The organism is Cohnella sp. WQ 127256 (assembly GCF_024519285.1).
Lineage (GTDB): Bacteria > Bacillota > Bacilli > Paenibacillales > Paenibacillaceae > Cohnella.
Genome location: NZ_JAMZCY010000001.1, coordinates 1,787,661 through 1,840,377 on the forward strand (window position 1 = coordinate 1,787,661; position 52,717 = coordinate 1,840,377).

Sequence of the window (52,717 nt, forward strand, 5' to 3'; positions counted from 1 at the left end):
AGGTTACATTCGCAACAGTAGAATTCTCCTTCTCATCTAGCTTAATGTCTAGCTGAGCTTCCGGTTCACCGATTTCCAATATCGTATTACTGACTGCAGAATTCCACGAATCCCATGAAGGCTCTACATTTATAGCATTAGAATTTGAATATAGCTCTGCCAGTCTCGCATCTACTTCCGGAGCTTTGTCTTCATTAAGAACCTTTAAAGAAATATACTGGAGCAGAACATCTCGTGCATTATCTGGATAGGGAGGCAACTCTACAAAAGTATGGTCAATGACAAAATCTTTATTTTCCCATACAAATGTTCGCTGCACAGGGTAATAGAATACATCATAGCTCATTCTATTTTGTACATAGCTATCATATTGGCCGTCTTTGTTAATGTCTAATAACTCGTCATCACCGACTCCTGTAGCTGAAGCGCTATAGGCAACGGGTTGAAGTTCATTATCAGCTAGCTCGTAGATTTCAAAGCCTAACAAATCTGCACCATTCGTATTCCCACAGTAAATATAAACCTTAGGCATATCCTGCAAACGTATGAGTTTGATGTCATACAAATAGTAACCACCAGAGATTAAAGGATCTACGAGTTGCTCAACCTTACCTTTAATATTATGTAAAATATAGACTTGAGAGATGGAGGAGGAATTTGCATCTTCTCCCGGAGTCCCTAATGCAACTATGATCTCCTTAACGCCATCTAAATCCAGATCCTCTTCCTCATAGAAAACAATCTTATCCTCTGCTGAACTCACCTTGGCTATATATTCCTGAACAGGATCGGACTCAGCCCCTTGAGTAGCCGAAGACTCCTTCGAAGGCTGGATCGTGGGTTCGATTTCAGGCTCATTCGAGCTTGAAAACCCTTCATCCTCGATTTGTTCCCATTGCTTCGTAAATACATCTAATTTAATCGACAAGGACTGATTACCCTTCAGAACGTCACCATACAAATATCCATCACCGTAACCACCGGTTAGCCAATCTTTGTTGCTCGGAACGAGACCATTACTTTGCAGGATGGGATTCGCAAGCTTATAGAGCTCTATGTAATAGTCTTCCCCATTCGTAATAGCCATGAAGTTAGGTGCATCTTTAACGACTAAATTCGTTTGTGGACCCCCTGAAATCTCGTCATAGACAGTTCCAGTCTTCGCGTTAACGGCATAGGACATCCCATTGGCCCCCGACTCTTTGGGGATAAATGAGAATAGGTACTGATCTCCTTCTTTAGAAAGCTTCCAGCCTTCGATATTCATTTTGTCAGCCATAAGACGTTTAACATCTTGTTCATTTAAAGGGTATTGAATCTCATCTTGCGAGGATTGTTTATTACAACCAACTAATACGACTATGAATACGACTATGATCAGTACGATAAATCTTCTCATATCCCGCTCCTCTAGATCTTAAGACTTCCTTCTCTTCATAATGCATATCAAATCTTTGGATTGCCCTTGATACTGGCTCGTATCCACGCTGGAAACTAACTCCCAGCCCTGCTCACCAGCCTGATTTAGCACGGTTTCAAATTCACTCTCATCTACTTTAACTCCACCCCAGAAAGTTCCTATCTTCATCTTAAGCGTTTTGTATTCCCATCTTTCCATAGTAAGCTCCTCCTTCTCTTTAATCCCTAAGCTTTAATTCGCATACCGGACACATGAACTCGTTCAATGTAACCTTGTTGCCGCAGGCAGGACAATCTTCGCCTTCTTCATTACTACCAACCTCTACAATGGGTCCATCTTTCGATAACAGAGATTCCTCTTGTTTCAATCCAACAAAGTGATCTCGCAGTTCTTGAATGTTACTAGCCATCTTCGTATTATCCATTGCAGACTGAATCACTGTGTACAAAATAACAAAGAAGACAATAGAGATTATTATCCAAATGACGATGATGATTAATGCTCCCACAGATCAACAACTCCTTTGTTTGTTGCACCTCTTAGAAGCCTAGAATCCCACTAACGACTTTGATCCCCTTACCCTCTACCTCAGATGGATTAGCTTTGATATCATTTTGCAAATAATCATAGGATAGCCATTCATAATGCTGTAGCCCTAATAATTCAGCCAACTGATCCACAGGGTTATTCTAGAACATTTCATCAAAATCATTAATGTAAAATAACTTCGTAATCTCAAGAGGAGTTACGGGGCGAGAGCGATAAGGGATTTCATGCTGGGATATCTGTAAATTTTGATCTCAAATGGTAATATTGTCAATGCCAAAATCAGGTAGACCATGTTATAATTTTTGAGATTTATTAAGTCATTTGGAGGCAGTCACATGTTTTGTACTCAGTGTGGTAATCAATTTGAACAGAATGACCGTTTTTGTGAAAAATGTGGATTTCCGATACGTGCGAAAAACGATAATCGTGAATTCATTGATACATACGAGGAACCCCTATCATCTTCAGATGGAATTGAAGCTGAAGACTTCTATGATGACGATGAAGAGGATGAGCAAGAATATATAAACGCTCTTGTCGGAAGCAAAGCTAATGTCTATATCGAATTTTGGGATCGTAGTCGTTTCTGGAACTGGTCTGCCTTTTGGATGGGCTTCTATTGGATGCTGTATCGCAAAATGTATCTCTATTCGTTACTTACCTTAGTCGGATTATTCATACTCATGAACGTCCTATATCGAGGCTTATTTTCATTGGATGAGAGCCTTATCCAGCACCCTCTGGAAAATGCGATATTTGCTTATCTTATTATGAAGTTTAGTATCGGAATCATTGGAAACTCTCTTTACAAACTGCATGTCACTCGTAAAATTTCAAATATGCACAAGGAATTAGACTCTGACGAATCCTTGTCCATCAAAGATGTAACAGCCACAGGTGGCACTCATGTTGTGCTTCCCGCGCTTCTATTCTCCATTCAATTGCTTTGTTATGCGATTGTGCTATTGCAAAATGATGGAAACCCCTTTAAAAGCAGTTCAACAGAAAGAAATCAGCAACAATCCTCACAATATGCCATTCGAGATGATGGTCTTTCGGATTATGCAAGAGGGATAACGGGCGCAAATTGGGAGGATCAAGTTGGCTATGACCGATTGTTCGTCTTTGTTAACCGTATACTAAGTGATTGGCGCGAGCAGGGTGCAGATCTGGAGTTGTTAGGGAATAATCGCTCCGCGGAATCTGAGCTATGGACCCAAATGGTCATTGAATATTTCCATGAACCAGGTTATGAGGACCACACTCTGATCGATGCTATGGAATGGGTAGCAGAACAATGGCCGACACTTATGGCTTCAAGATAGTTAACACAAGATAAAAGGTCTCCCTTTATCGAGGGAGACCTTTTATCTTGTGTTTTTAACAGGAATCACATTCGAAATGTTTCTTCGGATAGTAACTTACTCTCTATATCCAATGCTTCTACCTTGTACTCCCATTTCTTAATCGAATCCCAAGTCAAGACTGCGAACCAATAGGCATTGCCTTCATCGTCTCGAACAATTTCTGCCAACTTAAATCCATTATAATTGTCGGATACACGAATCTCGGAAACATGAGGATCAATGATGGCCCCCATAAAAATGGAAATATCATTTCGTCGCGTAGGCACTGTAATTATTGTGTTCTTATAACTTTCTTCACTCATGCTACTTGAAGTCAATCCGTTATTAACCCATTGGTACTGAGTATTGTTATATAGGCCTCTTACTTGTGTGGTCCAGTCATATTCATCGACTCTTAGATACAAATTCCCATCAGCAAATCCATTAGACGAGAAGACCAACATCTTATCCTCCCCAACACTTTCTTTATATCTCATCTCTAATCCTGAACCTTGGTGATCATCTCGATTCAGTAATTGTTGCCACTCACCATCCGTGAGAGACTTCGAGAATTGAATCTGATCATCACTCTGGCCTATAGCCTCGTCGTTGGATAATTGTGATGAAGTACCGGATACGGATTGATTTGTCGAATTCGAATTTCTTTCACTCGTCATGTTTGAATTATTCAGGTAATCCCCATTGATGAAGACAATTATAGCCATTACAGCAAGCATACTAGCCCCTAAGAATGCGAACTTACGAGTCACAGAGATTCTACCCGTAGTAGTGGATACGGCTCGCGCCTTAATTCTAGCAGCCAATTGGTCTGTGAACGTTCTCTTCCTCAAATGATTGCCTTGAAGCGCTTCATACCAGTCCGGATTAGATGGATGATCCATACAGAAACTCCTCCTTCAACAATGAAGATAATCGCTTACGTGCTCCGAACAATCTCGATTTCACCGTTCCTACAGGGATTTTCAGAATAAGCGCGATCTCTTGGAGGGAAAGCTGATGCTTCGCATGTAACACGATTACTTCTCGATACTTGATCGATAATTGAAACACCTGTCTCCAAATGTCGTTCGTCGCTTCTTCCTCTAAGAAAGATTGTTCCGCTGAGTGACTTGATTCCTTAGAGGCCATCACATCCACAAGCAGTACCTTTCGGAAAAAGGCCGTGTTTCGATAATTGTAGCTAATGTTGCGAGTGATTTTTAGAAGCCATGTTTTTACAGAAGCTTCTCCTCGAAAAGTTTCAGCATGACGGTAGGCTTGCAAAAAAACATCTTGGGCGATGTCGTCCGCCATACTGCGGTTTCTCGTTAGAAGATGGGCAAAATTCCATACGTCTTGTCCATACTGCTCCATCAATTCATCAAGAGTAACGGGATCCAGACTGGCTACGCTTTTAATATAATCATCATTCAACTATACTCACCTCAATAATATAGACAAATGAGAACAGGGTTAGGTTCACAATATTGCTTCGGATGGGTTTTTTTAAAATTATACGAGGAGTAAATAATTGGGTTTGATCTGTTGATCCATATCCTTAACGAACATAGGCAATAACATCATTTAACCTTTCTACATCACTAACGTTAATCTTCAAGGTGGAATTGATCTTTCCTGTTCCCCCGTAAATATAAGTATAACGGTTCATTTGTCTATCCATAATTGTCGGTAACCCATGACCTATTAAGGCGACGCTACCTACAACACAGCCTGTAATTTGCTCTACTTCTTTCGGCTTGGCTAGCCTAATTTCGTCTATTTTTAATATTTCTTTTAACATTTCAAAATCAATTTTCCCGTAATCTCCAGAAATAATCATCGCATAATAATCCATTCCTGATTTTAATATTAACGTTGGAGCTGTTTGTCCAATCTCTATTCCGAAATAATCTGCTCCCTCTTGTGCGGATTTAATCGTAATTTCATGATTAATGAATTCATAGTCAATCTTTAATTCTTCAAGCAGAGTAACGACATCGCTCATACCCGTTCTGTCTCTCCCTCTGAATATGTCCTTTAACTCTCACGATTATCTATCACGTTATCGTCCTAACGAGTCAATTTCACAGTTACTTAAGACGACCGATGTTTCGATTTGTCTGTCCGGTACGTTCCAATATTCGTGCAGTAGATTTACTTTATCTTCAGTGGATACAATATGGAATCCATTTTTCTCATAAAATTTAATCGCCCATGTCGCTGATCCCCAGGTGCCAATTAATATCGGTTTCTCTGTTTGATTCGTTAAATGAATTAACAGCTTGCTCCCTATTCCAGTGTTTCTTTGAGTTGATCTTACATAGGCATGTCTTATTAAGCACACCTTGCCCTTATCCTGTAAACCCATCACACCCGTTAATTGATGATTTGAATCCATATATCCCCAGAACACAACGTCCTCTTTAAGCTCTTGTTCCAGTTCCTCCATAGACATATAGGGCTCATGATATCGGTCATCAGGTATAATCCCCTTGTAGGCCGTAGCCGCATCATTAATAATATGATGTAGGGTAGCTGTGTCATTATCATCACACAATCTAATCATTTAGGGTCTATCTCCTTTGTAATATACCTTGTTTATACGAACTACCACCCATTCAACAACGAGGGGGAAATCTGACTTATTAAGTGGCTCCAACAGCATTCCAATTGCTTCTCCCCTCTTTCAACGATGTTCCGCAATGACCTTCAATTGCTCATTTCGATGCTCTAGAAATCTTCTCATATATGTCTTTAACACGGCTCTTTCTACGATCCACCCGATAAATCCTAATGGCGCGGAGAAGGTAAGTGAGTCTGTCATCATTGTCTTTCCCTTAAGCTCTTCAAATTTATGTTCGTGCCTCAGATTCTTGAAGGCTCCCTTCACCATCTGATCTACAAAGTAATACGGTTTGTTCATTTCCGTAATTCTAGAGGTTAGTTTCTGTCTGATCAAAAAATGAGTGGCTTGAAAGGTTACCGTCTCCCCTTCATTTATCAATCCCGTTACTGTCCCTTTAATAGCTCTCTCATTTGTATGTTTCCAAACGGTTCTCGTATGGATTTCAATATCCCTCGCTAAGTCAAAGCACAATGCTATTGGAGCATCTATTATAATCTTAGTCTCTACTGTAACCATAGGACGCCTCGTTTTCTAGGTGAAGTTAATAGAATGGTATAAGTCCCTCTTATTGATCTACTCTAAGGTATTGTTCGAGCCTATTTCTTACCTCTTCCCAATCACTTCCTATAATACTGTAAATCACGTAATCCACATTGTAATATTTTTTTCTCAATACCCCTTCTTTAGTTGCTCCTAGTCTTTCAATTGCTCTCTGTGACCTTATATTTTCTGTTGACGTTACAATTTCAATTCTATCTGTTTTTAACGTTTCAAATCCATATTTCAGCATTAAATACTTCGTTTCCGTGTTCACTCTTGTTCTCCATACTTTGGACGTGTACCAGGTTGATCCGATATTAAGATTGTTGTGCTCTTCTGAAATTCTAAGAAATCGGGTTGTACCTACGAACTCATTATTTTCTTTATCAAAGACTGCAAACGGATATTGTTCTTTACGTTCACGGCCTTCTAATGCCTTATATATAAAGTTATTCATATCTTCAAGAGAATTGATCTTTGTTGGGTAACCCCTCCATATTTCAGGGTCCCTTGAGCATGCAAATAATGGCTTCGCATGTTCATTTTCTAGAGGTACTAATTTAACCCTTTGTCCCTCCAACCCACAAAAAGAAAACATATATCCTTCCTCCTCTCACTCTCAACACCATTATAAACCAATTTTTCCAAATGCTCATCCATACAAAAAAACCCCAGCAAGGGGGGTTTTTGCTTAATCGAACTTATCGTGGTTTCGGCATCAGCCAAGCGTGATCCGGATCGTTATAAAACTTCCAAATCCGAACGGGACCCGCCATCACGTTCAAATAATACACTTCATAACCAGGTGGGGCGCATACCGGATGATATCCCTTAGGTATGAGTACAGCCTCACCATTTCCCACAGTCAACGTCTCATCCAACGAACGGTTGTCTGTATAGACGCGTTGTACCGCAAATCCACGCTCCGGCTTCACTTGATAATAATAGGTTTCTTCAAGCAGCGATTCCACAGGTAATAAGTCACGATCGTGCTTGTGCGGTGGGAAGCTTGACCAGTGACCTGCGGGCGTAAATACTTCCACGACAAGCAAATTTTCCGCAAGCGCGGTTTCCGGCAAAATATTGTGCACGAGTCGCTGCGTGCTTCCTTCACCACGATTTTCAACGCCAACCTGCCTGGGTCCGATCAATCGTGCGGAGTGCGTCCCTCTTCCCGGAGCCCAGCAGACGGCAATTTGCAAATCCGTGAGCGCAGTAACCGTAAACGTATCCGAGGAAGGAATATAAACGGAATACGGAGGGATTTTCTCGAATACACTCATTCGCCCACCAATACTCTTCCATTCCGAATTCTCTGTGGACAAGTCAGCCTTTCCACTAAGGAGGACAACACAAGCTTCACGCTCCTCCGTCAGACGACTCATCGATTCGCCTTCCCTTAGCGTGTATACTTCAAAACCGACATAACTCCAGCCAGCCGATTCCGGTGTAATCCGAAGAATATTGCCTTCAGAATCTGGGTGTTGATTCGGTTTCACGATCAATTTGCTCATTTCCAAATGCCTCCTTTCCTGAATCAGATTCATTGTTCAGACAAGTACATCGGAATCAACTTATCCTCAATCCGTTGCTTACCAGCGGGAAGTGACCATCTTCTTCCTCGTATAGAACTCAACGCCGTCCGATCCATTGGCATGCAAATCACCATAGAACGATTTCTTCCAGCCTGAGAATGGGAAAAAGGCCATGGGTGCGGGTACTCCCAAATTCACACCAAGCATGCCAGCATCGATCGTTTCGCGGAATTGACGAACGTTACTGCCGTCCTGGGTGAAAATACATGCGCCGTTAGCCAGTTCAGAACGATTCGCTAGCTCAATCGCCTCTTCAAGGCTGTCTACCCGAACGACTGACAGCACCGGGGCAAAAATTTCATCCTTCCAAATCTTCATCTCACACGTCACTTGATCGAAGATCGTCGGTCCGACGAAATAACCAGTGCCGTTGGATGCAGTATCTGTGCGTCCGTCGCGGAGCAGCACCGCACCTTCTTCTATGCCCGTTGCGATATAGCCTAGCGTACGTTCCTTGTGTGGACCACGAATGACCGGGCCAAGAAAGACATCCTTATCCAGCCCGTTACCTATGGTCAGCTTGTCAGCTGCGAACACCAGCTTATCGATCAACGTCTCGGACGCTGCGCCAACGGAGACAACAACAGCGCACGCCATACAGCGCTCTCCCGCGGAACCAAAAGCCGCGTTAATGATCTGTGTCACTGCACCGTCCATGTCGGCATCCGGCATGACGATCGTATGGTTCTTAGCGCCAGCGAGTGCCTGTACTCGTTTCCCTTGCACGGTTGCATTCGTATACACATATTCCGCGACTGGCTGAGAACCAACGAATGAAATCGCAATGACGTCAGGGTGCTCGAGTAGACCATTCACGACATCATGCGATCCGTGCACCAGGTTCAGCACGCCGTCTGGCAATCCCGCTTCCTTAAACAGCTCCACCAGCCGATTCGCTAACAGTGGTGTCCGCTCGGAAGGCTTCAGGACAAACGTATTCCCACATGCAATAGCAAGCGGGAACATCCAACAGGGCACCATCATCGGGAAGTTAAAGGGTGTAATTCCACCTACAACACCGATCGGAAAGCGATACATGCCCGACTCCACATTCGTAGCAATGTCTGGAAGCTGTTTGCCCATCATAAGAGTCGGTGCCCCAGCAGCAAATTCAACACATTCAATGCCTCGCATAACTTCCCCATGCGCTTCTTGGTAGTTTTTTCCGTTCTCTAACGTGATGATCCTAGCAAGCTCTTCCCAATGATCGACCAACAGCTGTTGATATTTGAATAGAATTCGAGCCCGGCGCGGGACGGGCGTCTTACTCCATGTTTGGAATGTTTCTTTGGCATTCTGTACGGCATGATCCACGTCACCCTTGGAAGAAAGCGGCACATTAGCGATAATTTCTTCGGTTGCCGGATTGAATACGGGTTCCGTCTTACTTGATGTGGAAGCGATCCATTCTCCTCCGATAAAGTTACTTAATGTTTCGGATGCTTTTGTCTCTATCATCTTAGCGCTCACCTCTCCATTACGCTTTTCTAGAAGCTAGCATATATTGTTCGACCTGTTCGACTGTCGGCATGGCGTCCGAGCAGCTATGACTTGAAATAACGATCGATGCGGACGCACTGCCAAATGTCATACTGCGACTGACGTCCCATCCCTGCATAAGTCCATAGATGAAACCTGCCGCATACGAATCACCTGCTCCGAACGTTTTGATAACCTTTGCTGGGAAAATAGAACCTCGCTGTGAGCTGCCGTCCTTGCCATAAGCGATCGATCCATCCTTGCCGTGCTTGATGACGACAAGTTCTGCGTGGTAGTCGAACCATTGCGCCGCTGTTACCTCATCGCTGTGTTCCGCATTGTCGTCGAATCGCTCCAGCATATTGAATTCCTCACGCGTGCCGATTATAATATCGCTTTTTTCCGCTGCTAGATGGTAGAATATTGCCGTTTCCTCAAGGGATGCCCACGAATAGGGCCGGTAATCGATATCGAATATAACCTTAGTGCCATGTTTACGAGCGTAACGTAGAGCAAGCAGAACCGCCTCGCGGGACGGGCTCTGCGCTAGAGCAGTGCCAGATACGAGGAGAACCTTACTTCGAGCGAGCAACGATTCGTCAACTTCTATCGGTGCAAGTAGCAGATCTGCTACGTTGCTGCGGTACATCAGAATGCTGCATTCCTCAGGGCTCTTGATTTCTGTAAAAGCGAGACCGGTAACCGCGCCGGTTCGATCTGTCGTAATCCCAGAAGTGCCAATGCCGTTATTGTGCAAATAGTCGATGATGAACCGGCCCATTTGATCGTCTGCTACCTTGCCTATGAAATCTGTTTTTAAGCCCAATCGGGACATCCCGATGCAGATGTTAGCCGGTGACCCGCCGACATATTTAGTAAATGTCATCGTCTCTTCCATCGGACGATTAATCTCATTAGCATTCAGATCGATACATAGACGGCCGATCGCTACAAAATCCAGCCCTCTATCAGTCGCAAAAGTTATCGAGTCCATCGCATTCCCTTCTTCCTGTTAATAAGGACGCGCTGTACGGAGGTTATGCTGCATCTTGTCATGCGCCTTCAGCACCTTGTCGCTTACGGACACCTCAGGTACGCCGACGTTCCACCAAGAGTCATAACCACCTGTATTCGTTCCTGGAAGCACCTTAATCTCCACCAGCACAGGTCCTTGTTCCGCTTTCGCGTCACGAAGCGCCTGCTCCAGTTCTTTGGCCGTACCGGCGGTATAAGAAGCTGCACCCAAACCTCGGGCTAACGCGGAATAATTGATCGACATGTAAGGTCCATCCAGACGGCCCGTCTCTTTGGAACGGAGGCGGAACTCATTGCCGAAGCCGTCGCTGCCTTGATCGCGCTGTAAGTTATGAATGCACTGAAATCCGTTGTTGTCGAATAGGAGAACAGTTAGCTTAACGCCCTCTTGGATTGCCGTAACCAGCTCAGAGTGCAGCATAAGGTAGCTTCCATCACCGACTAATGCATACACGTCCCGCCCCGGCTCCGCAAGAGCAACACCGAATGCGCCGCTTATCTCATATCCCATGCAGGAAAAACCATATTCCATGTGATAAGTCTTCGGCTCAGTTGTCCGCCACACTCGGTGCAGATCGCCTGGAAGGCTCCCCGCAGCGCCAACGACAACTGCTGTCGATCCGATGTAGCCATTGATAATACCAAGCGCTCTTGTCTGGGTTAACCCAGCATCGCTCTCCAGCTCGTAGAGGCGGTCAACTTCATTGTCCCACTCTGTCTTCATCTCACTGATAGCTCCATCAGCATAGCTAGTAAGGAATCCACGTTCTGCCAATTCTTGCTGCAGCGCCACAAGCGCAACCTTCGCGTCCGCTATGACAGACTCGGCTTCCATTTTAACCGCATCGAAGGAGCTGACATTCAAGCTCAGGAATGCGACATATGGGTTACTGAACGCGGATTTGGATGCAGTAGTGAAGTCTGAGAATCGAGTTCCGACCCCGATAATCAAATCCGCTTCAGCAGCTAACCGGTTTGCCACTAATGTACCGGTCGTACCCACGCCGCCAACACCTAGTGGATGATTCCAAGGAATCGCGCTTTTGCCCGCCTGTGTCTCCGCTACCGGAATCCCGAATGCTTCTGCGAATGCAAGCAGCTCTTTCGTCGCATCCGCGTAATGGACGCCTCCCCCTGCAATAATCAAAGGCTTTTGCTTCCGCATGATCAAATCAACTGCACGATAAATAGCATCCTGCTCTGCCGGACGACGCTGCAGAAAATGGACACGCTTCTCGAAGAAGTGTGCCGGATAATCATAAGCTTCCGCTTGAACGTCCTGGGGTAGCGCGAGCGTGACCGCTCCGGTTTCGGCCGGATCAGTCAGAACTCGCATCGCTTGGATGAGCGATGACATCAACTGCTCCGGACGAACAATACGGTCCCAGAACTTGCTGACCGCTTTGAACGGATCGTTCGCTGATACCGAGTAATCGGTTGGGACCTCCAATTGCTGCAATACAGGGTCTGGCTGGCGGGAGGCGAAGTTATCACCAGGGAGCAGCAGCACCGGTATACGATTGACTGTCGCCGTTGCGGCGCCGGTCATCATGTTGAGCGCTCCCGGACCGATCGAGGTCGTACAGGCAAAAATCTGCCTACGGTTTTTCTGCTTGGCATAAGCAGTGGCAGCATGAACCATGCCCTGTTCGTTCTTGCCCTGAAGGAACATCAAATTGCCAGGCTCGCGCTCTATAGCCTCGCCGATGCCTGTAACATTACCGTGTCCGAAGATACCCATAATTCCCCTAACGAACTTAATCTCCTCACCGTCCACGGACAAAACCTGTCGATCCAGAAATCGCAGCAAAGCCTGCGCCATCGTCAAACGAATTGTTTTCATCGTCATAACCTCATAACCTCAACTTTAACAAGTGATCCAAGCTTATGGCCAAGCTGTCCATCGGACTTCCCGAGCAGTAATCCTGCTCCACCGCGAACCACTCAACACCATTTTGTAGTCCCCACTGGACAATCGGGGCGAAATCGATAACTCCAGAACCGATTTCAGCGAAAGTCTGCCTGCTGTCCGCAGTCATATCCTTCAGATGAAGGATCGGCATACGATTCGCATAATTCTGGATGAAGCTTAGGGGATCTTGATCGGCTTTGCGAACCCAATACGTATCAATTTCCGCGTAAATGGTCGGATCGTCGAGCAAATATTCAAGCGCAAATTTACCTTCTATTGAGGTATGAAATTCAAAATCATGATTATGATAGCCAACGCGATATCGCTTACCCTTAACTTTGACGGCGACTTCTAGCAAGTCCCTTTTCACACTGGCATAGCCTTCCGGACTTTGTAGACCGTCTGGTAGGGAGTGACAGATGAAATCCTTCGTATCAAACAGATCAGCCTCCTCCAGCACAGCATCTAAATCATGCTTCATTCTCTCCAGCCCGACATGCATTCCCGCTGTTCGTAACCCGAGCTCCTTCATCACCGCAGCAATGTCTCGCGCGGCGTATCCGTGCAGTCCATCGATCTGAACAGCCGCCCAGCCCATTTCCTTCAGCTGCTTCAATGTTGCAGGAAAATCCTTCTTCACTTCGTTCCTCAAGGTGTATAGCTGTGCCGCTAATTGATGTCTGATCATTCCGCGATCTCCTCCTTCTTCAAATCGAGCCAATCGACTTCGCCAATTGTTAACGGAAGATTCATCGCCATTACGGAGTCATGAAGTTCTTCCGGATTGCGTGGTCCGATGATCGCACAGGTCGGAAAAGGTTGATGAAGAACATAGGATAATGAGATTTGAATCGGTGTTACCTGCTTCTGTTCCGCCAATTTCACCACACGCCTGTACCGCTCCCAATTGCTATCACTGTAATACACTCTTACCATTTCTGGATCAGAGAGATTGTCTGGCGTAAAATGACCTGAGAAAAACCCCCCGGCCTGAGAGGACCAAGACAGCAGTGTCAGCTGGTTACGCTCATGCCAATTACAAGTATCCTCGTCAGCCGAAACACAGCCCTCCCACCTCGGTTCTTTTGCCTTGGCGAGACTCAGGTTCGTACTGCTAAACGTAAAACCTACTAATTGATGGGCCGCAGCGTATTCATTCGCTTCCTGAATGCGCTGATACGACCAGTTAGAAGCGCCGATTGCCCGGATCTTCTGAGTCCCAAGCTGTTCGTTCAGCTCCTCAATGATCGGCCCAACCTCGACGCTTGGATCGTCTCTATGGAGTGCGTAGAGATCAATATAATCTGTACCCAGCCTCTCCAAGCTCTCCGCTAGATCCTTCCGGATAGCTTGCGGGTTCACCCGTGGTCCCGGACTTCCATCATCATGATGAGCGCCTTTCGTCATAATAACGACTTTATCCCTGAGCTTTTTCTCCTCCAGCCACTGTCCTAGAACTAGCTCTTTCCCTCTGTACTGATGGGCGGTATCAAAAAAGTTGCCACCCGCCTCGATATAAGCATCGAGCATCAATCGTTTCGGTTCATCCAATACTCTTAGATCTCCCGTTCCCATGATCAGCCGGGACATCAACTTGTTCACACCCTTAATCTCCATCATTTTCATATGAATTCTCCTCTAGCATTACGCCTATTCTATTGTTCTTCTATGAATACAGGTTCCCGCTTCAATCCTTCTGTGTAAGTGTAAGAGGCTCATCAAAGTAACCTGTCTTCATTAGCTGGTAGATCCATTCACCGAACAAGCTATAAGCTTGATTTCTGCATCTTCAAGCACAGCAGCAACTGAATGAGATAATCGCATCTTGGAATCCACTCCTTTTCTTTGAAGGTATGTCTCGATTTCAGAGAAAGTTTATTTTACTAGGGCCTTCATCTGGAATCGATACCATAATCAGAACTTATTCTCCCTATTCCTTCGTCATCACGTACTTGGCTAGCATTCTCGCGCCGAAGCCTGTGGCTCCGATTGCCTGTTCACCTTTGGCAGAGGATGAATCCTTCGGACCGTTCATGTCAATATGCGCCCACCTTAACGTGGGGTGAACAAATTTCCGCAAGAACAACGCCGCTGTAATCGCTCCGGCACCTTCACCGCTACTGATGTTGCAGACATCTGCATAGGTGCTATCCATGTATGATTCATATTCATCTACTAAAGGTAGCTGCCACACTTTCTCGCCGTATGGCTCACCCGAATCTTTACACCTACGCACTAGCTCATCGTCTCCGAAAATACCTGCGATCCTGGAGCCCAGCGCTCCAACAACAGCATACGTCAGCGTCGCCATATCAATCGCTTCAGATGCACCTATGCGATGCGCATAAATTAATGCATCCGCGAGTACGAGCCGTCCCTCCGAATCGGTATTGCCCACTTGAACTGTAAGACCGTTCGCATATTGGATCACGTCACTGGGGAGCACGCTGTTCCCCGATATCACGTTCTCCGCCGTCGGCACCAACACCACAATATTGGCGGACGCTCTACTCTTAACGACAATATCCAACGCCCCAAGCACACCTGCAGCTCCAGCCATATCCATCCTCATGCTACTAATATCAAAGTCGCGTTTGAGGCTGACCCCACCCGTGTCGAACGAGATTCCTTTGCCGATCAACGCGGTTAGTGGCTTCGAATCATCCGTGCAATAACGAAGCTCGATAAATGCAGGCGGAAATACGCTACCTTTACCTACAGCTATGACTCCGGCAAAGTTTTGTTGCTCCAGATCCGCGCCAGTGAACACTTTAATCTCGACATCCGTGCCGGCAAAGCGTTCCATCACTTTGTCAGCCAATTGCAATGGACGCAAATGATTGGCGGGTTCATTCGCGAGATCCCGCGCCCATATCGTGCCCTCTGCATGAATTTCTCCTTGGCGAATCGCCTCTTGGATCTGCGAGCTCGATTGCCCATCGAAACGAAGAGTCGGAGCCTCGCGTTTCTCCGTTCTCGTCTTATATTTATTGAAGGAATAAGTACCCAGGTTCCAGCCTTCGACCCATGCCGCGACCGCTTCCGCTTCTTGATCGGATGCGGTATTCACATCCCATAGTGCTTGAAAAGAAACATGGGCGGTACGACACTGCACCTTAGCTACCGCACGTCCCGTGTTTCCAGCTGCTTCCCGAATACGAGCGGGGTGAATAAGCGCAGCCTCGCCCATGCCTACAATTACAACATCCGGTTGTCCAAGGCGACCATAGAACCACGTTATCGCATCTTTGGTAGCCATATGCGCTCGCAAAACAGATGAATCGAATAGCTGGCCGACTTGCGGCAGCTCTAAGATTCGCTCTAAGCTTTCTTGGTAAACAGGGATTATTAAAGTTGGAGCCATCTCATCTACTTGTTGATCGATATTCTCATTCATCATGGATTCTCCTCTATTCACTGATGACAAGACGATTAGGATTCAAATTCAACACATAGACTTGCGACGCCATGAGCCGTAACCTCAAAGCCAATCTGGGAACCGATAATGGCAACGTCACCTTCCGTCACCGGACGTTCAAACGTATCGACGAAATAGGCTTTGCTCACCTTGCGGAACAGCTCCAGCTTCACTGAAGTTGTCTTTCCTTCCGTTTCATATCCCCGAACGATCCACTGTTTCTTAGCTTGATTGTTTTCTGGCATCTTAATCGCAGCTATAGCAAGCGTTCCTTCGACAAGCTGGAAGAAGCTCTGCGTTGTCGGTAAGTCTCCAGTGCTCGCAGCTACAGAAAGAGTTTGGAGAGGAAGATGATAATGGGATGATTGTTCGATTAATTTCTGATTACTTGCTGCATCAACCAAACAAATGCTTAAACGAATCTGATGAACTCCTGTGTTCGGATAAGCATCCGGGCCATAGGAGCCACGCAGTAGAGTGACGGAAAGTCCATTTTCCCTTCCTCGGAATCCATATTTGCAATCCGACAAAAGCATAAGGGAGCTGCCCTGCTCACGGTTAGTTGGAACTCCAAGCGCCCAGCTGTTCGCGGGTACATCCAAATCAAGTGAAGGACGTTCAATTGTACCGAATGCCATATCATATCGATAGGAATCACATTCATAACCGAATGGCGCATAAAACTGCAGCTGCGGCGTAAATTCCTTGTCTTTGCCATATTCATGCCAATCACATTCCACGTTATAATCGAGCCTTCTGCTTCCTTGATCCAAAGAAACAGTCACCTTCAGCTTGGATCTGTGAAACGGCACACTGAACGTAATCGACTGCCTTAATCGCTTGCTACCTAGCTCACTACTTTCGATTTGGATGCCTTCAGTAAGCTCAATGATTTTGCGGTATCGGCCTACCAGCCATGCATTTCCGCCCCCCTGGAACGTATCCTCCTCAATGAATCGGAATACGCCGGCGGGTCTGCTGCCATCGATAAGCTGCTGCCCCTTAACTTTGTCGATCAAGGAGACGATGGTTAGCTTCTGCACATCGAGAACTACCTTGAGCAGATCGTTCTCCAACACGAAGGAATACAGCTCCACGGGCGGCAGGTTTTGCCCAGTGAGATAGAAGTCATTTGCCGTAAGAGACGCCATGTCCCCTGCTCTTTCCGTCATGATATAAGTGCTGTATCCCAATGCCGGAACGTTCACTGGCAACAATACTCGTAAAAAAAAGTGCCCCCAATGCTCGACAAATCCGCGGTCAACAAATTGAAACTCGAGTGGATTTCCCTCGTCATCTTGAAACCCGATCGTTTGAATATTTCCATCCCAATCCCAAATCGTGATCTCAGTTAACTCTTTACGCGCGATAGTCGCGCTGTTGAACACGTTGAATACCCGTGTTTTCCCGCGACCACGATCACTTTCACCCGTTCGGAACTGATGCTTAACACTGACCCCCACACCGGCCCCAGCCCCTTCGGAGAAGCTTTCCTTCAGGTTTTCATTGGGAATGAGATAACGGGAAGTATCGATGCGTGAAGCGAGACTCCGCATGGCAGCGCTACGTTTGCTATTTGCCATAGCTGATATTTCTTGGAATGCACCAAGTGCATGATCGCGGGTTTCTGGAATGCCTGTTCCCGGCAAAATATCGTGAAATTGATTAAATAACGTCTTTCTCCAAGCTTCCTCCAATTGCTTTCCATAATACTTGGAAGAAGTCCACAGCGTGGACACACTCGACAATGCTTCAGCTTCATACAGCAGGTTCTCCGAAACCCGGTTCGCTTGCTTCAGACGCGCTTCTGAGCTGTAACAGCCCGTAAATATGAAGTTCAGCTCATTGCGTACAATTGGCAGCTGATCAGCAATTTGCTCTGTTAAAGCGAAATACTCCGCATACTTACCGAAGCGTATGGTCGGGAATATCGGCCACTCTCTCATATCGAGAATGCGCTCTATGTCGCGCCGTGTAGGACCTCCGCCATGATCACCTACCCCATACACTTTCATCATCGTGTTCAAGCCTGTTTGCTGACAAAACTCCGGTACAGTCAGCACCATTTCCGCTTCAGCGCGGGAATCGTACCAATGAGGCTCTTTATAGGCAATAACCGATCGACCAGAGGGTGCCACCCAACGATACAAGTGATGTCCTTCATCGTTATGACCGCGGCAATAGTAATAATACTTAACACCCGCGTGATGTAATGTCTCTGGTACATTAAGGCTGTGACCGAAGGTGTCCGGCTCAAAATCAATTTGCAAATGCTCTGGCTTCAGTCCGAACAAACGCATCATATGATTTTTGGCATATAGAAATTGCCTTGTCATACTTTCGCCGTTCGGCATGTTTTTGTCCGCTTCGACCCATGTGGAGGCTGTAACCTCCCATCGTCCTTCTTGTACACGGACTTTAATCTCTTCTAGCATTTCAGGATCATAGGTTTCGACAATATGATAGGCAGCTGCTTGAGAATGGGAGAAATGGTAATCCGGATACTCCTGAAGCAAGATCAGCATCGTCCGGAATGTGTTAAGTGTTGCCGACACCGTCTCATCCCAGCCCCACAGGAAGTTCATATCCAAGTGTGCATGTGCAACACAAATCAAGTCGTAGGACTTCGCCGCTATAGCCAATGAAGACAAACGTCCCTCTGCATCGTAGACCACCTGCTCCCCAAGCTTACCTTCCCGCTCTAGCGTTTCCAGCAGACCTATGACAACGGTATGAATCAGATCGTCATACTGACCTCCCCTCACCTTAGAAACCCGATTGGCATACTCCAATTGTGCTACGATGCGCTTCCCCCAATAGCTTTCAGTCACGCGGGATTTCAGCTTAACAAGGACTGCATTCAGCTCCTCGGTCTGTATGATCTCCACTCTCCTAAAATCTGCTTCTAGATTAGCTGTTAGTTCATCATTTCTATCAACATCCGCGTTTCATCGTGTGATCTCCAAAGTATCGATCGTGGCACCAATGCGATCCGTGATAAACTTCTCTAGCAATTGTTTGTCCGAAGTTCCTGTGCTTCCACCGTATTCACTAACGGACAATGCACCACAAGCGTTGCCATAGATCAAGCATTCCTCTGGTCGTTTACCTGCCAAATATCCATAAATATACCCAGCATTAAACGAATCACCCGCTCCAGTCGTGTCGACGACTTGGACGGAGAAGCTTGAACGGTATGATTGTTGTCCATCAACCGATGTCACCGCACCTTGTGAACCCAGCTTGAGCACGATGTGGTTGCTGTATGTCGCTAGCACTCTTAGGCTATCCGCTACCGTGGAACAACCGGTGAAATGACTCGCTTCTGTTTCGTTCATAAAGAATACATCAACTTCCTTCATTAATTCGAAGATGCCTGAGTACCATTCCCCGGTGTCGTCCCACCCTACATCAATGGAAGTCGTGACGTTAAGCGCTTTAAGCTTTCTCACTGTTTGCAAGAACTCAAGATGATTGCGGCTTCCCTTATAACCGGTCAAATGAACGTGGCGAGCTAATTTAACGCTATCCATGTCTAACTGCTGCAAGCTGAGCTCGGCGTTGGAACCTGCGAATGTGATAAAAGAACGATCATTCTCAGGGTTGATCGCAATGGAAATACCGGTGTTGCTCTTGCCCTTTCTTATATAACTGGTATCGATTCCATATTGGGTAAATTGAGCCCTAATTAATTGACCAAATCCGTCGTCGCCCAATACCCCGTTAAAGGCAACCTTTAAGCTGAGTTTGGCTAACGCCAAACTAAACAAAGCTGCCCCGCCTCCGACATGAATGGTCATATTTTGAACGAATACCTCTTGTCCCGGGGCCGGAAATTCGTTGCAGCCCTCAACAACCAGATCGATATTCGCGTCTCCAATTACAATGACATCGTAATTTATCAATGGCTCCTCATCTCCATATATTCCAATATGCACCTGCCGTGCACTCTATTTCTTGTGATTCCTTGTCCTACAGCTTTCACGTACAACCAGTTTATGTTCCAAGATGATATCCTCGCTAGGTGCTTCCTTATGGGATATTTGTTTCAATAGCGCCGCCATCGTCACTTTACCCATCTCTTGTATAGGCTGCTCCATCGAAGTTAACTTAGGACGGACGAGCTCCGTCAACTGGCTTCCGTCAAACCCGATAATAGAAATGTCATCCGGTACACTTAGATTCTGATCTCGTATGCAGTTCATTGCTCCAACCGCCATATCATCACTAACGGCAAATACAGCCGTCGGTGGCTGTTTATTGCTCAGTAAATCTTTCATTTGGTCATAACCACTTTGCACCTTATAATCACCGAAACGGATATTTTCATAGACGATTTTTATTTTGTTGTCTGACAGTGCATTTCGATAGCCGCTATAGCGATTTTGTCCAGAGGTAATGTCCCGCATATCTCCACCAATAAAGCCGATTTCCTCATGGCCCAGATCGATCAAATATTTCGTTGCTTCATACGCTGCCTTATAATCATCGATAATTATGGAGGTAAATTCCTGATCCATCGGTTTGACACTTGAGAAAATAACTGGAATATTTAATTTGTGAATTATGCTGCGAATATCCTCATTAATTTTCTCATGCATGATGATGATGCCCTCAACTCGCATCTCCTGAAATACAGTCAAATATTTCAACTCTTTGTCGATATCTTCAATGATGTTACACACCAATAAATTATAATCATTCGAGCTTGCTGCTTCTTCGATACTGCTGAGAATCGTAGAATAAAAGCTCGACGTGAGATCAGGAACAATGACACCTATGAGGTTGGTTTTTTTGCGCACTAAGCTACGAGCAATTTGACTTGGCGCGTACCCCAGCTCTTCAATCGCTTTATTTACTTTGGATTTGAGATCATCTTTAACATATTTTTCTCCATTTAGCACTCTGGACACAGTCGTGACAGAAACTCCCGCCCGTTGTGCTACATCTTTAATTTTAGGCTGCACATTTCTCACCTTTCTAGGTCTATCAATACGTTCGTTAGTAGGGTAATCGCAATTTCTTTCGGTTAATTATCGCATAATTATCGCTTTCACCCAACCCTGTTTAACCTCTCCAACACCACTTCTTCATCGTTTTCTACATATCTGCTACTGTTAGCCACGTATCGAACTCGCGCTTACCTTCTTGAAGGATAATCACTCTAGCGCCGCGCTCCAGTTTTCCATACGTGTTGTTGCCTGTAACACGTCCATAGCCTAATCGAATGCCATGAACCTCCCCGATATAATCATTATCATGATCATGTCCGGCAAAGGTGCCGATGACATCCCCCTGCTCCAGCATTGCCGTGAATAAACCGCTATTTATCTTCGGACAGCAGACTTCTTCGCCTTTATCACCTATACTAGTGCCCTCCTGCCAAGCTTGCTCATATTCTGGAATCGGGATATGGAAAAAGGCCAGTCCAGGTAATATACTCTCATTTTTCTGTATAAGCTTGCTAGATTCCTTACGGTACCACTCCACCTGATCGGAATGTATCCATCCATATCCACCGATAGACTCCGGTGCGTAATCTCCCGAATCAAAGAAGTATAAAACAGCCGCATCCTCTTCGTTAGCAGAGCCAACAACAGGATATACATAATTGCCAATGCCATGAATATCCTCAGGACCATCCTCAGATAAGTTATTAGCGAATTCTTTTAAGATATCATTTAATCGCTGACGCGTAATTCCTTTCTCAGAGTCATGGTTGCCATATATAACAGCGAAAGGTATTCCGGAGTCGACAACACCGGCTATTGCACGGCGGAATGCTCCTTCTTGATCCTCTACATCATAACTAGATATAACATCACCCGTAAGAACGATAAGATCCGGCTTCTCCGATGTAATAATATGTTGCATCCGAGTTAGGGTTTGAACATCCTTTTCTGGTTCAAATCCATCTTTGAGGTGCATATCGGTAAATTGTACAATCTTAAATGTACCTTCTGATCGAAATCTCAATTGGTTGCGTTCCATACGGTAGCTTCCCTTCTATTCAACCTACTGGTCTATTTTTAATTGTTATTCGACGAATAATGGCTGTGAGAACGCAGAATATCCACCTTCCAAGTAAACCGCAATGCGCACATACCCTTCATCACCTTGGCACTCATACTTAGCTTGTTTGATTCGTCCTGTCGATTCGTGCAGCACTTGTCCGTCCTTGCCAAAAAACGTAACGTACTTATACATCTTATCCAGAAGATCATTGGAACGAAGATCGACGACGACGGTATTGCCTTCCACTCTAATTGCATCAAAACCATATCCCGTTGAGACATAGAAGTTGCCTTCTTTTAGCGCTTCGATAATCGCTTCATTCGTATTTTCTTTAGCTCTAACGACATTCCATGCTCGTCTTTCTTGTCCGTACACGTGTGAATCGTCGTTGCCGAATCCCCACACCTTACGTCCTGCGGACAGGAGCGCATCCCACTTATCGAACGCAATATCATACTCTGGATTGCCGTCACCGTTATAGACCTCAACCCCAAGGTAGCTTTCCATCTTAAACATATCATCCAGGTTCCAATAATTAGAGAAATAGCGGTTCGGATGCACAAGAACTGCAAAACCACCATTCTCATTCGCTAGGTCAACAAATCTCTGATAGTTTTCTATCGTGAACTCGCTGCTATAGTTTTCCATAATCGTGTGAGGTGGTTTGACGAGCAACATATGGGTTTGACGACTGCTCACCTCGATGGCTTCGAAAACGGTAGGAATCTCTCTTTCGCCTTCGTGCTTCGTGATTTTATCATGATCTGAAATCCCGAGAAAATCATATCCTCCATACATTTTGTAAACTGTTTCAAGCGGAAACCAACCATCGCTATTCGTTGTGTGATTATGAAAGCTGCCCCTTAAGCAAGTCCCCAGCTCAACATAAGGATTACATATTTTCATCCGTCTCCCCATCCTCTCCTAAGCTGCTTTACTCCTTCATTGAGCCGATCATAACTCCCTTGGCAAAAAAACGCTGCACGAAAGGATAGATAAGAATAATCGGAGCAACAACTAAGATAATCGTTGCCATCTTTAGCGAATTCCCTGTCACTGTGATTTTATCAAGCAAATCGTATCTGACTCCCGCTGCTTGACTGAGTGTGTCCCGCATCGCTTCCGCACTCGTCAACATTTCTTGCAGTAACGTGGATAGGGGGCGTAAATCGGCTTTGCGAATATAGAAAGCTCCAGTGAACCAATCATTCCAATGTCCAACAGCTGTAAACAAGCCAATGACTGCAAGCACAGGTCGACTAAGCGGTAAAATAATGCGCAAAAAGATAGAGAAATCATTGTATCCATCAATCCGAGCAGATTCCTCCAAGCTAACATGAATTTGTTGGAAGAATGTGCGGAATATGATCAAATTCCATGCGCTGTATAAGCTAGGAATGACATATACCCAAATGTTGTTCGTCAGATGGATCGACTGAAGCAACATGTAGTAAGGGATAATGCCCCCTCCGAATAGCATCGTGAAGAAGATAAACATCATGAAGAACTTCCCGCCAGGCAATGTTTTGCTCTTTAATGCGTAAGCTGCCATTGCTGTCAGAAATACGCTTGCAACCGTCCCTACAACCGTACGAAATACAGAAATCCCAAATGCAGTTGCGATATTAGCCGCTTCAAATGCCTTACCAAAGTTTTCTAATGACCATACTCTCGGCCAGAAGTAAATCCCGCCTCTTTCAGCATCTTTGCCCGCATTGAAAGCGAGAGCCAGAATGTTCAAGAACGGAAGAATAATCGATAGACATAACGCAAGAATGAGCAAATAGTTGACGAATTTGAACGCCTTTTCACTTGCGCTGAGTTTATAAAAATCGTTCCCCATGTTCCTCCTCCTTGTGATAGGCTAAGCGGCTTTATTCCACTGCGAATAAAGCCGCCTACCTACTCATTAAACCTTAATATACTCGGAAACCGATTGGCGTTTTTGGATCTTTGTTTTTCTCGGTAATCAGCTTCAGATAGTCGTCCAATCCGGCAGCTTTCAGTTGTTTCAACGCGGAATCCAAAATCTTCTTCGCTTCATCTGTACTCTTAGTATAGTAAGAACGGATGAGACTATCGTTGTAGTTGTCTAGCGCAGCTTTCAGCTCGGTACTTCTATCGAACTCGCCGAGGAATGAAATCGGCGTGTACGTATCCGTAATAACTGCCTCTTTACGTCTATCATCATAATGCCAGTAGTCAATAGCCAATTGACCTCTTGTCGCATCCGTTTTCAGTTTATCTCCATATTCCATTTCACCGAAATCAGCCATAGAATCTGTGTCTGTGCCTCCAAGAATATCGCCCCAGCTATTGTTCACGCCTTTAAAACCAAGCTTTTTGGCTTCATTCGGATCGTTCGCTAACAAATCAATTACTTCTTGTTTAGGAACCGGATTTCCGTCTTGTCCGAGTGTATAGTCACGACCTTCCAATCCGTATTTCCAAAGCATTTTACCTTCTCTACTTGCTAGGTAATCAGCAAATTTAACCACATCTTCTGGGTTCTTCGTAGTTGACGGAATAGCCCATGCACTATAACCGGATTTGAAAGAAACCTCCATTTTGTACGGTCCTTTAATCCCATCCAATGGTCCAAGCGGTAGATAGTGTAGGTCTTGGTTGTAGTCTTGGTAATTGTGTGTGTTTGCAATGATTCCCCAAGTTCCGTTAATCGCACCTTCGGATGTACGACTTTCATCCATAGTAAACATTTCAGCTGAAATCAGCTTTTCTTTCAACATTTTTTGGAAAAAACCCACTTTTTTCATTGCATATTCTGTCTCTGCCTCATGAAGGATTTGTCCGTCATTCGTCATATTGATCCGTTGGTCTTGTTTGCCCCACATCAGGTCAGTAAACAGCATTTCCCAATCCTCGCGACCGTTAGCTCCCCAATATCCAGGACCGATTGGTACGACATCTTTACCATTGGAGTCTTTAAAGTTACCCGCTTTAATCTTTTGGGCTAATTCATACACTTGTTCGCTCGTTTTAATTGTGCTCGGATCGATTTTCAGAGCTTCTGCAATATCCTTGCGAATGTAAGGTCCACCTACATATTTGTTTGTATCATAACCAGCCTGACGGTTAATGTTCATATGAACAAAGTAAGATGAACCATTAAACTCAGGACGGAACATAACGCCATATCTCGTATCGAGCGGTAAAAAGTCCTCTTGCAAATATTTACTGAAGATTTTCGTATTCTTCAAAAATGGAGTTAGGTCAGTGAACATCCCTTCACGAGCCGCCTTCAGTACGACTGGCATCTCCGGTCTACCGCTGTTATTGAGGTAAAAAGCAACGAAATCTGGTAAGTCGCCCGCCGCAAGGCCTGCAATCAAGCCGTCTATGGAGTGCTCTGCCTTCATGATCTCGATTTCGTAATCGATTCCTGTTTGCTCTTTGATTTTCGCTTTGATTTCTGGATTCATATCTTCCGTGTAATCGTCAGTCCCCATGAAGATAAGCCCTTTAATCTTACGATCGGCAATCCACGTAGCTGGCTTTCCTTCAGGTGCAGGAGAAACCGAAGCCGTACCGCTAGCTGGTGCAGACGCTGACGGACTTGCCTTGTCGTTCTTGTTACCATTGGAGCAACCTGCGATCAGCATAGCCACCATCAAAGGAATAGCAAAATACTTTGCCCACTTCTTGCTCATGCATTTTTCCCCTTTTCAAAAAAAGTGATTTTTTATGAAATACGCCAGTAGGCGTCTCCCACCGAATGGATGGTATTTCGGCTCTATGGTAACGATATCATGATATCGTTACCATAGAGAGGTGTCCGAAACTTTACGGGAAATCTTATTCACTGTAATGACGAGGATTAAACCAATAACACCTTGTAGCATACCAATTGCCGTCGCATATCCAAACTGACCTTCTCGCAATCCCACTCGAATAACATAAGTATCTAAAATATCGGCGAGATGCATATTTCCTGGTGTTCGAAGTAAGTAAAGTTGATCAAATCCTGCGGACAATATATTACCCAAGGACAAGATGAACAGGATTACGATAGTGGGAGTTATAGAGGGTAACGTAATGTTCCAAATTTCTCTGAGCTTACTCGCTCCATCCATTTTGGCTGCCTCGTACATATCCGGATTAACACCTGCTATCGCTGCCATATAAATAATGGAATCCCAACCTATCGATTTCCACACATGGCTTCCGAACATAATCTGATAGAAGTATTTAGGATCCATCATGAAGAAGGTGCTTCCGTCTCCATTCATGTTCGTAATCACTTGATTCAGCAAGCCCGTATCTGGAGCTAGAATCCGTTGCATCAAGCCGACAACAACAACCCAGGATATGAAATGCGGTAAGTAAAGGATGCTCTGAGCTACATTCTTAAACCATTTATTGCGTATTTCATTAAACATCAGCGCCAATATTATTGGAAATGGCAGGTACAGGAACATTTTCATACCGCTAATGATCAGCGTATTTCTAACTAATTCTTTACTTTGGTACGTATTAAAAAACATTTTGAAATAATCGAAGCCCACCCAAGGACTTCCTAAGATTCCCTTGTTGAACTTGTATTCCTTAAATGCTAACAGCAAACCGCCCATTGGAATATAGTTGAAAATGATGAAAAACACGATACACGGCAATAACATAAAGTATAGATACCGATGCTGCAATACTCTTCTCCATAACATACTTCCCTGTTTTACGGGCTTCATTGGTAAAGTCGTTTGCTGCATATCCTGAATTCACCTTCTTTCTAATTAATCTATGGTATCGATTCCATAGCGAGCTTACTGATCGAATAATCTTTATCCATTCACCCTTTAATGGGATTTTAGTTCCTAACTTGATTATATTGGCAATAAATTATCGTTGAAGTCTTTCTTTGTTTGTTGCATGTCATCTCTTTGTTAAATTTTGGTTTATCAGAATTATCTAGAATGACGACAAAATTCACCTTCTTCCCTGTTATCCAATTGCGATTATAGTCGAATCGTGCATTTTTATGGAATCGATACCATAACCGTGTAAAAAAAGTGCACTTCCAAAAAGAAAGCGCTTACTGTAGTTTTATTTTACCAAATTATCAGTTAAATTACCATAGTTTATTTGAATTGTTAATGAGTTCCGTAAGCCAATGCGGCTCACGTGTAGTTATGGCATTTACTTGCATTCTGAGAAACCATTCCATTACTTCATAAGAATTTATTGTATATACCCAAACCATCAAACCTGAAGCATGGGCCCTATCCACCACAGGTGGAAGACAAGTGAAGCCATTCATGTTCAGTCCGACATATCCACCTTGTATCGCTTCCCTGCAAATGATGTCCGCGAACTCCCCATACCTCTCCATTTGTTCCAATGACAGTTCATCCGGCGTGTTCATCATCACTTGAATGTCCGGATACCGCTGTGTAAGGGTATCTGAACATCCTGTTATGAACACCCTCTTCTCTGCTCCGTACTGGCGGATGAGGTTAACTGTGGGATCAATAGCTGCTGCTGTCTTCAGATCCAAATTCAATTTCATCCCAAGAGAATCCGACTCTCGCAGCACTTGTTCCAATGTGACAATTGCATGATCCTGATATACCGGACCGAGCAGCTGTCGAATGTCGGGCTGATTTAGCTGCTCGTACGTATGTAGATGAAGATAGGGTGAATCGTCGTGCAGCAGTAGGGCTACACCGTCTTGAGATACACGCACATCGACTTCAAGGATATGTGCTCCGGATTGGATACCTTCCACGAATGAAGCCATCGTATTATCCGGATGAATCCCAAAACCCGTATGGGCAGCAACCATCGTGTTATACATGTGGAATCACTCCTTTTGCCTGCTGATAGGGTACATCCATCAGGGCCTCATCAGGAAACACTTTAGATAACGAGCTTACTAATCTGGTTTCGAAAGTGTTATTCGATGGGGCCGTTGATGACAATGTATTTTCCTTCTTAGGACTGGATGACAATCATTTGATGGCATTCCAATTGAGGAACCGTATATTCCACTACACCCTCGATTTGTTTGAATTCAAGCTTTGTCAATTGCGGCGCTAGGTACACGTCTTGGACAACACCAGGAATCGTAACAGCTACTTTTATGTTTGCTAGGGGCACGATATCCTCGATGACTTCAACTCCGTTGCCTCGTTTGACAGGTGTTGCATATAACAGATGATTAATGTAGCGGTTTTCTTGCGGCTGATGCTGTAAAGTCACGACTCCTTGCGCAGGCAAATTCGTCTTTAAAGTTTTGCTTGCTGATAGCAGACGGTTGAGTGCATACAGCACGATTTCTTTAAGAACAAGGCTGCCTTTAGTGGCATAATCCTCGAAAACATTCCATGCGATGTAAATCCCCTGTTCGCTTTCCACCATACCAGGTCCGCCGTTATTGTGGGAGCTTGGCGTATGCTGGTGTGAACAGAACGTAAACGTATCCCGGTTAAAATAAGGATCCTCTCTACGCGCAAGCTCTGTTCCCCCATTAAGCTCTATCCGTTGCCCTTGACCATACATGATGAACGAAGCATTCAGTAAGCTCGTCAAAGTAAAATCTGGCTTAAAGTAATCGGGGCGGAACTTATTCTCTTCTACCCATGTGACGCCAAGATCTATACCGAAAGCATCACGAGATAGGCGTAGTCCTGATCTTCCAGTAGCAAGTACCTTGCCGCCTCCAGCTAAATAACCATTCAGTCTGTTCTCAAGCTCCGGTGTCAATAAAACATCGTCTGGAAGAATCATTACCTTGTAGGCACTGAAGTCGACTTCCAGGTCAATGACATCGAACAATAGATTGCCTTCAAGCAGCATTCGAACCGCACCCGATTCGGTCACGCCTGTAAAGTCAGACTGGTCATTCGTCGTATGGGCACCTAGAGCTTCCAGCGATAATAACGCAATATCTGCTACATTGTTCACAGCTGTACACCACTGTTCCTTGTCGGCGACTTCCTTATAAGCTGCTCCGATTAAAGCATAGGTCGCTTCATCCATCAACCCACTTGGATGCAATTGATCCCCAATGGAGCATCTCGCACCATTAGCGATGTTCAGCGATACTTCGTAGCGAAGCGCATTGGGATGTTTGTACCCTCCGAATTCCCCCCAAGTGGTATGGAATTTACCGGTCATGCCGAGGAAATCCATGCCAAGCGCCTGAGCATACCGAGCCGACAATGGAAAATGATCATATCCCCATCCCCCCGTAGGTAGCGACTCCAGCTCAAGGTGGGTATTCATAACTGCCAGATCTCGGCGGCCTCTGCGAATATGGCCGCCATTATGGAAAATGCCCATGCCCGGCTTGATCGAATGAATCGTTTCCCGGACTCTGTTCGTATAGTTCGCATACGTTCTTTCCCCTAGCTCGATTATTGCGGCTATATCCCTTGGATCCTTATTCTCCTTGCGCAAATCGTTTACGCAATTGTGACAGTAACATTTCCGCACACCCACAATGTCTAAGAAAATGCCGTCAGCATCATATCGTGTAACAACTTCCTTGATTTGAGCTAAGAGAACATCAAGGTATGGCGAGTTCATACATAGATCATGATAGCCGGGCTCCATGAAGCTATTGCCCCATAAGGGTTTACCTTCGAAATTGCGAGTCAGCCATTCAGGGTGTTCACGCGCGGCCTTCTCATCCAGCCCTGCTGAAAGATATACAGGGGTTTTGACTCCAATCTCATGGGCAGCTTCGATCATGGCGCCAAGTAAATCAAATTCTAGCTCCGGATGCTGCTCATTGGCTTCCGATGGGTGATAAGCCCAGCCGTGATGACATTTGGAGAAAATCGTAATGGAGTCTACATGCCCTTTTGTAAGCATCTCCTGAAATTGTTGCTTCGAGAATTGGCTTCCTATGCCTGCAATGGCCTCAGAAGTATGAAAATCCAAGTGAACTTGTCTGAACCGCATGTTCATATCCCCCTATGCTCGCGTAACTTCTGTCTTCTATTTTCTATCTCTACTGTAACCGCTTGCGATTCATTGAAATAGAGCTTGAATCGACATTCCATAGGACAAAATCGACTATTATGGTAGATATCGACTGTCAGATTATTTACAATAGAGGAAAGAGCTTGCAAGGAGGACAACCCCTTGGACTGTATTCAGCTGCAAATTCCCCCGCTTCCGCAATTCATTACGATTGGTCATGGGGTATGGAGACCTGGAGATCAGCATTTCGAACGTAATTTTCAAGTCTATGATGTTTTGTTTGTCATGAGCGGAACATTGTATATGACAGAGAATGATATTCCTTATGCGATCGGGGCCGGTCATTTCTTGATTTTAGAACCCGGATTAACCCATTTTGGGCATCAGCCTTGCGAAGATGACACAGACATCTATTGGCTTCATTTCATTCATCCAGGTAAGGCAGAGCGAATATCAGACAAGCATATCCCTTGGTCCACCATCATTGATCAAGGCACGGACAACCATAACTCACCACTAGAGCAATGGATGTATCTTCCCAAATGGACACCGTTTGATGCTACGCCGCTTATTCCTCTTATGAACGAGATGCTGAATGTCCAAAATAAGCTGTGCCATGGAACTGCGCTTCAATTGCATAGCCTTCTTGTCCAATTGTTAGCCCATATGCAGCAATGGCTCTTTCAGTCCTCCAAGCCTTCACAGTCACTGCTTCATAGCAAACAAATCGAAAGCTATCTCATACATCATCGTAATGCCCCTTTTAAAGCGAAAGAAATGGAACATAAGCTCCATTTCCAGTTCGACTATTTAACTAGATGTTTGAAACGACATACCGGAATGACTCCCCTGCAATACGTCAACCACTTAAAAATTGAGGAAGCTAAACGGAGTCTGATCCACACGGACCTGCCGGTACCATTCATAGCCGAAGAAGTCGGAATTACAGATTACAGCTATTTCATTCGGCTGTTTCGCAAGAAGACGGGCATGACTCCGAGTGCATTCCGTAAGATTAGACAGGGCGTTGTTTGATTACACATATCTGCTCCGAGATAGACTTCTATTCTATATCTAATGAAAGACCAAGACTGACATTTAGCATACGCAAGATCATGAGTAGCGACTCAGATCGCGTGGCCTCAGCATTTGGTTTGAATGAACCATCCGCTGTACCTTTTACGATACCCATATTGGATAACGTAACGAGCAGTTCGAGAATTTCTGACGTACCCGCAAAACGATAATAAAACTTAACCGTGCTATCCCTCGACACCACGACCTTCTCAATAAACCCATACTGTACAACTTCATATTACGCGGAAACTCGTTGGCAAATGGTACCAGGGACTGGAAAATCAGTTCAAAGACTCTGTCGAAATCGTCTTGCACCCGTTGAATAATGCAAAATTTTGGAAACAATTATCTAAGGCTGTTCGCATTTGCTTTGTTGGCTTTATGCCGCACTCGTACCAGATGTTTTTAACAACAAGTGTCCCGGCTTTTCGCTCCGCGATTACCTCAGCTCGTCCAATGAGGCTTTCTCCGTATAATAGAGGCAGCACATAATAGCCGAACTTCCGTTTGATTGCAGGCGTATAAATCTCCCAAGTGTAATCGAATCCAAACAACTCGTTGATCAGTTTTCTATCCCATATGAAATTATCTAGCGGGGCAATCAGCTCGCAGCGCAATTTCGGCGCCGGATTTTGCAGGACGACTTCAATAAGCGGCAAATCCTCCGCGCGGCAGTACAGTGTATCCTTCATTTGTTCCACGGCAACAGCAACAATGCGAGCTTCGTGCAACAGCTGGCGGAAAACCTCGTTGCGCTGCTCCGCTCTCAATCCCCATATGTTCAGCCAGGCATCGGATGCGCGATTCCATAAAAGGCCAACAGCGCCGATTCGACGCAGTACCCGCCACTTATGATGCTCAAGCTCGTCCTTCAACGGCTCCGGCGCATTCAGCAGATTTGGCTGTATGTACTTCCCGGCGATATCGTAATATTTACGCGTTCCTTTTTTGTGATGGATAATCAACTCGCCTGTCGAGTACATCTGCTCCAGCACCGACCGAGATGAATTGTTTCCGCTGCTCCAGTGGATGACCGATTGCCAATTGAAATTTCCATCCAATTTTAAATCATTCGAACTTAGCACACCGTGATTTTGGATTTGAGCCAGCACTTGCTCTGCCAACGCTTCCATTTCGGGATAGCGCTTGGCATGTTGTCGGGCAGCCTGCCTGTATCGCTCAAAGTACGGCCAGTCCTCGACAGGGATAATAGCCAGATTCTTGTCGGGATAATCAACCAGGAATCTATCTTTATACAGCAACTCGTCGAGCATGTTCTTGGTAAATCCTCTGATTCGAGACTGCAGCACTAGTTCGGCGTTTTTTCCGCAAACATCGATGGGATCATATTGAATACAACCAACCTGCCGCACAAAATCCAATACTCCCTGCTTTCCGGTAAATTGATATTTTCCCAACAGCCCGTGCTTCAATAACAGAAACTGCCGTGCCTGGCGGTTCGTCAATTGGATCATGTACGCATCAGCTCCTTAACGAAACAAACGGAAGCCACTTGCACATGATAATGGATGGCGAGGTTGATTATCTCAATAAAGTTACAGTCAGCTTCTTGCCATAGTGGTCGTATCCCTTGGGGAGCTTCATCAGCGAACCCCTTTCCTAATTTTCCAATAACCGAACTTTGCTCTTTTTCAACAATTTCAACCACGCCTCTTCCCCCTATCCTTTGGAAAATACACACACAATAAATAAAAAAGCAAACGTATGTTCCTGTATGATTTTACCATTGTCCTGAGCATAAAAACAAGAGCTATTGAAATGCTGCCCGTGTCCTAAGTGTCGCAATCATTAAATCAATGTAATTGAGCGAATCTGTCACATCTCATCTATTATTTAAGATCATCAATATTACACACTCCACTTGTGTGAAGTGTGTAGATAAAAATCAACAATTCGTTGGCTCTTTCGTTTTAACTACTAACCGGTAAAACGCCCGAATAACAATCCGATTAACAAGGATGCAACTCCAATAATAACTAACAGTGCTCCGATCTCGATACTATAGGCTGTTGGTGATCCATGCCGAGTGGGGTCAACTGAATCCCCGTAGCCAGAAACGCCAATCACTCCTTACGCTGTGGCTTCTCCGGATTAAAAATGGCGCCTGCATATCGGGCTAGACGGAGACTTATCTCCGTTCGCAATGTCTCTCGGACGATGCCGAATTTATCCTCATACCCGCGGCAAGAATAACGATGATAGATAATCCCGTCTGCTGTCTCATCATCGAATACCTTAATGTTCCGAATCTTCAGCTCGCGACGAAGCGCGAACAACTCCTTACTGATTCTATCCATTACCATTTGGATGAACTGCTCGAAAAACCGTTTGAAAAGATTAGGATTCCGCTTAACCTCCTGCAGACTCTTGTCACACATCGTAAGCATATGGGGGTACATGATCACGTCACGGATCATGGTAAGCTCATCATTTGTTGCGCGTCCTTGAGTTTTGTTATGACGATCCTGGTATTGCTCCTGATGCTCTGTTAGCAGCATTTTCCCTTTCCATCGTTCGTTACCATCGAGCTTAGTCATTTGTAATGTCCTCCGATCTGCTCCGTACGTTCCCGCGCCACTCCGCTCGACAGCAACGATGATGCCCGCATGATCGCGCCACTACCGTATCTATCTTTGATGGCATCCGTCGTCCGTTCAATATCATACGCTGCTGCCCGATCATCAAAAAGCGTAAGCTGATACGTGCTATCGTCGGATAGCTGTGTCAACGAAATATAGAGATGACTCAGTGGAAGTCCGTGCCAATTGTCTATAAAAAGCTTCCGCGCAGCAGAGGCAATCTCGTGTGTAAGCGAGGTCGGCTGCGGCAGTGTCATCTGCCGTCCAAACCCCGATGAGCGTTGTCCGTCCGTTTCCGCGGCTCCTACAAAAATAACCCGACCTTGATAGCCAAGTCTGCGCGCTCTCCGGCAAACCTCCACAACTAGCTCCAGTAGGACGACCTCTATATCTACCAGCTTTCGGTAAAGACTAGCTCGCAACGTCTTGCCATGACTTACGGATTTCAGATCTCCTCGGATCGATGCCACGACTGGACTCGGATCAATCCCTCGTGCCGTCTGCCAGTAATATTCCGCTTGGATGTCGCTTTGCTTACCCATTCGTTGCCTCATGCGCCGTTTGAAGTCAGCTAGCGGCATTCGGGCAATGTCACCGATCGTATTTAAGCCCATATACATAAAGTGCTGCGTCATCCGAGATCCTACCATAAACATCTTATGGACCGGCAGCGTCCAGAGCTCACGCTCAATATTGTCGTAATCCAGCCTAAAAATGCCATCCGGTCTTTTCTTCGAGAAATTATCAGTGGCTTGCTTAGCTAGTATCTTTGTGGGGCCAATCCCCACACGCGACCAAACGCCTGTTGATAGCTGGACACGTGTTTGGATGTTGTAAGCAAGCTCTTCAGCAGTCCCATAATGATCGAGGGAGCCTGTTACATCCAAGAACTGCTCATCGATACTGTACGGCTCGACCTGGTCTGTGAAAGATTCGAATATCTCCGTAATCAAAAGGGACACCGTAATATAACGCTGCATCCTTGGACGAATAATAACAAGATCTGGACATACGGCAAGGGCTTCAAAAACGCGCGACGCTGTCGTCACGCCCTTCTCCTTAGCCATTGGACAGGCTGCGAGGATAATGCCGCTTCGTCGCTCTGGATCCCCAACCGCTACCGGTTTGTTTCTATATTCCGGGTGTGCCGCCTTCTCTACGGAAGCATAAAAAGATTGACCATCGATCAGAAATATCGTCCGTTCACGAGGCATAACGCATCACCGGCCGAGCGGTCACTATACGATCCGCTGCAAACAAACGCGGCTGCTTCTTCCCAACTTTATTATCTAGGTTGGTCAAATCTCTTCACCTCAGCAAGAACGTTTGTTCTCATAATACTACGAACTAGTGTTCTCATCAATGCATAATTTATACCTGTTTGTACAATTTTCACGGGCAATGGGTAAAAATGCGAAGAAGGAGCTTCACAAAGCAAGCTCCTTCTTTCATTAAACGATATGGCTGTCAGGTTAACTCAGATAAATGGTAGAACGGATCGCGGTTTTTGGAAGTCGCGCTTGCTCTACTTGAGGAAGTACAATCAAATTCCTTAATTGGTTTGCTTGTATTGCCGGGATTTCATACCCCTGATTGGGACAGTGTTAGGTGGCTCGTTTGCTTTAGCGGCAAATTGTTTAACACTTCCGTACATTTTCATATCATCAAGATAACAGCTGTAGAATTCATTAAATTCATCACCGTACAAAGTCCAGATGCTTGAAAAAGTTTTATCATCATCATGGAAAATTGTAAAGCTTGGAGACAAGCTGTCCCAATAACCTAATCTACCTTCAGAATCAAAACATGTGCGAAATTCACTATGACGATTTATCACCGTAGTTATCATGTGGATATAACGAATTCGATTTAATTAATTCATGCCTTGGAGATAGGTATTCGGAAATCATTGTGATGAGCGCCTTTGGATGAGATAGAAAATTATGCATATAACTAATTACAAATCATCTCTGGAAAGGAGCAATAGAAGATGGCCGATTCGATTAAGCCCAACGGTTCACAGCATGCCGCACCGCCATCGGACGATCCGAAGAAGCAAGGCAGATCTGCAGCTAAGAAGAAATCGAAGTAACTCTGATATCAAATGAATGGATAGGCCGCCGGTTGGCACTTTGGATCAGCCGGCAGCCTTGCTGTTTATTGAACTATAGTGTCCCGTTCAAGGGAAGATCAGAGAGTCGCAAGACGGTTATTGACTCGTCGTTGAAGATTTCACCGTTATCACGGAAGCCGAAGCTTTCATAAAGCTTTTTGGCAGCGACGTTATCGGGTTTATAAGGAATCCAGCAGTATTGTGCTGGTCCTGCCGGAAAGGTACGGATAAATTCCAAGATTTTATTCATAGCTTCCCGACCATAACCCCTGTTCTGGTATTCCTTATCAACCATCAGTCGCATGATGCAATAGTTATTATCTGCGATTGACGGTTCTTCGTAACCGGTGATTCCATAAGCCAACATAACAAAACCGACCGGTTGCTCATCTGCGTAAATGGCAAATGGAAATGGATGTCCCCCATTGGTTATTAGGACATAACATGAAGCCACGCTCGACAGATTGGACGCAACGAAGCCACGTTGGTTTTCTGATACTTCCAAGTTAAATATGGCACGTCTGTTTTCCAGTGTAATTTTTCTGAGCGTAATCACGAATGACTTCTCCCTCCATTTCCCGCTTATCTGTTCCGTTTCTCCTATAATTAAACTATCGTGTCCCGTTAGAAAATCAAATCAATCCGAGGGAGCTTAATGAATGGTCGACCGAGGGGCGAATGCCCCGATACGTGAAGATGATGTTAGACTTGAAATCTCCAAAGTGCTAATTATTATTTTTCAGGTGCTTTAAAATTGTTTTACCCCCATAAAAAACAGCCATCAATGCCGCAAGAACACTCAATCCTAATAACTTAGAAAATTCGACATCGAATAGTAATGTAATAATCCATGATACCAACCAAGTCCATCCCGCCCACCAAGATGAATATCCCAAATAAATAATGCTTGGTGAATCCGTAATTTTATAAAGTATTGCACCAACAAGTAAGAACCCAATGGATATATATAAATGCTCCAAAAAAACACCACTTTCATAATAGGAATGCTGCCCGTTAGTTAAACAAAAGCAGCCGATCATTGCGACCGACTGCTTTTGGGTGTCATTATCGATAGAAGTGAGTTCGACTCAGTAGTCGGCCAAGCCGAGGTAGTGCAGCGAGAACAGGTTCCCAAAGCCGAACGCGGAATACGTTTGTTCAAACCCGAATAAGGTCCGTGGAGTGTTCTTGTTGGCCACGGTCAGAGTTGCGTAGGCGGCATTCGCCTCGAAGAAGCTCTGCAGGCGGGTTTTCCCGCTGTCGATCCCCTCGTAGTACTTGTAGACGAAGAAGAACGAATTATCCTGCTTCAAAAGCTCCTTGTTTACCGCGACGTCGCCGTGCCAGTCGTCTCCCGTCTCACCCTCCGGCGTGGGAATCGGAAGCCACAAATAATTATAGACTCCTCTGTTGTACGCCGGGACGGTGTGGGCGATGGGGTTGATCATTTTGCCCTTAGCCAGGCCGTCGTGGACGATGCTGTTCGCGTTCAGGCCTTTGGCTGCGGTGAAGCCCCAGAAGAAGGCCGTATAGTAATTCGTGTTCAGTCCGGCGACACCCTTGCGATCAAAGAAGTATGCTTTTTTCTGCGTCGCCCCCTCGTTGTCACCCTGGCTACCTACCACAAGATCCATCACTCCTGCCTTGTTCTCCTTCGACAAATTCGCGGCGAGATCCTTATAGTAGAAACGCTGGTCGGTATTCTTGAAGAGACTGAATTCCTTATCTTCCTTCAGGCGCTTCATGAAAAGGGCGATGTCGTCCTGTGCATTCCCGTCTTGGATCTGGTAGGGGGCCGAAAGGGCGACGGTCGGAACGGATTTCCCTTCGATCTGCTTGCGGTAGGCGTCGTAGTTGCCAATGTACTTGGCAAATTCACCTTTCGTTAGCGGCAGGCGCGAGACTGGCCATTCCGGAATTACACTGATCGGACGATTCTCCTGAACGATGCCGTAGACGGAGACGTCTTTCAGGTATTTGCTGTCGTTCTTGAAGGTGGAGTATAGGAAATCGGTTACGAACTTCTGGGTTTTGTCTTCCTCGACGCCGTTCCATTCGAAATTGCCCGCTGAAGGCTTCATCTTATTGGTATAGACGAATGAAGGCACGTCACTCGCCAGGCCGAAGATTTGGATACCGGCGACTTTGCCGCCGCGCTTCTTCTGATCGCCTTTAAGGGCATCGTAGAGCTTGGCGGCTTCCTTGTAATTTTTTGCATCGAGCAAAACGTTATTCGTGTTCTTGAACTTAGCGACGTATTGCTTGATAGCCGCGAGGTCCTTAGAGTCGACATTAGAGCTATTATAGACGAAGTAATAGTTGCTTTTTTCCTGTGTTGTCCCGTTGGCGGCGCTGGCAAATGTGCAAAACGGTAAAAGAGCGCAGATGGTTAACAGGGTGATGAAGATGTTTCCACGAAATGTTTTCAACTTAAGTATCCTCCTAAAGTAGCCCTCTGAATATATATGTTACCTCACAAGTAAATTTACGGAAAGGGAAATGAAGAAAAGAAGACGGATTACCTATCGTTCTCCGTTAGTTCAATGCTATCTTCCATTTTAGGTGTTCAAAATTCGTCGATCAACGAAACTCCTTTTGTAATCCGCATTCTACTATCTCGCAAAAAATCACGTGTCCAGTCGTCTGGTTGACTTAAATCCCAGCTTCGGTACATACCGACGAAAACGATAATTTCGCGTAGTCTAAGGAAGAGCCCAAGCTGATCCTTCCAACCTTCAGGCAAATAACGGCCCTCCTCTGTATAGCCTTGCTCGAAATGTTTAATGAAAAGTTCTTACTGCACCTTCCATTCGGACTTCGAATCTTCCCCGAATACATACAGCAAATAATAGAGTTGGATCGCAATGTCTTCGGCATACCAACTATACTGACATTCGTCGAAGTCGAATTAGCCCCTCACGAGAAATTAGGCGTCGATTTCTTTACGAAAGCAGGACCCATCACTGATATTGATCTTATGATAACGGATGAAGAAGCTAATATTGACACAATTGAAGAAATAGAAAGCAAAGTGTCACTGTCCTAATTGCCAAGACAAGCGAAAAAGAGTAGATCACTCCATGGCACCGGATGATCTCCCCCTGTACTCAAAGAGCTGCGATGAGCAGCTCTTTAGAATCTATATTATTATCCTTCAACTAATTGATAAAATCTAATGTCCCCTCCCTCTGTTTCAGCTATTAACATGTCATTCCGCTCTTTGACACGAAAGACCTTTGTTCCGACCCCCAGTTTATTTGCTGTTCCGTTTTTAAAAGCTCTACCCTTATTACTTTGGCGAGTAATTTCAGTTTCTTGTATGTCTTTGGTTAATTCTAACTCATCTACCCAAGGAATTCCTGCATTATAAATGGTGTCTTTATACATAAAAACATTAGCATTCGGTTCCATTTTTAAAACTTCACTTGCGGTTGGATTTCCAATTGTTTTAGTGGACGTGCACCCTGTTGTTATGAAACACACTAACAAAAGAATATACATAACGATTCTCACGCACTTTCCTCCTTCAATTAAAATGATAGGATTAATATCCTTATACATTAAGACCCTAATATTTATTTGAAGGTTGCATTAATCACTCTTTTAAAAGGTCTTGATAATTTGGCGGAAAATCCTCTTTGTTAGGCCCCTTTACGTGCTCGAACTTTACGAGCTTAACATTCACAATCGGGGATATTTCAAACGTAAATAGATCCTCACCAACTGTAATGTGAGGTCCTACAGTAGGAATTGCATCAAGGGTAATCAGAAAGTCATACCCTCGATATCCATTTACTCTTTCAACATGTATCACATCCACGAAATAAGGATACAACTCAGGAGCAGCGTTCAAAACCTTGGAATATACCTCAGCGATCTTGTCATTCATGTATGGCAACAAAAAAAGTACAAGCATATCTTGAAATTGTAATTCCCTAGAATCTTGTACAGGTTTCTTTATTTCAGCAGTAGCACATGGAGTCTGCCATGTAACTAACAATACAATGAAAAGTACAAGTACAATGATAAACTTGTTTCTCATTTAATGACCTTCCCTTCTACAAACTATACCGATACGTTTTCCAAAAGGGGATTTTTTCAATACACAGAACCGTCCGTTAGCGCATGAGGGAGCTTATTGAGCTATAGTGTCCGTTAGTTCAATGCTGCTACCGCCGCGCACCCCACCTCCTCCGCTTTACCATGTATCTCCTTTTTTCTTGTGATAAAACATAACCCCCGGTGATTCTAAATCACCATGGATCTCCACTCCCAGAAAATCGCCGCCTCCGAAACTACCTGCCTGGTAATTTGCATATCCCCGCCCCATGCGTTACTATATTTACATCGACAAATTTGCAGGTCTATACAAGGAGGTTCAAGCACCCATGTGCCCCCGTACCAAAGAACAAAATGAGCTCATCCGCATGCAGCGCAGAGACCAGATCCTGGACGCCGCCGCGCGCACCTATTTCCACACGGGCGGTAGCTTTGATATTCGCGACGTCGCTCGCGACGCCGAGCTCGGTTACGGCACGGTATACCATTATTACCCCAACCGGCATTTATTAATAGAAGATGTGCTGGGCAGTGGCTTCGAGCGATGCGAGCAAGCCCTGGCAGAATGGGCAAACATCTGCGGCGGCAGCCCGGATGATAGGCAGCTGTTGACGTATTGCAAGGCGCTGCTCCGGCTGTGGCAGTCGGACGCCCGCGCATATCTCGTCTACAAAATGGCGGCGGAACATTATGCAGGACTGCCTGAGAAGGATCGGCACCCCATCAAGAGACGATTCATGGATCGGCTGTACGTTCCGCTCCAATCGATCGCCCAGCGCGAAGACGACAGCATCGACCATATGCTTGCCGTGCTGGTCGGCTGCTGTGGGCTGCACTACTATGCGGGTACTTCCGAGCTGGACGTCGATCGAATCGCCAAGCTCGCGATGCAAGCTATTACGAAGGAGTCCTGATACGAATATGGTCATCTTAAAAAGCAAGCATGAAATCGAGGCCATCCGCAAGGCATGCCAAGTGGTGGCCGAATGCCATCGCACGATCGCCTCGTTCATCAAACCGGGAATCACGACGAACGAGATTGAGCGCATCTTCGAGGACATTATCTTGAAGCACGGCGCCAAGCCCTACACGAAGGGCTACAAGGACTATCAATATGCGACCTGTGCCTCCGTCAACGACGTGATCGCGCATGGCTTCCCTAGTGATAAGCCACTTGAGGAGGGCGATATCGTGACGATCGACACGGTCGCGGAGCTCGACGGCTGGCTCGGCGATTCGGCCTGGAGCTATGCAGTTGGGAAGATCTCGCCGACGGCCGAGAAGCTGATGCGCGTCACGAAGGAATGCCTTGACCTCGGCATCGCGCAGGCGCAGCCCGGCAATCGGCTCGGTGACGTGACGAGTGCCATCCAGCGGCATGCCGAATCGAACGGCTTCGGCGTCGTGCGCGACCTTCTCGCGCATGGCATTGGCCGGGACCTGCACGAGGCACCGAACTATATGCATGTCGGCAAGCCCGGGAAAGGCCTCCGCATCAAGGAAGGCATGGTATTCACGATCGAGCCAATGATCACCGAAGGCACCTACTTCATGACAATCGATCCGGACGACTGGACCGCGCGGACGCTGGACCGCAAGCTCGCCGCCCAATACGAGCATACGATCGCCATCACGGCTGAAGGTCCACAAATCCTGACCGCGCAATAGAATAATTAGAGGCCGACCACGAGATGGTCGACTTTTTTTACGTATTCGGGCCAGATGATGCAATGCAAGGTCTCCCGCATGATGGCTGTGGGTGTCGTTAATCGAGCAATTCTGCCCGTTAGTTGAGAAAACGACAGCCAGTAACAACGGCTGCCGTCCCTTTGAGTTTATTGAACAAACGTGTCCCGTTAGCTTAGTTTACGTTAATAAGTGATCATACTTTTATTTTGTTAATATCCATTTTTCTGGGTCCGGAGGTTTTGGTATCTGAACAATAGCTCTGTCAGCGCGAAACCAAGCAGTTTGTTGAGCTCCATTTAATTCATACGTTCTCTGATAGTGATCACCGAAATCTTTAGCCCTTGAAGGCCGTATATAGGAACCATCTAAAAACTCTAAATTATTAGCGATTGAGCATAACTGCCCGTTACTTCAATCCTCTGGTTCCATAAGGTTCTCCGGTAAGCGTCAAAAGGCCCCCACCTTAAATCCAAGGTGGGGGCCTTTTGACGCTTGACCAGTTACTTAAGTTCTGTAAGCCCTGTAGTCATGATTGTCAATAAGAACTTGACTGTTTCTGCGCGAGTTAGTTTATCGTTACCGTGATAGCCTTCTACGGTTGGGGCTGTCTTTCCAACCGAGTACCCCTTGGATAACAGGTATTGTATTGCATCGTCACCTTGGTAGACGAATCCATCAACAGCTGTGATGATCTCAGCTACTCTGGTGCGAGTTAGCTTTGTTTCTCGGGCTTTGAGATCATAATAACCCGGTATTGGAAGTTGGTATCTAGCTCCGATGTTGTATAAGCCATCAGCCCAATGGAGATGTTGTTGTAGGTCGAGTCCTGTTGTGTCAGATTTAAGCGCACGAAACAAGAAAGCTAAAAACTCAGCCTCCGTTACTGGTTGATCTGGTCTGAATGTGTTGTCTGGATATCCCTGAGTAATATTTTTACTGATTGCCCAAGCAATCTCTTTTGCCGCCCAATGCCCCTTAAGGTCTTTCATTTGATCTGTGATTTTCAAGTAGTTAGATGGAATATCTAACTTGACGGGAGAAGTTGGAAATTGATTTACTTCAGGCTTTGTAGGCTCAGAATCCTTCGTTTTGCTAAAGTTTATAGACATTACGAAGCTTTTGTCATCATAGGTGACTGTTGCTCCTAATGTTTCAAAGAATAGACGTACAGGAAAATAAACAAGACCATCCTCATCCTTGAAAGGAGGGGCGCTTAATTCAACCTCCCGCTCCCTGTACGGGTCATCCGTACGTACCCAAGCCTTAGCTAAATCAAAATTTGTCGCTATAGACGTGGTCTCGGTGTATGCGTAGGGTCCAATATTCCCTAACTGAACATCTGCACCAATTGCCTTAAAGAGCCCACTAAAAACTCCGGTTATTGGCATAAATAAAGTGCCGTTTACCATCTTCATTCGATGACCCATCAAATCAACGTAACTACGGTTAAACCTTAAGCCGATATTGTCCTCGCTGTATTTTCCAATCGGCTCATCAGACAAAACACTAGCCAAATCATTATTAACACGATCATTAATTGTTGTGAAAGACCAGCTTTTATTATTCACAGTTGCAGTATAGGTTTCGCTGTATTTTAAGTTCTCTTTAGGGATTAATAGTAGGGCGTCAGGTGAATACATCTGATTACTCTCACTAAAGACAGGAACGTCGTTACCCTTGCTATCCTTAAGACTAAAGCTTGGGTTACTACCCAAATCTTTTTGTTGGTACGAGATAATAAAACCTGAACGCTCTACTCCAAATTGCTCCAAAGGATTAGGAACTTCTCCACCAGGAAATGCAACAGGTACATTCTTTTGCCCATCATAAGGGTATACAGTTACAGAAGAATTACCTTTCTCATTCCCAAGCGAACCGACAACCGAACCACCCTCTTTAGCTAGTCCAATAGAGGTTAGATTGGGACTAATAAGTGTCATACGGTGGTAAGGTACTTCAATTAAGCTTCTTACACCTGTAATAATGGTTCCATTCCCCATGAAGATAGCCTCACCAACATGATCGTAACCGCTTGCTCCGACAAAGTTAGCTCTATCAGCAGGTGTAACTCCTGTGAACCCACTGTTTCCCGGAACCTCATCATGGAGCTCAAAAAGACTGACGGTATTCGTAAATAAATACTTTGCATGGTTTTGCGCAGCCTTTATAAGGTAAGGATCCAGCTTAACCTTGGACAAACCAACCTTTGTTCTTACAGCATTAAGATAATCTAACCCATCTAATTCGTCTTGTGTATACTTGTAGCTTTCAATTGTGACCTTAATATCCGTCGTTTCTGCTGCAAATACATGGTGTGGAGTTAAAGCTCCGAATGCTCCTGCTGTAAGAGTTAAAGCTAGGGCTAATTTTGTCATTTTTTTGCTTAAAGATTTTTTCAAAGTAAGTCCTCCATATAATGTCTAAGCAAATAACTTTTTTTCTTTTTACTTAGAATGCATTTCTTGAATGTTATATATTAACATAAATTTCCATGCAACAAAGATGATAACTGTAGTTTAGCATTTAATTTCAAGTTTGTAACTCAACTTTCACAGTACAGAAACCATCTTAGCAACCGTTTGCACCTTTCCCGAACCAAAAGATGATATTTCGAAAAAACTTTTGAAACAATTAAAAGTGCATAATAAAAGACCTCAAATAAGAGATCAATTTGGGCTGTTTTAAACTAAGACGTAACTATTTATTTTCTATCTCTAACTATCTTTTTTTCTTTCTTACTTTTATGGCAACCATTATACAAACAAATGCTCCTATAAAAGTTGAAAAAATTGCAATAAAAGCACCATTATCCATTTGTGCATCTCCAAATCAAATTGTAGATTAATTTTAATAGATTAGTTAATTATTACAATTTGTTTCTATGCCTGGTTCTTATTGAGATCAAGGAGGCGAGCAAGATCCCTGCACAAAAGCCGGTGATTGGCGCTACGACCAACATTCCGATGATATTGCCGCCCGAGGTTAGCAGCAGTTTAAATCCTGTCATGAAGACTGCGACCATCGCCGCGAAGCCCCAATAAAACAGTTTTTGTTTGGACGTGATGAATGGGATCACTTTCGTATAGGGATCCGTTTTATAAAGCGCGACTCCAATTGAACCGACTATAACCATCATGCCAGTCATCGACAGACCGTGCTGTAAAATTTTGTACACTGGCAGGTCCAATAGGACGGTAGACTGCAGTACGGTAAGTTGCTGGACCATATAACCGCCCTCATGCGTAAAGGCGTCGACCGCAACATGCGAGAGAAAGCCGAAGGAAACAGATACGATGTAGATAATCCAGTCGCGAAGCGTTCGCAGGCTCCATATGCCTAAAAGGCTATACGCCCTCCGATTCAAGCTAAAGGCGGATGGCAGGTGCAGGACGAGCGACTCCTTAACAAAAGTGTGAATAAGATAGGCGAACAGGATACATAGCGGAATCACCTGAAGGACAAAGCCCGAGAACGAATGACCGATCGTCCGATGTGGCTCCAAGGCGATAAAATATTCAAAATCAGGGGCCATACTTCCCAGCACGAGGCCGGTTACACTGAACCATCGCGGGTTGATGAATTTTAAGGGAAAAGCATAGGTCGGGTGCGCGAAGGTAAAAGGCATCGGTTAGCGACTCACCTCCTCTTTTTACCTATAGACGAACCTAAACAAGGATGGGTTGCTAAAATGTAACATGGAAAAAGTGACTTCCTACTCGATTAGTTGAACAACAATCAACTTTTCAACATCATTAAGTGGGTGTCCTATCGAGGATTTGCTCTGTACTGCTCTCCATTTGTTCATATGTTTCCTTCAGTCGCTTTACGTCCGCCTTGGGAGGATAACCAAACATACGAGAATATTCACGACTAAACTGGGATGCACTTTCATAACCAACCCGATAGGCAACCTCAGTAGCATCCGCTGACTCCATTAACAATAGACTCCGGGCTTCTTGCAACCTAAGCTGTTTTTGAAATTGAAGTGGACTCATGGCAGTGATTTCTTTAAAAAGTCTGTGGAACGAGGAAGTGCTCATACTAGCCACATCAGCAAGTTCTTCAATTCTTAAAGGTTGATCATACTGTTGGATAATTTGGTCGATTGCCCCCCTGATGCGATAGGTATTGCTTCCTTCCAGTGCAATTTGTGCAAGTATTACGCCATATTGCCCTTGAAGGAGTCTATAAATGATCTCTTTCTTAAGAATAGGAGCAAGGAAGGGAATGTCTTGAGGTGAATCGAGCAATTGAACCAAACGAAGCACAGCATCCAATATGGGTATCTCGATTTGACCCACAAACATAGCTCGTGAAGCGTATTCCTTTGAATTGGCTTGAATATTAGCGTCTTTCAAAACCTCCAAAATTTCATTCTGGCTAAAATCAATTTTCAAGCTCAAATACGGAGCATCGTGTGAAGCCTTAATAACCTGCCCTCTTACCGGAAGGTTCATAGACGTTATCAGATACTTGGACGGGCCATATTCAAGGCGTTCCCCAGCTAGAAAGATTTCTTTAAGCCCTTGAGTGATAAAACAAAAGGAAGGACTATACACTTTGTAGACTGGCTCACTCACCCTATCCGAACGAATAAGGAACAGGGAAGGAATAGAAGTCTGCAACACTCCGGCATGTTTACAATGGTGGTGAATCAGTTTTGTAAGGTTATCCTGTAGAATTCTTATTTCTTCAACCATGGTCTCTCCTTGATGCTTTATTTTGTTTTATTATACGCCATTAGTTTGCTATTAAAAAATCGTATTGAGAGGATTAGGCAATCATTTAAGACAAATTAGATATCCGTTCTTTGTTCAGGAGTGCATAATAAAGCCATGCCCAGAGTTACTAAGTAGGGACAATGGAGGGTTTTAAATGCAAAAGGTAATTTTGAACAATGGTGTTGAGATGCCTATACTCGGTTTTGGAGTATTTCAGATTGTAGATCAAAATGAATGTGAACAAAGCGTTTATGACGCTATTATGGCAGGCTATCGGCTGATTGATACAGCTGCCTCTTATCTGAATGAGGAAGCAGTTGGCAGAGCGATCAAACGGAGTGGTGTAGCAAGAGAGGAATTATTTATCACTACGAAGCTTTGGGTTCAGGATACAGGTTATGAGAACACGAAGAAAGCATTCGCGAAATCACTGGATAGAATGCAATTGGATTATCTGGATTTGTATTTAATTCATCAGCCATATGGCGATGTGCATGGCTCATGGCGCGCTATGGAGGAATTGTATCGTGAGGGAAAGGTCCGTGCAATTGGCGTTAGTAACTTCCATGAAGATCGTCTAATCGATTTGATTATTCATAATGAAGTCGTTCCCTCCGTAAACCAGGTAGAAACACACCCTTTCAATCAGCAACTCGAAAATGCAAAATTCATGAAAGAGAATAAAGTTCAGATCGAATCCTGGGCACCTTTTGCTGAAGGGAAAAATAACTTATTCCAGAATGAGGTATTGGTATCCATAGCTGAAAAGGTTAATAAATCCGTTGCTCAGGTCGTTTTACGTTGGTTAACGCAAAGAGAAGTCGTTGTCATTCCAAAGTCTGTTCGTAAAGAAAGAATTATCGAAAACTTCAACATCTTTGATTTTGAATTAAATCAAGAGGATATGGAGTCGATCGCTACATTAGATACGAATCAGAGCCTGTTCTTCTCGCATCGTGATCCTGAAATGGTGAAATGGATCGGTACCCGAAAACTTGATATCTAACAATCGCTAGAAGAGGCTGCTCCATAAGTGAAAACTTTTGGAGCAGCTTCCTTCTTTTACATCCCAAGCTGACTACCGCCACGAGAATGGACTTTGTTGTAATAGTTCCTTTCTGATCGGTGAATAATTAACTGGAATCCACATGAAAGGAGCAACAAAATGACTCAAATCAACAGTGCCAACGATTCACAACGTGCCGCGACGCCATCAAACGAACCTAAGAAACAGGGGAAATCCACAGATAAGAAAAAGTCGAAGTAATACTGTTGTCCAATGAAAATTAAGTTATTGACTGACAGTGCTGATTTTACGCATTTTACAACTAACAAACAAAAACCCAGTCAAAACACAAAAATAAAGTGTTAGACTGGGTTTTTGATGTTGAGCAATCGTACCCGGCTTTATCTCTGCTATCATGGTCATCCTTCATTCGATACGCTTATGTGTATCCTGGTTTCATTTCTCATTCGGCTGCGTCTGCCTTTCTTAATGGGTATGGGAAATGCATAATAGATAATCAATCCGATGATGATTGTTTTATTTTAATCATGATTTCACCTCAATGGATAAGTTCTCCATAACCAAGAGGTATTAATCATTGTTACTTCACTAAACTGCCCTTTAGTTGAGAAAACGACAGCCAGTAACAACGGCTGCCGTCCCTTTGAGTATATTGAACAACGTGTCGCGTTAATAACGCAAATCAAACAGATAGAAAACTATACAACCTCAAAATTATATACTTTAGAAAAATGATTTAGTTTGTCCACTATCCTATCTTCGATGTTCTCTTCAAAAGAAATAGATTCTGTGGCATATTTTGCAAGCTCTTCATGATACCCGATCATCACAGAATGAGCCGCATTCAAAAACATTGTTAAATCATTCGCATCATTGCCAAATGCTAAATAATTCTCTTTTTCAATTTTGATTTTACTCAATGCCGTCCACTTATCAATATTTTTAGGACTTATATCCACTAAATTTTCATGTTTGTGCTTATGAATAACTACATCTAGCCTGAACAATTTCTCTGCTAACTCTTCCATGTTATTAGCGGATAAAATTAATATCTTAACAATAGATTTATGAGTATCTAAATCAACCATTTTCGCTAACTTAGCTGGGTCGACATTATTTAGAATAGGATGGTCTTGAGAACCAGTATAGGAATAGTCCCACTCCCCATCAATTAGGTATGTAACCTCATAATCAGACAGAAGGGCTTTGATTGAATTCATTTGATCATCAGAAAATGAAGTAGAATGTGTTAACTTACCATTTTGAGAGATCAGTGATCCGTTCCCTCCAATCAAAGTGTATGTGTGAAATCGTTGGTCCAATACGGGCAACATGTCACGAATCGGTCTTGCCGAAGCAAATATAACATTGTTCCCTTTGGACTGGAGGGCTTCTAATGCAATTAATATTTTTTCTGTTACTGGCTTACCTTTAAAACAAATCGTACCATCTAAATCAAATACAAAGTTCATTTGCTTACTCCTCTTTTTTTAACCATTTGTGCTCTTCCTTTGTTCTATATATTTGACTTTTTTCAACATGCTCAAGTAATTTAGGTTCCTATAACTACTGACATTTTTCTGTACTGAGCCATCGACTATTTCACCAAACAGTAACTACATTACCATATGATTTCCGTTCCATCCCGCGTTTCTTGTAAACTAAACTGCCCGTTAGAATAAGGTACGTGCTGAATTCAGCCTTGTACTAATTGTGAAATATCAAGACCATTCTGTATTACCCAAGGAAGAAATTGCGAATACGTTACCATATTTCCCCACTACCCTGCCTGTTAGCTAGCTACAATTGATCAACAGGATGAAGCTAAAGCGGTAAGGAAATGATAAGATTCGTTGGGCGATTTTTTCTGAAAGGGGCATATGCATATTGAAGTACGAACTTAGCCGTTGCCTGCTAGAAGAAAGGCTTCAGGAAGCAGGAATGCCGCTGGAACGGCTGGCGCTTGAACTGCGGGTGAGACGGGAGCGGCTGGATGACTTTATCGACAATAAAAGAGTGATGTCTCTTAAGCTTGCGATTTCGATCGCCGATACGCTTCAGTGCGAGGTGCGCAGCCTGTACGAATTAACGCCTTCCGATGAACACCCTTAGTCAGCGGTCGGGTAAGTGAACTTCCTGCCCGTTAACATAACGAAGGCGGCCGAATCTTTTCCGGTCGCCTACATTGTGTATTATGGAGCTATCGTTCTTCGAGGGAGCTTAACTTTTTAACTCCAAGTGAAGAATACGTCTTACTTTTTTATAAAATGCTGCTTGAGAACATCCAGTGCCATAAGTTCTGAAAGCCACTCTAACCTTCCAAGATGATTTGCAAAAGCCCATTCGTTAGGTCTTTCAGTCATTTTTGTACATCTCTAATTTCAATACATACATGCTCGATTCGAGGTTATAAATGCCGAGTATATCAGGCGTAACATCAAATGAATTCATGTCGTCCACGATATCTTTCCGTCCACCAGACGCCAAGAGAACACCCCAATTCGCATGAGGCTTTCCATCGGCAGTGATATTAACGTCACTCATATCGGCGGTTAATACGGTAACACTTGCGCCGGGATAACAGACAAAAACACTGTATTCCCATGGATTACCTCCGTCATCATTCATACTTTCGGTTCGAACTTCGTAGACATTTGTTACTTCAAGTCTGAGTCCGCCAAAATTAAAAGTTTTAGTTTCTCCGTTTTGTGTCGGATTTGGTATCTGAGAAGGTGTTTGAGATAACGTTGAAGTCGGTGTTGAACTCGAATCAATGCTGGGGTTCATAGTTTCAATAGGTACACTGGTATTGCAGCCGACTAGCAATATCAACATAGTGATTGTCATAAGTAGTACCATAGCACGTAGCATTTGATTGGAATTGTTCATTATAGATTTCTCCTTCCACAAATGATGGTTTTTAGAATTTCTGGTTCGGCTTCTATTTCAGTTAAAACTAATAGCTGAAAACAAACACCAACGCCATCCTTATCAGCATAATTTCTCCCACTATTTAGACGAAAATATTTGGAAGTTGTTGCGTTATCCTGCCCGTTACTTCAATAGACATCAAAAAGGAGCTGTCCTTTTTTTCGGCAGCTCCACGCTATCGTTCCCCGTTAGTTTAATGAGCTATATAAGTACTGAAGACTTATCGCAAAATGTTTCTTCGATCAATCCTTTAAACTCCGATATTCTTTAGGTGTCTTATTATAGTGTTTTTTAAAAGACTGAATGAAGTGATTAACATGATTGAAACCCACTCTACTGGCTACTTCGGTTATTGTGAATTCAGTAGAGTTTAACAACTCGGCACTTTTTTTGATTCGATACTTAATTAAATAGTCATAAGGAGTCGTATGAAGTGTTTTCTTAAAAATTCGAGTGCACTCAGAAACACTAAGATGTGCAGCATCAGCTATTTCTTGTAGAGATTGGTTATTAGCATAGTTTTGATGGATATAACTAATCATCAATTGAATTCGTTCTTGCTGCTGTTTTATGTGTTTGGGCGATTCCACGGTAGCCGAAGAAATATTTGTTATCATGGTCAACCATAACTGTACGGTCATAATAGAAACCTCGTATTCCCAACCCCAGTATCTTTTAACGTTGAACTTATCCTTTAAACTCATGAGGATCCCCAACATAGTAATTTGCCAATCTGTCTCTGGTCTTATTATTAGCGATAAAAATAAAGAGTTAGTATAAGGAAGTACATAATTTTTTTCCATATGACTGTCTGAATAAAAAGAAAGTAATTTCTCCGGAAAATTAAAGCTTACATATTCACTATTTTTAGCAACTTGCTTAGATACGTGTAATACTCCCTTATTTATAAAAATTGCATGTCCAGCTTCTAGCTCATGAGTTACACCATTGACTTGCATAACAATTTTCCCTTCGGTTACCAAAGTAAACTGGAGTTCTTCATGCCAGTGTAATTCATTAAAGCCTCTGCCCTCTGGAATACAGTTTAAGGAGGTTACGGTATACATAGCATAAGGAAAAGAAGTATCGGGATAATGATTGATCTCGTGTAGTTTATTAACCAATTATATCTCCCTTTCAAATATGACGATATAACTATATTTTTTAGAGATATTCTTACAGAATTTTATAAATGATGATGATATTATTATATCCTGTTAAGTGTTTCAATAATACATTCTGCAAGAAGGAGTTATCCATGAAATTAAATAAATCAAACGTGGTAGTCAATCCGTATATTTTGCTAATTATCGGTATTCTTGCTATTGCCATATCATCAATTATGATTAAATCATCAAATACTCCTCCATCCGTTGCAGGAATGTATAGATTATATATAACTGTATTAATCATGCTTCCTTTTGTGTCTTGGAAAAAACTTAGATTAACACGATTAACTATGTGTGACTGGAGCCTTATATTATCTGCCGGATTTTTTCTTGGATTACATTTTTTATTTTGGATGGAATCTTTATCTTACACATCGGTAGCAAGTTCGATGGTTATTTTGACTTTACAACCGCTGTTCGTAATGATTGGATCCTATTTTATTTTTAAAGAACGAGTAAACAGACTAATGGTAGTAAGCATGATAACTGCCGTATTCGGTTCTATCATTATAGCTTGGGGCGATTTAGGTGTCTCAAGAGAAGCACTGATCGGAGATGCACTTTCATTATTGGGGACTGTCTCGATTGCTGCTTATATGCTGGCTGGACAAAAAGTGAGCCATAAAATACCAGCTAATGTATACAGCGTTATTGTTTTTTTCATTGGTGGTAGCGTCATGCTGATATACAGCCTAGTGAACAATTTTTCTTGGACAGGTTATAGTTCCTCTGACTGGATGTACTTCTTTTTACTTGCCTTAATTCCAACCATATTTGGACATTTTATATTTAATCTGTTGCTAAAATCAATCGGTGCAACTACTATTTCTGTTGGCGTTATCGGTGAGCCTGTGCTTGCAATAATCCTTGCATACTTTATCTTGGGAGAAGCAGTCACTGCTTCTCAAATCATTGGAGGATTATTAACAATAATGGGAATGGGGTTTTATTTTGGAGCTAAGTCTAAATGAATACTCTTACCCATTTTAATAAACAGAAGGCAGCCTGATAATTGGCTGCCTTCTGTTTCTATCACCATACTAACCTGCCAGTTACTTCAAAAAAAGGAGTTCACTCGTAGCAAGCTCCTCAACTATCGTTTCCCGTTAGTTTAATAATATTACACTATTTATAAAGCTCATCGATCGAAACACCATTCAACACGTGATTAACAACGATTGGAAGCCTCTTTACGAACTTGTTCCATTTCACGCCCTCAAAGATAAATAGTTCTTCGTGCTCGACGTCGAAGCTGCCTAAACATTTCTGATCAGGGATCCAAATGATAAATCCGGTACCGCCATAACCTTCTACTTCTTTTGTAAAATCCAGAAAAACTCTACCTTGCCATTGTATCGGCTTCACGTCAAAAATCGTTTCGAATTCGATGTATTCAGTGGGGCATGACTCAGTAAGATCAATTCTTCGATTTTCAGTTCCGAGCCATTTAATGAT

52 protein-coding genes and 1 pseudogene (1 of these 53 running past the window's edge) are annotated in these 52,717 nt (G+C 44.1%); 7 read left to right on the forward strand and 46 right to left on the reverse strand.

All coding sequences use genetic code 11. From position 1 onward, the window contains the following. The 4 genes in view from M1K58_RS07980 to M1K58_RS07995 are tightly spaced (at most 31 nt apart) and all read right to left on the reverse strand, a layout consistent with a single transcriptional unit that may run on beyond the window. A protein-coding gene (locus M1K58_RS07980; RefSeq protein ID WP_256758120.1) for a hypothetical protein crosses the window boundary here: on the reverse strand, window positions 1-1,399 show its 5' portion. 89 nt of this gene lie to the left of the window's left edge; 1,399 of the gene's 1,488 nt are visible here — the first part of the coding sequence; the start codon lies at window positions 1,397-1,399; the stop codon falls past the left edge of the window. Between the two features lie 18 nt (window positions 1,400-1,417). After that, window positions 1,418-1,618, reverse strand: a complete 201-nt coding sequence (locus M1K58_RS07985) for a DUF4177 domain-containing protein (protein ID WP_256758121.1) — start codon at window positions 1,616-1,618, stop codon at window positions 1,418-1,420. Between the two features lie 19 nt (window positions 1,619-1,637). Next, a complete protein-coding gene (locus M1K58_RS07990) occupies window positions 1,638-1,928 on the reverse strand; it encodes a hypothetical protein (protein ID WP_256758122.1) in 291 nt (96 codons plus the stop codon). A 31-nt stretch (window positions 1,929-1,959) separates the two neighbouring features. Continuing rightward, complete coding sequence (locus M1K58_RS07995) at window positions 1,960-2,091, reverse strand: hypothetical protein (protein ID WP_256758123.1); 132 nt, start codon at window positions 2,089-2,091, stop codon at window positions 1,960-1,962. A 213-nt stretch (window positions 2,092-2,304) separates the two neighbouring features. Here M1K58_RS07995 and M1K58_RS08000 point away from each other — a divergent pair, with 213 nt between their 5' ends. Then, on the forward strand, window positions 2,305-3,294 hold the full coding sequence (locus tag M1K58_RS08000; RefSeq protein ID WP_256758124.1) for a DUF2628 domain-containing protein: 990 nt from the start codon (window positions 2,305-2,307) through the stop codon (window positions 3,292-3,294). Between the two features lie 65 nt (window positions 3,295-3,359). Here the strand turns inward: M1K58_RS08000 and M1K58_RS08005 are convergent, their stop codons facing one another. The 23 genes from M1K58_RS08005 to M1K58_RS08115 form a co-directional block, all read right to left on the reverse strand. Then, on the reverse strand, window positions 3,360-4,217 hold the full coding sequence (locus M1K58_RS08005; RefSeq protein ID WP_256758125.1) for a hypothetical protein: 858 nt from the start codon (window positions 4,215-4,217) through the stop codon (window positions 3,360-3,362). Further along, window positions 4,201-4,749, reverse strand: coding sequence for an RNA polymerase sigma factor (locus tag M1K58_RS08010; protein ID WP_256758126.1), 549 nt, complete (start codon window positions 4,747-4,749; stop codon window positions 4,201-4,203). The genes M1K58_RS08005 and M1K58_RS08010 overlap by 17 nt, the downstream gene beginning before the upstream one ends. A gap of 124 nt (window positions 4,750-4,873) precedes the next feature. Continuing rightward, on the reverse strand, window positions 4,874-5,320 hold the full coding sequence (locus tag M1K58_RS08015; protein ID WP_256758127.1) for an aminoacyl-tRNA deacylase: 447 nt from the start codon (window positions 5,318-5,320) through the stop codon (window positions 4,874-4,876). 57 nt (window positions 5,321-5,377) lie between these two features. After that, window positions 5,378-5,881, reverse strand: a complete 504-nt coding sequence (locus tag M1K58_RS08020; RefSeq protein WP_256758128.1) for a GNAT family N-acetyltransferase — start codon at window positions 5,879-5,881, stop codon at window positions 5,378-5,380. 120 nt (window positions 5,882-6,001) lie between these two features. Next, the gene (locus tag M1K58_RS08025; RefSeq protein ID WP_256758129.1) at window positions 6,002-6,457 is read right to left on the reverse strand and encodes an SRPBCC family protein; all 456 of its coding nucleotides are present in this window, start codon (window positions 6,455-6,457) and stop codon (window positions 6,002-6,004) included. Window positions 6,458-6,506: 49 nt separating this feature from the next. Next, window positions 6,507-7,079: a GNAT family N-acetyltransferase gene (locus M1K58_RS08030; RefSeq protein ID WP_256758130.1), complete on the reverse strand. Its 573-nt coding sequence runs from the start codon at window positions 7,077-7,079 to the stop codon at window positions 6,507-6,509. A 103-nt stretch (window positions 7,080-7,182) separates the two neighbouring features. Then, on the reverse strand, window positions 7,183-7,995 hold the full coding sequence (gene iolB, locus M1K58_RS08035) for a 5-deoxy-glucuronate isomerase (protein WP_256758132.1): 813 nt from the start codon (window positions 7,993-7,995) through the stop codon (window positions 7,183-7,185). Window positions 7,996-8,073: 78 nt separating this feature from the next. Next, a complete protein-coding gene (locus tag M1K58_RS08040; RefSeq protein ID WP_256758133.1) occupies window positions 8,074-9,534 on the reverse strand; it encodes a CoA-acylating methylmalonate-semialdehyde dehydrogenase in 1,461 nt (486 codons plus the stop codon). Between the two features lie 19 nt (window positions 9,535-9,553). Next, the gene (gene iolC, locus M1K58_RS08045) at window positions 9,554-10,549 is read right to left on the reverse strand and encodes a 5-dehydro-2-deoxygluconokinase (protein ID WP_256758134.1); all 996 of its coding nucleotides are present in this window, start codon (window positions 10,547-10,549) and stop codon (window positions 9,554-9,556) included. A gap of 18 nt (window positions 10,550-10,567) precedes the next feature. Next, a complete protein-coding gene (gene iolD / locus M1K58_RS08050) occupies window positions 10,568-12,433 on the reverse strand; it encodes a 3D-(3,5/4)-trihydroxycyclohexane-1,2-dione acylhydrolase (decyclizing) (protein WP_256758135.1) in 1,866 nt (621 codons plus the stop codon). 10 nt (window positions 12,434-12,443) lie between these two features. After that, a complete protein-coding gene (locus M1K58_RS08055; protein ID WP_256758136.1) occupies window positions 12,444-13,190 on the reverse strand; it encodes a sugar phosphate isomerase/epimerase family protein in 747 nt (248 codons plus the stop codon). Beyond that, window positions 13,187-14,128 (reverse strand): aldo/keto reductase, encoded by a 942-nt coding sequence (locus M1K58_RS08060; RefSeq protein WP_256758137.1) that lies wholly within the window; start codon window positions 14,126-14,128, stop codon window positions 13,187-13,189. The genes M1K58_RS08055 and M1K58_RS08060 overlap by 4 nt, the downstream gene beginning before the upstream one ends. Before the next feature lie 304 nt (window positions 14,129-14,432). After that, window positions 14,433-15,902: a leucyl aminopeptidase family protein gene (locus tag M1K58_RS08065; protein ID WP_256758138.1), complete on the reverse strand. Its 1,470-nt coding sequence runs from the start codon at window positions 15,900-15,902 to the stop codon at window positions 14,433-14,435. Window positions 15,903-15,934: 32 nt separating this feature from the next. Next, window positions 15,935-18,808 (reverse strand): alpha-mannosidase, encoded by a 2,874-nt coding sequence (locus M1K58_RS08070; protein WP_256758139.1) that lies wholly within the window; start codon window positions 18,806-18,808, stop codon window positions 15,935-15,937. A gap of 60 nt (window positions 18,809-18,868) precedes the next feature. Then, window positions 18,869-19,825 (reverse strand): carbohydrate kinase family protein, encoded by a 957-nt coding sequence (locus M1K58_RS08075; protein WP_256758140.1) that lies wholly within the window; start codon window positions 19,823-19,825, stop codon window positions 18,869-18,871. Window positions 19,826-19,870: 45 nt separating this feature from the next. Then, window positions 19,871-20,887: a LacI family DNA-binding transcriptional regulator gene (locus M1K58_RS08080; RefSeq protein WP_256758141.1), complete on the reverse strand. Its 1,017-nt coding sequence runs from the start codon at window positions 20,885-20,887 to the stop codon at window positions 19,871-19,873. A gap of 133 nt (window positions 20,888-21,020) precedes the next feature. After that, a complete protein-coding gene (locus tag M1K58_RS08085; RefSeq protein ID WP_256758142.1) occupies window positions 21,021-21,911 on the reverse strand; it encodes a metallophosphoesterase family protein in 891 nt (296 codons plus the stop codon). Window positions 21,912-21,956: 45 nt separating this feature from the next. After that, window positions 21,957-22,841 carry a CehA/McbA family metallohydrolase domain-containing protein gene (locus M1K58_RS08090; RefSeq protein WP_256758143.1) on the reverse strand — a complete coding sequence of 295 codons (885 nt, stop codon included), beginning with the start codon at window positions 22,839-22,841 and terminating at the stop codon, window positions 21,957-21,959. 28 nt (window positions 22,842-22,869) lie between these two features. Continuing rightward, window positions 22,870-23,778 carry a carbohydrate ABC transporter permease gene (locus M1K58_RS08095; RefSeq protein WP_256758144.1) on the reverse strand — a complete coding sequence of 303 codons (909 nt, stop codon included), beginning with the start codon at window positions 23,776-23,778 and terminating at the stop codon, window positions 22,870-22,872. A gap of 73 nt (window positions 23,779-23,851) precedes the next feature. Beyond that, window positions 23,852-25,603: an extracellular solute-binding protein gene (locus M1K58_RS08100; protein ID WP_256758145.1), complete on the reverse strand. Its 1,752-nt coding sequence runs from the start codon at window positions 25,601-25,603 to the stop codon at window positions 23,852-23,854. Between the two features lie 108 nt (window positions 25,604-25,711). After that, on the reverse strand, window positions 25,712-26,659 hold the full coding sequence (locus tag M1K58_RS08105) for an ABC transporter permease (protein WP_256758146.1): 948 nt from the start codon (window positions 26,657-26,659) through the stop codon (window positions 25,712-25,714). A 359-nt stretch (window positions 26,660-27,018) separates the two neighbouring features. Further along, window positions 27,019-27,744 (reverse strand): glycerophosphodiester phosphodiesterase, encoded by a 726-nt coding sequence (locus tag M1K58_RS08110; protein WP_256758147.1) that lies wholly within the window; start codon window positions 27,742-27,744, stop codon window positions 27,019-27,021. Window positions 27,745-27,881: 137 nt separating this feature from the next. After that, a complete protein-coding gene (locus M1K58_RS08115) occupies window positions 27,882-29,855 on the reverse strand; it encodes an alpha-amylase family protein (protein WP_256758148.1) in 1,974 nt (657 codons plus the stop codon). A gap of 183 nt (window positions 29,856-30,038) precedes the next feature. Here M1K58_RS08115 and M1K58_RS08120 point away from each other — a divergent pair, with 183 nt between their 5' ends. Continuing rightward, window positions 30,039-30,911, forward strand: a complete 873-nt coding sequence (locus M1K58_RS08120) for a helix-turn-helix transcriptional regulator (protein ID WP_256758149.1) — start codon at window positions 30,039-30,041, stop codon at window positions 30,909-30,911. Between the two features lie 28 nt (window positions 30,912-30,939). Here M1K58_RS08120 and M1K58_RS08125 read toward each other — a convergent pair whose 3' ends face one another. From M1K58_RS08125 to M1K58_RS08180, 12 genes are all read right to left on the reverse strand, one after another. Further along, window positions 30,940-31,152: an S-layer homology domain-containing protein gene (locus M1K58_RS08125; RefSeq protein WP_256758150.1), complete on the reverse strand. Its 213-nt coding sequence runs from the start codon at window positions 31,150-31,152 to the stop codon at window positions 30,940-30,942. 82 nt (window positions 31,153-31,234) lie between these two features. After that, window positions 31,235-32,428 carry a winged helix-turn-helix domain-containing protein gene (locus tag M1K58_RS08130; protein ID WP_256758151.1) on the reverse strand — a complete coding sequence of 398 codons (1,194 nt, stop codon included), beginning with the start codon at window positions 32,426-32,428 and terminating at the stop codon, window positions 31,235-31,237. After that, window positions 32,425-32,622, reverse strand: coding sequence for a hypothetical protein (locus tag M1K58_RS08135; RefSeq protein ID WP_256758152.1), 198 nt, complete (start codon window positions 32,620-32,622; stop codon window positions 32,425-32,427). The genes M1K58_RS08130 and M1K58_RS08135 overlap by 4 nt, the downstream gene beginning before the upstream one ends. Before the next feature lie 415 nt (window positions 32,623-33,037). Then, window positions 33,038-33,511, reverse strand: coding sequence for a YhjD family protein (locus tag M1K58_RS08140; RefSeq protein ID WP_256758153.1), 474 nt, complete (start codon window positions 33,509-33,511; stop codon window positions 33,038-33,040). Beyond that, window positions 33,508-34,767: a DNA polymerase IV gene (locus M1K58_RS08145; RefSeq protein WP_256758154.1), complete on the reverse strand. Its 1,260-nt coding sequence runs from the start codon at window positions 34,765-34,767 to the stop codon at window positions 33,508-33,510. The genes M1K58_RS08140 and M1K58_RS08145 overlap by 4 nt, the downstream gene beginning before the upstream one ends. Window positions 34,768-35,105: 338 nt before the next feature. Continuing rightward, window positions 35,106-35,402, reverse strand: a complete 297-nt coding sequence (locus tag M1K58_RS08150) for a CatA-like O-acetyltransferase (RefSeq protein WP_256758155.1) — start codon at window positions 35,400-35,402, stop codon at window positions 35,106-35,108. Window positions 35,403-35,718: 316 nt separating this feature from the next. Next, window positions 35,719-36,222, reverse strand: coding sequence for a GNAT family N-acetyltransferase (locus M1K58_RS08155; protein WP_256758156.1), 504 nt, complete (start codon window positions 36,220-36,222; stop codon window positions 35,719-35,721). 169 nt (window positions 36,223-36,391) lie between these two features. After that, a complete protein-coding gene (locus M1K58_RS08160) occupies window positions 36,392-36,706 on the reverse strand; it encodes a hypothetical protein (RefSeq protein ID WP_256758157.1) in 315 nt (104 codons plus the stop codon). Between the two features lie 48 nt (window positions 36,707-36,754). Further along, entirely contained in the window at window positions 36,755-38,095 is a 1,341-nt protein-coding gene (locus M1K58_RS08165) for a hypothetical protein (RefSeq protein WP_256758158.1), read from the reverse strand. Between the two features lie 137 nt (window positions 38,096-38,232). Next, on the reverse strand, window positions 38,233-38,409 hold the full coding sequence (locus M1K58_RS08170) for a hypothetical protein (RefSeq protein ID WP_256758159.1): 177 nt from the start codon (window positions 38,407-38,409) through the stop codon (window positions 38,233-38,235). 404 nt (window positions 38,410-38,813) lie between these two features. Further along, window positions 38,814-39,179 (reverse strand): hypothetical protein, encoded by a 366-nt coding sequence (locus M1K58_RS08175; RefSeq protein ID WP_256758160.1) that lies wholly within the window; start codon window positions 39,177-39,179, stop codon window positions 38,814-38,816. Between the two features lie 82 nt (window positions 39,180-39,261). Continuing rightward, window positions 39,262-39,708: a DUF3888 domain-containing protein gene (locus tag M1K58_RS08180; RefSeq protein ID WP_256758161.1), complete on the reverse strand. Its 447-nt coding sequence runs from the start codon at window positions 39,706-39,708 to the stop codon at window positions 39,262-39,264. A 346-nt stretch (window positions 39,709-40,054) separates the two neighbouring features. Here M1K58_RS08180 and M1K58_RS08185 point away from each other — a divergent pair, with 346 nt between their 5' ends. Together M1K58_RS08185 and map are read left to right on the forward strand one after the other, a co-directional pair. Continuing rightward, window positions 40,055-40,639 carry a TetR/AcrR family transcriptional regulator gene (locus tag M1K58_RS08185; protein WP_256758162.1) on the forward strand — a complete coding sequence of 195 codons (585 nt, stop codon included), beginning with the start codon at window positions 40,055-40,057 and terminating at the stop codon, window positions 40,637-40,639. A 7-nt stretch (window positions 40,640-40,646) separates the two neighbouring features. Next, window positions 40,647-41,393 carry a type I methionyl aminopeptidase gene (gene map, locus M1K58_RS08190; protein WP_256758163.1) on the forward strand — a complete coding sequence of 249 codons (747 nt, stop codon included), beginning with the start codon at window positions 40,647-40,649 and terminating at the stop codon, window positions 41,391-41,393. A 521-nt stretch (window positions 41,394-41,914) separates the two neighbouring features. Here the strand turns inward: map and M1K58_RS08195 are convergent. From M1K58_RS08195 to M1K58_RS08205, 3 genes are all read right to left on the reverse strand, one after another. Then, window positions 41,915-43,813: an S-layer homology domain-containing protein gene (locus tag M1K58_RS08195; RefSeq protein ID WP_256758164.1), complete on the reverse strand. Its 1,899-nt coding sequence runs from the start codon at window positions 43,811-43,813 to the stop codon at window positions 41,915-41,917. Window positions 43,814-44,280: 467 nt separating this feature from the next. Beyond that, window positions 44,281-45,039: a DUF4184 family protein gene (locus M1K58_RS08200; RefSeq protein ID WP_256758165.1), complete on the reverse strand. Its 759-nt coding sequence runs from the start codon at window positions 45,037-45,039 to the stop codon at window positions 44,281-44,283. 127 nt (window positions 45,040-45,166) lie between these two features. After that, window positions 45,167-46,114: an AraC family transcriptional regulator gene (locus M1K58_RS08205; protein WP_256758166.1), complete on the reverse strand. Its 948-nt coding sequence runs from the start codon at window positions 46,112-46,114 to the stop codon at window positions 45,167-45,169. Between the two features lie 175 nt (window positions 46,115-46,289). On the opposite strand from M1K58_RS08205, the gene M1K58_RS08210 reads away from it, so the two are divergent. Continuing rightward, window positions 46,290-47,141 carry an aldo/keto reductase gene (locus M1K58_RS08210; protein ID WP_256758167.1) on the forward strand — a complete coding sequence of 284 codons (852 nt, stop codon included), beginning with the start codon at window positions 46,290-46,292 and terminating at the stop codon, window positions 47,139-47,141. Window positions 47,142-47,860: 719 nt separating this feature from the next. Here the strand turns inward: M1K58_RS08210 and M1K58_RS08215 are convergent. Continuing rightward, window positions 47,861-48,634: an HAD-IIB family hydrolase gene (locus M1K58_RS08215; protein WP_256758168.1), complete on the reverse strand. Its 774-nt coding sequence runs from the start codon at window positions 48,632-48,634 to the stop codon at window positions 47,861-47,863. A 415-nt stretch (window positions 48,635-49,049) separates the two neighbouring features. On the opposite strand from M1K58_RS08215, the gene M1K58_RS08220 reads away from it, so the two are divergent. Further along, on the forward strand, window positions 49,050-49,274 hold the full coding sequence (locus M1K58_RS08220; RefSeq protein ID WP_256758169.1) for a helix-turn-helix domain-containing protein: 225 nt from the start codon (window positions 49,050-49,052) through the stop codon (window positions 49,272-49,274). Between the two features lie 243 nt (window positions 49,275-49,517). Here the strand turns inward: M1K58_RS08220 and M1K58_RS08225 are convergent, their stop codons facing one another. Both M1K58_RS08225 and M1K58_RS08230 read right to left on the reverse strand, forming a co-directional pair. Further along, entirely contained in the window at window positions 49,518-50,051 is a 534-nt protein-coding gene (locus M1K58_RS08225; RefSeq protein WP_256758170.1) for a hypothetical protein, read from the reverse strand. 284 nt (window positions 50,052-50,335) lie between these two features. Then, window positions 50,336-51,217, reverse strand: a complete 882-nt coding sequence (locus M1K58_RS08230) for an AraC family transcriptional regulator (RefSeq protein WP_256758171.1) — start codon at window positions 51,215-51,217, stop codon at window positions 50,336-50,338. Window positions 51,218-51,351: 134 nt separating this feature from the next. Between M1K58_RS08230 and M1K58_RS08235 the strand changes: the two genes are divergently transcribed. Beyond that, window positions 51,352-52,233 (forward strand): DMT family transporter, encoded by an 882-nt coding sequence (locus M1K58_RS08235; protein WP_256758172.1) that lies wholly within the window; start codon window positions 51,352-51,354, stop codon window positions 52,231-52,233. A 154-nt stretch (window positions 52,234-52,387) separates the two neighbouring features. Here the strand turns inward: M1K58_RS08235 and M1K58_RS08240 are convergent. Then, window positions 52,388-52,717: pseudogene (locus tag M1K58_RS08240) on the reverse strand (ankyrin repeat domain-containing protein); the annotation flags it as partial.

What these genes read in the sequence shown, in the direction of transcription:
- M1K58_RS07985 (WP_256758121.1), bottom strand. Translation starts at nt 1,618, where the DNA reads ATGGAAAGATGGGAATACAAAACGCTTAAGATGAAGATAGGAACTTTC.
- M1K58_RS08000 (WP_256758124.1), top strand. Translation starts at nt 2,305, where the DNA reads ATGTTTTGTACTCAGTGTGGTAATCAATTTGAACAGAATGACCGTTTT.
- M1K58_RS08005 (WP_256758125.1), bottom strand. Translation starts at nt 4,217, where the DNA reads ATGGATCATCCATCTAATCCGGACTGGTATGAAGCGCTTCAAGGCAAT.
- M1K58_RS08015 (WP_256758127.1), bottom strand. Translation starts at nt 5,320, where the DNA reads ATGAGCGATGTCGTTACTCTGCTTGAAGAATTAAAGATTGACTATGAA.
- M1K58_RS08020 (WP_256758128.1), bottom strand. Translation starts at nt 5,881, where the DNA reads ATGATTAGATTGTGTGATGATAATGACACAGCTACCCTACATCATATT.
- M1K58_RS08025 (WP_256758129.1), bottom strand. Translation starts at nt 6,457, where the DNA reads ATGGTTACAGTAGAGACTAAGATTATAATAGATGCTCCAATAGCATTG.
- M1K58_RS08030 (WP_256758130.1), bottom strand. Translation starts at nt 7,079, where the DNA reads ATGTTTTCTTTTTGTGGGTTGGAGGGACAAAGGGTTAAATTAGTACCT.
- iolB (WP_256758132.1), bottom strand. Translation starts at nt 7,995, where the DNA reads ATGAGCAAATTGATCGTGAAACCGAATCAACACCCAGATTCTGAAGGC.
- M1K58_RS08040 (WP_256758133.1), bottom strand. Translation starts at nt 9,534, where the DNA reads ATGATAGAGACAAAAGCATCCGAAACATTAAGTAACTTTATCGGAGGA.
- iolC (WP_256758134.1), bottom strand. Translation starts at nt 10,549, where the DNA reads ATGGACTCGATAACTTTTGCGACTGATAGAGGGCTGGATTTTGTAGCG.
- iolD (WP_256758135.1), bottom strand. Translation starts at nt 12,433, where the DNA reads ATGAAAACAATTCGTTTGACGATGGCGCAGGCTTTGCTGCGATTTCTG.
- M1K58_RS08055 (WP_256758136.1), bottom strand. Translation starts at nt 13,190, where the DNA reads ATGATCAGACATCAATTAGCGGCACAGCTATACACCTTGAGGAACGAA.
- M1K58_RS08060 (WP_256758137.1), bottom strand. Translation starts at nt 14,128, where the DNA reads ATGAAAATGATGGAGATTAAGGGTGTGAACAAGTTGATGTCCCGGCTG.
- M1K58_RS08065 (WP_256758138.1), bottom strand. Translation starts at nt 15,902, where the DNA reads ATGATGAATGAGAATATCGATCAACAAGTAGATGAGATGGCTCCAACT.
- M1K58_RS08085 (WP_256758142.1), bottom strand. Translation starts at nt 21,911, where the DNA reads ATGGAACGCAACCAATTGAGATTTCGATCAGAAGGTACATTTAAGATT.
- M1K58_RS08090 (WP_256758143.1), bottom strand. Translation starts at nt 22,841, where the DNA reads ATGAAAATATGTAATCCTTATGTTGAGCTGGGGACTTGCTTAAGGGGC.
- M1K58_RS08095 (WP_256758144.1), bottom strand. Translation starts at nt 23,778, where the DNA reads ATGGGGAACGATTTTTATAAACTCAGCGCAAGTGAAAAGGCGTTCAAA.
- M1K58_RS08100 (WP_256758145.1), bottom strand. Translation starts at nt 25,603, where the DNA reads ATGAGCAAGAAGTGGGCAAAGTATTTTGCTATTCCTTTGATGGTGGCT.
- M1K58_RS08105 (WP_256758146.1), bottom strand. Translation starts at nt 26,659, where the DNA reads ATGCAGCAAACGACTTTACCAATGAAGCCCGTAAAACAGGGAAGTATG.
- M1K58_RS08110 (WP_256758147.1), bottom strand. Translation starts at nt 27,744, where the DNA reads ATGTATAACACGATGGTTGCTGCCCATACGGGTTTTGGGATTCATCCG.
- M1K58_RS08115 (WP_256758148.1), bottom strand. Translation starts at nt 29,855, where the DNA reads ATGCGGTTCAGACAAGTTCACTTGGATTTTCATACTTCTGAGGCCATT.
- M1K58_RS08130 (WP_256758151.1), bottom strand. Translation starts at nt 32,428, where the DNA reads ATGATCCAATTGACGAACCGCCAGGCACGGCAGTTTCTGTTATTGAAG.
- M1K58_RS08140 (WP_256758153.1), bottom strand. Translation starts at nt 33,511, where the DNA reads ATGACTAAGCTCGATGGTAACGAACGATGGAAAGGGAAAATGCTGCTA.
- M1K58_RS08145 (WP_256758154.1), bottom strand. Translation starts at nt 34,767, where the DNA reads ATGCCTCGTGAACGGACGATATTTCTGATCGATGGTCAATCTTTTTAT.
- M1K58_RS08150 (WP_256758155.1), bottom strand. Translation starts at nt 35,402, where the DNA reads ATGATAACTACGGTGATAAATCGTCATAGTGAATTTCGCACATGTTTT.
- M1K58_RS08160 (WP_256758157.1), bottom strand. Translation starts at nt 36,706, where the DNA reads ATGATCGGCTGCTTTTGTTTAACTAACGGGCAGCATTCCTATTATGAA.
- M1K58_RS08180 (WP_256758161.1), bottom strand. Translation starts at nt 39,708, where the DNA reads ATGAGAAACAAGTTTATCATTGTACTTGTACTTTTCATTGTATTGTTA.
- M1K58_RS08185 (WP_256758162.1), top strand. Translation starts at nt 40,055, where the DNA reads ATGTGCCCCCGTACCAAAGAACAAAATGAGCTCATCCGCATGCAGCGC.
- map (WP_256758163.1), top strand. Translation starts at nt 40,647, where the DNA reads ATGGTCATCTTAAAAAGCAAGCATGAAATCGAGGCCATCCGCAAGGCA.
- M1K58_RS08200 (WP_256758165.1), bottom strand. Translation starts at nt 45,039, where the DNA reads ATGCCTTTTACCTTCGCGCACCCGACCTATGCTTTTCCCTTAAAATTC.
- M1K58_RS08205 (WP_256758166.1), bottom strand. Translation starts at nt 46,114, where the DNA reads ATGGTTGAAGAAATAAGAATTCTACAGGATAACCTTACAAAACTGATT.
- M1K58_RS08210 (WP_256758167.1), top strand. Translation starts at nt 46,290, where the DNA reads ATGCAAAAGGTAATTTTGAACAATGGTGTTGAGATGCCTATACTCGGT.
- M1K58_RS08215 (WP_256758168.1), bottom strand. Translation starts at nt 48,634, where the DNA reads ATGAACTTTGTATTTGATTTAGATGGTACGATTTGTTTTAAAGGTAAG.
- M1K58_RS08225 (WP_256758170.1), bottom strand. Translation starts at nt 50,051, where the DNA reads ATGAACAATTCCAATCAAATGCTACGTGCTATGGTACTACTTATGACA.
- M1K58_RS08235 (WP_256758172.1), top strand. Translation starts at nt 51,352, where the DNA reads ATGAAATTAAATAAATCAAACGTGGTAGTCAATCCGTATATTTTGCTA.